General features: G+C 56.1%; 54 protein-coding genes, 1 tRNA gene, 1 other RNA gene and 1 other annotated feature (2 of these 57 only partly in view). Of the genes, 33 read left to right on the top strand and 23 right to left on the bottom strand.

The window, feature by feature from the left end; genetic code table 11:
- A protein-coding gene (locus tag RT657_RS01990) for a hypothetical protein (RefSeq protein ID WP_313652059.1) crosses the window boundary here: on the bottom strand, positions 1-132 show its 5' portion. 69 nt of this gene lie to the left of the window's left edge; 132 of the gene's 201 nt are visible here — the first part of the coding sequence; its start codon is at positions 130-132; the stop codon falls past the left edge of the window.
- An 87-nt stretch (positions 133-219) separates the two neighbouring features.
- Positions 220-702, bottom strand: coding sequence for a MarR family transcriptional regulator (locus RT657_RS01985; protein ID WP_313652056.1), 483 nt, complete (start codon positions 700-702; stop codon positions 220-222).
- 669 nt (positions 703-1371) lie between these two features.
- Between RT657_RS01985 and RT657_RS01980 the strand changes: the two genes are divergently transcribed.
- Positions 1372-2943, top strand: coding sequence for a bifunctional diguanylate cyclase/phosphodiesterase (locus RT657_RS01980; protein ID WP_313652053.1), 1572 nt, complete (start codon positions 1372-1374; stop codon positions 2941-2943).
- Positions 2944-2992: 49 nt separating this feature from the next.
- Here RT657_RS01980 and RT657_RS01975 read toward each other — a convergent pair whose 3' ends face one another.
- Positions 2993-4066 carry a porin gene (locus RT657_RS01975; protein WP_313652051.1) on the bottom strand — a complete coding sequence of 358 codons (1074 nt, stop codon included), beginning with the start codon at positions 4064-4066 and terminating at the stop codon, positions 2993-2995.
- 923 nt (positions 4067-4989) lie between these two features.
- On the opposite strand from RT657_RS01975, the gene RT657_RS01970 reads away from it, so the two are divergent.
- The 6 genes from RT657_RS01970 (at position 4990) to spy (ending at position 11876) form a co-directional block, all read left to right on the top strand.
- Positions 4990-6210, top strand: a complete 1221-nt coding sequence (locus RT657_RS01970) for an aspartate aminotransferase family protein (RefSeq protein WP_313652048.1) — start codon at positions 4990-4992, stop codon at positions 6208-6210.
- The gene (astA, locus tag RT657_RS01965; RefSeq protein WP_313652046.1) at positions 6207-7238 is read left to right on the top strand and encodes an arginine N-succinyltransferase; all 1032 of its coding nucleotides are present in this window, start codon (positions 6207-6209) and stop codon (positions 7236-7238) included. Before RT657_RS01970 ends, astA begins: the two co-directional genes overlap by 4 nt.
- Positions 7235-8701, top strand: a complete 1467-nt coding sequence (astD, locus tag RT657_RS01960; RefSeq protein ID WP_313652044.1) for a succinylglutamate-semialdehyde dehydrogenase — start codon at positions 7235-7237, stop codon at positions 8699-8701. Before astA ends, astD begins: the two co-directional genes overlap by 4 nt.
- Positions 8698-10026, top strand: coding sequence for an N-succinylarginine dihydrolase (gene astB / locus RT657_RS01955; RefSeq protein WP_313652042.1), 1329 nt, complete (start codon positions 8698-8700; stop codon positions 10024-10026). The genes astD and astB overlap by 4 nt, the downstream gene beginning before the upstream one ends.
- A gap of 50 nt (positions 10027-10076) precedes the next feature.
- Entirely contained in the window at positions 10077-11072 is a 996-nt protein-coding gene (gene astE, locus RT657_RS01950; RefSeq protein WP_313652040.1) for a succinylglutamate desuccinylase, read from the top strand.
- Between the two features lie 309 nt (positions 11073-11381).
- Entirely contained in the window at positions 11382-11876 is a 495-nt protein-coding gene (gene spy / locus RT657_RS01945; RefSeq protein ID WP_313652037.1) for an ATP-independent periplasmic protein-refolding chaperone Spy, read from the top strand.
- 70 nt (positions 11877-11946) lie between these two features.
- Here spy and cho read toward each other — a convergent pair whose 3' ends face one another.
- The 4 genes from cho to RT657_RS01925 form a co-directional block, all read right to left on the bottom strand.
- Positions 11947-12807 carry an excinuclease Cho gene (cho, locus tag RT657_RS01940; protein ID WP_313652034.1) on the bottom strand — a complete coding sequence of 287 codons (861 nt, stop codon included), beginning with the start codon at positions 12805-12807 and terminating at the stop codon, positions 11947-11949.
- Positions 12808-12874: 67 nt separating this feature from the next.
- Positions 12875-13765, bottom strand: a complete 891-nt coding sequence (gene yddG / locus RT657_RS01935; RefSeq protein ID WP_313652031.1) for an aromatic amino acid DMT transporter YddG — start codon at positions 13763-13765, stop codon at positions 12875-12877.
- Positions 13766-13825: 60 nt separating this feature from the next.
- On the bottom strand, positions 13826-14650 hold the full coding sequence (gene nadE, locus RT657_RS01930; RefSeq protein WP_313652028.1) for an ammonia-dependent NAD(+) synthetase: 825 nt from the start codon (positions 14648-14650) through the stop codon (positions 13826-13828).
- 117 nt (positions 14651-14767) lie between these two features.
- A complete protein-coding gene (locus tag RT657_RS01925; RefSeq protein WP_313652025.1) occupies positions 14768-15970 on the bottom strand; it encodes a multidrug effflux MFS transporter in 1203 nt (400 codons plus the stop codon).
- 282 nt (positions 15971-16252) lie between these two features.
- Here RT657_RS01925 and osmE point away from each other — a divergent pair, with 282 nt between their 5' ends.
- A complete protein-coding gene (osmE, locus tag RT657_RS01920; RefSeq protein WP_111139102.1) occupies positions 16253-16588 on the top strand; it encodes an osmotically-inducible lipoprotein OsmE in 336 nt (111 codons plus the stop codon).
- A 61-nt stretch (positions 16589-16649) separates the two neighbouring features.
- Here the strand turns inward: osmE and RT657_RS01915 are convergent, their stop codons facing one another.
- The 6 genes from RT657_RS01915 to hxpB all read right to left on the bottom strand — a co-directional run bounded on the left by RT657_RS01915 (position 16650) and on the right by hxpB (position 21962).
- Positions 16650-17051 (bottom strand): DUF6515 family protein, encoded by a 402-nt coding sequence (locus tag RT657_RS01915; protein WP_313652023.1) that lies wholly within the window; start codon positions 17049-17051, stop codon positions 16650-16652.
- 182 nt (positions 17052-17233) lie between these two features.
- The gene (locus RT657_RS01910; protein WP_313652020.1) at positions 17234-18625 is read right to left on the bottom strand and encodes an L-cystine transporter; all 1392 of its coding nucleotides are present in this window, start codon (positions 18623-18625) and stop codon (positions 17234-17236) included.
- Between the two features lie 151 nt (positions 18626-18776).
- Positions 18777-19367: a metal-dependent hydrolase gene (locus RT657_RS01905; RefSeq protein WP_313652017.1), complete on the bottom strand. Its 591-nt coding sequence runs from the start codon at positions 19365-19367 to the stop codon at positions 18777-18779.
- Between the two features lie 138 nt (positions 19368-19505).
- Entirely contained in the window at positions 19506-20267 is a 762-nt protein-coding gene (kduD, locus tag RT657_RS01900; RefSeq protein ID WP_313652015.1) for a 2-dehydro-3-deoxy-D-gluconate 5-dehydrogenase KduD, read from the bottom strand.
- A 17-nt stretch (positions 20268-20284) separates the two neighbouring features.
- Entirely contained in the window at positions 20285-21121 is an 837-nt protein-coding gene (gene kduI, locus RT657_RS01895; protein WP_313652013.1) for a 5-dehydro-4-deoxy-D-glucuronate isomerase, read from the bottom strand.
- Between the two features lie 172 nt (positions 21122-21293).
- On the bottom strand, positions 21294-21962 hold the full coding sequence (gene hxpB / locus RT657_RS01890; protein WP_313652011.1) for a hexitol phosphatase HxpB: 669 nt from the start codon (positions 21960-21962) through the stop codon (positions 21294-21296).
- A 145-nt stretch (positions 21963-22107) separates the two neighbouring features.
- On the opposite strand from hxpB, the gene RT657_RS01885 reads away from it, so the two are divergent.
- A complete protein-coding gene (locus tag RT657_RS01885) occupies positions 22108-22644 on the top strand; it encodes a YniB family protein (protein ID WP_313652009.1) in 537 nt (178 codons plus the stop codon).
- A 12-nt stretch (positions 22645-22656) separates the two neighbouring features.
- Here RT657_RS01885 and RT657_RS01880 read toward each other — a convergent pair whose 3' ends face one another.
- Positions 22657-23550: a fructosamine kinase family protein gene (locus RT657_RS01880; RefSeq protein WP_313652007.1), complete on the bottom strand. Its 894-nt coding sequence runs from the start codon at positions 23548-23550 to the stop codon at positions 22657-22659.
- A 104-nt stretch (positions 23551-23654) separates the two neighbouring features.
- Positions 23655-23948, bottom strand: coding sequence for a type V toxin-antitoxin system endoribonuclease antitoxin GhoS (gene ghoS, locus RT657_RS01875; RefSeq protein WP_313652004.1), 294 nt, complete (start codon positions 23946-23948; stop codon positions 23655-23657).
- 350 nt (positions 23949-24298) lie between these two features.
- Between ghoS and RT657_RS01870 the strand changes: the two genes are divergently transcribed.
- From RT657_RS01870 to RT657_RS01800, 15 genes are all read left to right on the top strand, one after another.
- Positions 24299-25060: a DUF481 domain-containing protein gene (locus tag RT657_RS01870; RefSeq protein ID WP_313652002.1), complete on the top strand. Its 762-nt coding sequence runs from the start codon at positions 24299-24301 to the stop codon at positions 25058-25060.
- Positions 25061-25302: 242 nt separating this feature from the next.
- Positions 25303-27231: a threonine--tRNA ligase gene (gene thrS, locus RT657_RS01865; protein ID WP_313652000.1), complete on the top strand. Its 1929-nt coding sequence runs from the start codon at positions 25303-25305 to the stop codon at positions 27229-27231.
- Between the two features lie 3 nt (positions 27232-27234).
- Complete coding sequence (gene infC / locus RT657_RS01860) at positions 27235-27786, top strand: translation initiation factor IF-3 (protein WP_111139091.1); 552 nt, start codon at positions 27235-27237, stop codon at positions 27784-27786.
- Between the two features lie 99 nt (positions 27787-27885).
- A complete protein-coding gene (rpmI, locus tag RT657_RS01855) occupies positions 27886-28083 on the top strand; it encodes a 50S ribosomal protein L35 (RefSeq protein ID WP_006118955.1) in 198 nt (65 codons plus the stop codon).
- Between the two features lie 44 nt (positions 28084-28127).
- The gene (gene rplT, locus RT657_RS01850; protein WP_006118956.1) at positions 28128-28484 is read left to right on the top strand and encodes a 50S ribosomal protein L20; all 357 of its coding nucleotides are present in this window, start codon (positions 28128-28130) and stop codon (positions 28482-28484) included.
- Positions 28485-28602: 118 nt separating this feature from the next.
- Positions 28603-28728: a sequence feature (Phe leader region), on the top strand.
- Entirely contained in the window at positions 28608-28652 is a 45-nt protein-coding gene (gene pheM, locus RT657_RS01845; protein WP_106120997.1) for a pheST operon leader peptide PheM, read from the top strand. (Overlaps the previous feature by 45 nt.)
- 71 nt (positions 28729-28799) lie before the next feature.
- Positions 28800-29783, top strand: a complete 984-nt coding sequence (pheS, locus tag RT657_RS01840; protein ID WP_313651998.1) for a phenylalanine--tRNA ligase subunit alpha — start codon at positions 28800-28802, stop codon at positions 29781-29783.
- 14 nt (positions 29784-29797) lie between these two features.
- On the top strand, positions 29798-32185 hold the full coding sequence (pheT, locus tag RT657_RS01835) for a phenylalanine--tRNA ligase subunit beta (protein WP_313651996.1): 2388 nt from the start codon (positions 29798-29800) through the stop codon (positions 32183-32185).
- A gap of 4 nt (positions 32186-32189) precedes the next feature.
- Positions 32190-32492 (top strand): integration host factor subunit alpha, encoded by a 303-nt coding sequence (gene ihfA, locus RT657_RS01830; protein WP_003853259.1) that lies wholly within the window; start codon positions 32190-32192, stop codon positions 32490-32492.
- Between the two features lie 178 nt (positions 32493-32670).
- A complete protein-coding gene (gene btuC / locus RT657_RS01825; RefSeq protein ID WP_313651994.1) occupies positions 32671-33654 on the top strand; it encodes a vitamin B12 ABC transporter permease BtuC in 984 nt (327 codons plus the stop codon).
- 49 nt (positions 33655-33703) lie between these two features.
- A complete protein-coding gene (locus RT657_RS01820; protein WP_313651992.1) occupies positions 33704-34249 on the top strand; it encodes a glutathione peroxidase in 546 nt (181 codons plus the stop codon).
- A complete protein-coding gene (btuD, locus tag RT657_RS01815) occupies positions 34250-34999 on the top strand; it encodes a vitamin B12 ABC transporter ATP-binding protein BtuD (RefSeq protein WP_313651990.1) in 750 nt (249 codons plus the stop codon).
- A 68-nt stretch (positions 35000-35067) separates the two neighbouring features.
- Entirely contained in the window at positions 35068-35526 is a 459-nt protein-coding gene (locus RT657_RS01810) for an NlpC/P60 family protein (protein ID WP_313651987.1), read from the top strand.
- 295 nt (positions 35527-35821) lie between these two features.
- Positions 35822-36568 (top strand): EAL domain-containing protein, encoded by a 747-nt coding sequence (locus RT657_RS01805; protein ID WP_313651985.1) that lies wholly within the window; start codon positions 35822-35824, stop codon positions 36566-36568.
- 79 nt (positions 36569-36647) lie between these two features.
- Positions 36648-38099 carry a protein adenylyltransferase SelO family protein gene (locus tag RT657_RS01800; protein WP_313651982.1) on the top strand — a complete coding sequence of 484 codons (1452 nt, stop codon included), beginning with the start codon at positions 36648-36650 and terminating at the stop codon, positions 38097-38099.
- A gap of 7 nt (positions 38100-38106) precedes the next feature.
- Here the strand turns inward: RT657_RS01800 and RT657_RS01795 are convergent, their stop codons facing one another.
- A complete protein-coding gene (locus RT657_RS01795; protein ID WP_313651979.1) occupies positions 38107-39153 on the bottom strand; it encodes a 3-deoxy-7-phosphoheptulonate synthase in 1047 nt (348 codons plus the stop codon).
- A 151-nt stretch (positions 39154-39304) separates the two neighbouring features.
- Complete coding sequence (locus RT657_RS01790) at positions 39305-40132, bottom strand: pyruvate, water dikinase regulatory protein (protein WP_013357691.1); 828 nt, start codon at positions 40130-40132, stop codon at positions 39305-39307.
- Between the two features lie 423 nt (positions 40133-40555).
- On the opposite strand from RT657_RS01790, the gene ppsA reads away from it, so the two are divergent.
- Positions 40556-42937 carry a phosphoenolpyruvate synthase gene (gene ppsA, locus RT657_RS01785; protein ID WP_313651977.1) on the top strand — a complete coding sequence of 794 codons (2382 nt, stop codon included), beginning with the start codon at positions 40556-40558 and terminating at the stop codon, positions 42935-42937.
- 68 nt (positions 42938-43005) lie between these two features.
- On the opposite strand, the gene rprA is transcribed toward ppsA, so the two are convergent.
- Together rprA and ydiK are read right to left on the bottom strand one after the other, a co-directional pair.
- Positions 43006-43114: antisense sRNA RprA (rprA, locus tag RT657_RS01780), an RNA gene on the bottom strand.
- A gap of 291 nt (positions 43115-43405) precedes the next feature.
- Positions 43406-44524 carry an AI-2E family transporter YdiK gene (gene ydiK / locus RT657_RS01775; RefSeq protein WP_409520973.1) on the bottom strand — a complete coding sequence of 373 codons (1119 nt, stop codon included), beginning with the start codon at positions 44522-44524 and terminating at the stop codon, positions 43406-43408.
- Between the two features lie 204 nt (positions 44525-44728).
- Between ydiK and RT657_RS01770 the strand changes: the two genes are divergently transcribed.
- On the top strand, positions 44729-47782 hold the full coding sequence (locus RT657_RS01770; protein WP_313651975.1) for an FAD-binding and (Fe-S)-binding domain-containing protein: 3054 nt from the start codon (positions 44729-44731) through the stop codon (positions 47780-47782).
- Between the two features lie 33 nt (positions 47783-47815).
- On the opposite strand, the gene RT657_RS01765 is transcribed toward RT657_RS01770, so the two are convergent.
- Positions 47816-48220 (bottom strand): hypothetical protein, encoded by a 405-nt coding sequence (locus tag RT657_RS01765; RefSeq protein WP_313651973.1) that lies wholly within the window; start codon positions 48218-48220, stop codon positions 47816-47818.
- A 388-nt stretch (positions 48221-48608) separates the two neighbouring features.
- Between RT657_RS01765 and sufA the strand changes: the two genes are divergently transcribed.
- From sufA to RT657_RS01730, 7 genes are read left to right on the top strand one after another with little or no spacing between them, the layout of a single operon-like run.
- The gene (gene sufA, locus RT657_RS01760; RefSeq protein ID WP_111139079.1) at positions 48609-48983 is read left to right on the top strand and encodes a Fe-S cluster assembly scaffold SufA; all 375 of its coding nucleotides are present in this window, start codon (positions 48609-48611) and stop codon (positions 48981-48983) included.
- A gap of 7 nt (positions 48984-48990) precedes the next feature.
- Entirely contained in the window at positions 48991-50484 is a 1494-nt protein-coding gene (sufB, locus tag RT657_RS01755) for a Fe-S cluster assembly protein SufB (protein WP_313651970.1), read from the top strand.
- 42 nt (positions 50485-50526) lie between these two features.
- On the top strand, positions 50527-51273 hold the full coding sequence (sufC, locus tag RT657_RS01750) for a Fe-S cluster assembly ATPase SufC (RefSeq protein WP_313651968.1): 747 nt from the start codon (positions 50527-50529) through the stop codon (positions 51271-51273).
- A complete protein-coding gene (gene sufD / locus RT657_RS01745) occupies positions 51248-52528 on the top strand; it encodes a Fe-S cluster assembly protein SufD (RefSeq protein ID WP_313651966.1) in 1281 nt (426 codons plus the stop codon). The genes sufC and sufD overlap by 26 nt, the downstream gene beginning before the upstream one ends.
- Entirely contained in the window at positions 52528-53751 is a 1224-nt protein-coding gene (gene sufS, locus RT657_RS01740; RefSeq protein WP_313652687.1) for a cysteine desulfurase SufS, read from the top strand. Before sufD ends, sufS begins: the two co-directional genes overlap by 1 nt.
- A gap of 21 nt (positions 53752-53772) precedes the next feature.
- The gene (sufE, locus tag RT657_RS01735) at positions 53773-54189 is read left to right on the top strand and encodes a cysteine desulfuration protein SufE (protein WP_313651963.1); all 417 of its coding nucleotides are present in this window, start codon (positions 53773-53775) and stop codon (positions 54187-54189) included.
- 56 nt (positions 54190-54245) lie between these two features.
- Positions 54246-55271 (top strand): L,D-transpeptidase family protein, encoded by a 1026-nt coding sequence (locus tag RT657_RS01730; protein WP_313651961.1) that lies wholly within the window; start codon positions 54246-54248, stop codon positions 55269-55271.
- An 80-nt stretch (positions 55272-55351) separates the two neighbouring features.
- On the opposite strand, the gene RT657_RS01725 is transcribed toward RT657_RS01730, so the two are convergent.
- From RT657_RS01725 to RT657_RS01715, 3 genes are all read right to left on the bottom strand, one after another.
- Positions 55352-55588 carry a major outer membrane lipoprotein gene (locus RT657_RS01725; RefSeq protein ID WP_003853216.1) on the bottom strand — a complete coding sequence of 79 codons (237 nt, stop codon included), beginning with the start codon at positions 55586-55588 and terminating at the stop codon, positions 55352-55354.
- Positions 55589-55891: 303 nt separating this feature from the next.
- A complete protein-coding gene (gene pykF, locus RT657_RS01720) occupies positions 55892-57304 on the bottom strand; it encodes a pyruvate kinase PykF (protein WP_313651959.1) in 1413 nt (470 codons plus the stop codon).
- A 344-nt stretch (positions 57305-57648) separates the two neighbouring features.
- Positions 57649-57671: transfer RNA gene (locus RT657_RS01715), tRNA-Val, on the bottom strand (it continues 154 nt past the right edge of the window).

Raw genomic sequence — 57671 nt, 5'->3', positions numbered from 1 at the left:
CGCTTCCTTATTTTTCAGAAAGGCGATGATATCCTGTATGCCTGCTGTCTGACCTGACTTCAGCAGGCTGGAGACCGCGTGTCCGACAACCGCATGGATATCATCCATATCTACCGGTTTATGGGTACTCAAAAGAAACTCCAGGGCAAAGGTTCTGCTGAACAGTCTCTGAACAGAGTCGCCTCAGGCGATTCGGCCCGACCAGATCATCAGCCATTCTCATGGCAACGCCTTAAGCAGCTTTTCGCGCAGTACAGCGACCCGGGCTGTCAGTTCACCCAGCTCACTGCAGGCGGTATCCATCACGGAAACCATATCTGCCGGTACACCCGCCGCCGCGACACGGAGCTGGTGGCCCTGTTCCGTCAGCGAGATGATCACCCGGCGTTCATCCTTTCCGGTGTCACGCTGACGGCAGAGAGTACCGGCGCGCTCAAGCCGTCTCAGAAGCTGACTGAGTGTGCCGGAATCGAGCCTGACGCGGGCGCCAATTTCTGACACTGTTAGGTGGTCTTTCTCCCAGAGCACCAGCAGTACCAGATACTGCGGATAGGTCAGCCCCAGCGGCTTCAGTCGCGACTGATAAAGCTTTGTCATCGCGTGTGAGGCGGAATAGAGGGCAAAACAGAGAAATTGGTCGATAGTTTCCGGCGCCGCACCGGCGGAGGGTGTATCAGCGATCCCCACGGTTGCATTATTCATATCATTACTCAATTGAGTCAGGGGCAGAACGGCCAGATTATAAACACTCTTCAGCCGTGAAGTTGTATGCATGTTCCGGGCAGGATTAAGGGTAACCGTATCTCTTTGAAGAGAGAAGATACAAGGCTTTCAGACGCTGAGCTGGCGGCGGGAAATGCCTGCGACGCTGAAACCGACAATAAGAGCGGACAGTATTGAATCAAATTAAATTGATGTCAACCTGACTGGCAGCACCCCCCTGCGCGCAGTCAGCACAATCTGTAAGGCCGCTTCGATTCCCGCTACATTTCAGCCGCTTACCCAGCCGGTTCTGCAAGGCTGACCGTGCAGGATATCCACTGCTTAACGGCAGAGCCCGCGCTTCTCTGTCTGAACTGGCGCCAGAAAGCCTTAGCAGTGCACAAATTTTAGCAGACAGGCCTGTTAATCCGGCCGCCGCTGCCGATAGAACACTCATCGTTACGATTGCAGTACGCCGTACGCGCCAGGCAGCAGAGGATGCTGTCCTGCGCATCGGGACGGGTAAGAACGCATAAATTCTGACAGCAGAATGCGTGAAGGGGTGATTATCGTCGGCCGTTGAGCAGACAATCTATAAAAAAACGCCCCCGGTTTTTACTGAAAAATCAACACAGAATTCTGACACTTTCTGACACCGGGAATGAACGCATGCGCCTGAAACTTTTCTGGCTCGTAGTGCTGAATATTGCGACCATCATTTTGCTCTCCACGCTGTGGGAGTTCGGGCTTGAGGGGTGGCTTTGCAGACTGCTGGGGCTGGGCTATGACACAAATTTTGAAACCAGCGAACGGGTGCGCTTTATCCTGACCTCTTCCAGCTTTGCTCTGCTGGCGATGATTATTCCGGCGCTGCTGATCGCCAGTCTGCTGCGCAACACGCTGAGGGCAAAACAAAATGCGCTCAGGCTGGCTGGCACTGATTCCCTGACAGGATTGATGAACCGCCGTGCGTTCAGTGCGCATCTCGCCGCGCTTGACGCCAGTGGTACGCCTTATACCCTGACACTGCTTAACATCAATGAATTCAAGACAATTAACGAGCTTAACGGCCATCTTCAGGGAGATACCACGCTCATCGCACTGGCGAATCTGCTGACCGCATTCGCCGGCATGGAAAGCCAGGTTTTCCGCATCGGCGGGGATGAGTTTGCTCTTGTCACGGCCAATGCTGCGCCTGAACAGGCGTCTGCGGCCGCCGCAAAGCTTTGTCAGCGTGCGAGCGCGATCCGGACCAGCGCGCACACCTGCCTCAGTCTCTCTGCGGGTATTGCCAGCTCAGCCTGCACAGAACAGGCTGATGTGGTCCGGGCTGCCGATCTGGCACTGTACGAGGCCAGGCGCGATAAGCACACTCACCTGGCGCAATTTTCACCGGACATGGAGCAGCGATTTCTTCAGCGGGAGAGGATGGAGCAGGAGGTCGTGGCCGCCATCAGAGGTCAGGCCATAGTTCCCTTTCTGCAACCGCTGGTGTCGTTGCGCACCGGCAACATTACCGGCTTTGAGATCCTGGCGCGCTGGATCACCGCATCAGGTCAGTCGGTCTCTCCCGCTGAGTTTCTGCCGGTAGTGGAACGGCTGGGGCTGATGGACAGCCTGACCGTGGCGCTGCTGCAGAATGCGGTCAGTGCCACCCGGTCATGGCCAGCCGGGCTTTGTCTGTCGCTGAATATCACGCCGGAGCAGTTGCTAAGACCGGCGCTGACCGCCTGCCTTTCCCGCATTATGCAGCACGCCGGGCCGGTCATGCTCGAACTGGAGATCACCGAACAGAATGTCATGGCGATCTCCGACGATGCCCGTCAGGCGATTCGCCTGCTGAAGGAGGATGGCATCGGGGTTGTTCTGGATGATTTTGGTACGGGTTACTCAAACCTCTCTGTTCTGCTGGGGCTGGGCATTACCAAAATCAAGATTGACCAGTCGTTTATCGCGGGCATCGTGACCGGGGTCGAGCAGCGAAAAGTGGTTGAGATGCTGCTGGGGCTCTGTCAGGGGCTGAATGTGATCATAACAGCCGAAGGTATTGAGGATGTGGCGACGCTGAGGTGGCTGAGAAAGCGCGGCTGTAACTACGGTCAGGGCTACCTCTTCAGCCGCCCGGTGCCTGCCGGACAGGCCACCACGCTGCTGGCCTCCGCGAATATGGAGGAGCTGATGCAGGAGTCTGTCACCGTGAGTTTAGTCAGGTCGGCGGGCGAAAGGCCACCTGCTGCGTAACCCCTGCATCAGACAGGCCCGGTAAACAGAACCGGACCCGCTTTTCACATCAGAACTGATAAATCAGGCCCAGTGCGGTGATGTCGTCGGTCGCCAGACCGAGCGGGTTACTCTTTTTCAGCAGGTTAATGCGGTATTCACCATACACCGACATATTCTTGTTGAAGTAGTAAGTTGCCCCGACCGCGGTGTATTTAATGATGTCAGCGTCGCCGATATTTTCGATCTCTTTGCCTTTCGATGAGACATAGCCGACCGAAGGGCGGAAACCGTTCAGGAACTGATATTGCGCCACCGCTTCGAAATTCTGCGCTTTATTCGCGAAGCCGCCAGTCACCGGCGTGGCGTTCAGGGTTTCACCGTACATTGCCGCCAGGTAGATCTGGTTCGCATCATATTTCGCCGAGGTCGCCCAGTGCTGCGCTTTTTCGCCTTCACCGCGCGCAGCACGGTTCTGCGTTGTGGTGCGATCCAGGCTGGCAAACGCGCCAGCAAAACTCAGGCCGAAATCGAAATCGTAAGAGGCGGAGAGGGCAAAGCCATCGCCGTTGGAGCGACGGACACCATCCACGTTGCTGCTGCGATCGTTTTTGCCCTGATACTGCGCGGCCAGATTTAAGCCCTGCACCAGACCAAAGAAGTCGCTGTTACGCCAGGTCAGCACACCGGTCGAGCGGCCAGAGAGAAACGCATCGGTATAACCGGAGTCGCCGCCGAAGAACGGCAGCATATCGGTGTAGCTCAGCACGTCATAAACCAGGCCGTAGTTACGACCGTAGTCCAGTGAGCCCGCTTCGCCGAACTTCAGGCCCGCATAGCCCAGACGGGTACGGTTGCCGGTCTGCGCGTCACTGCCTTCAGAGTTGCGCAGGCTGTACTGGTACTGCCAGAAGCCATACCCGGTCAGCTGCTCGCTGATTTTCGTTTCACCCTTGAAACCCAGGCGGGAATAGGAGGAGGTATCACCGTCATTTTTAACATCGTCAGAAAAGAGGTGGGAGACGTTGATTTTACCGACCAGATCCAGCTTATTGCCATCCTTGTTATAAATCTCTGCTGCCTGAGCGGAGGCGAGCCCGAGCAGTAACGGCATCACAGCCGCCAGTAAAGTGCGCTTCATCATTTTATTACCCTGTTCTGAATCATTATTATTATCCCCTGATAGGGGCGCAGTGAAAATGACATAGAACCGGTAAATTACAAAGCGTAATATGCGTAACAAAATGTGATTTCTATATTCATTGTGCAGATAAGACTGAGGGAAAAAAGATAACCTGCGCCGGAGATAAGCTTTTCTTCTGGCTGGATTTTTTTAATGATTGATATATATTGCTAAAAATTCAGTGAGTTAACTTGATTTATCAAAAAGAAAGCGATTGGGTTTGTGTGTTTTTAAACCACTTAATTCGCCTGTCAGATTAAATTTTATTTATGATGGGGAATAAAAATTTATGGATTTTATTCTAATCATTAGCCTGCATATTAATATCTGTTCATCTTTTACGGTTAATGATGCCTGCCTGAATAATGACGCTGGAAATAATGGCTATTCATTCTGCCACTCTATTTACGGTCGTATGAAAAACAGTCTTAAATTGTCTCTTAATTAAACAGTGATTGCCGCGTTAGGTGAAAACAGCCTGTTGAATTTTACCGGATCACTGAGTTCAGCCTGCTGAACAGGCGCGATCGCCGCTGCACCATCGCGAAGCAAAACGCGCCAGAACAGGGCGAAAAATGAGTTTTTATGGAGAGATAGTTTATCAGCGATCACAAAAGCGATATTTCATCCCGTATTTGCATAATTCCGCTATTTAAAAACCGGCCGTGGCGCTGCGGTAGGACAATTATTCACTATATATGCAAATTTAGTGAATAGTGACACTGTGTAACTTATTGATATTGCGTTTACGCTTTATTTTTATGCACAAATTCTCTGGCTGGCACGGTAAGTGCAAATTACAGTAGGACAGCATTTCAACATCCCTTAACAATTTTAAAACAAAAGCTTTACCAGACCGGTAAGGCCAGGCAGGAGAATGGGTTATGGCACTGCACGTTTCACGTCACGATTTCGACCAATGGATGATGCCGGTTTATGCGCCTGCGACTTTTATACCGGTTCGCGCAGAAGGCTCGACCGTCTGGGATCAGAACGGCAAAGACTACATCGATTTTGCGGGTGGCATTGCGGTCAATGCGTTAGGACATGCGCATCCGGCACTACAACAGGCGTTGCAGGAGCAGGCAGCACGTCTGTGGCATACCGGTAACGGTTACACCAATGAACCCATTCTCCGTCTGGCGAAACAGCTGATTGATGCCACCTTTGCAGACCGGGTTTTCTTCTGCAACTCCGGCGCGGAAGCGAACGAAGCGGCGCTTAAGCTGGCGCGTAAAGTGGCCCACGACCGTGTCGGCCCGCATAAAAGCGGCATTGTGGCGTTCAAAAACGCGTTTCATGGCCGCACCCTGTTTACCGTCTCAGCGGGCGGTCAGCCTGCCTATTCAAAAGATTTTGCGCCACTGCCGCCTGAGATCCAGCATGCGCCGTTCAACGATCTGGCCGCCGCGGCCGAGCTAATCAATGATCATACCTGTGCCGTGATTGTGGAACCGATTCAGGGTGAAGGGGGCGTACTGCCTGCCGATCCGGCGTTCCTGCGTGGCCTGCGCGAACTCTGTGACAGACATCAGGCCGTACTGATTTTTGATGAGGTGCAGAGTGGTGTCGGTCGCACCGGTTCGCTCTATGCCTACATGCACTATGGCGTCACGCCGGATGTGCTTACCAGCGCCAAGGCCCTGGGCGGTGGCTTCCCGATTGGTGCAATGCTGACACGCGAAGATCTGGCGAGCGTCATGGGTGTTGGCACACACGGCACGACTTACGGCGGCAACCCGCTGGCCGGTGCGGTGGCCGGAAAAGTAATGGAGCTGATTAACCAGCCAGACGTGATGGCGGGCGTTACGCAGCGTCATCAGTGGATTGTCTCGGCACTGAACGAGATCAACCAGCGTCTGAACCTGTTTAAAGAGGTGCGCGGCCTGGGTCTGTTGATCGGTGCCGTTCTGAGTGACGATTTTGCCGGTAAAGCCAAAACGATCAACCTTGCCGCCGCTGAAATGGGCGTGATGGTGCTGATTGCGGGTGCCAGCGTAGTGCGCTTTGCGCCGGCACTGAATATCAGCGAGCAGGAAGTGAAACTGGGCATGGCCCGCTTTGCGGAAACCTGTGAGCGTCTGGTGCGGGAATCCTCATCATGATGGTAATCCGTCCGGTTGAACGCGATGACCTGAGCCAGCTGATGGCACTGGCCGGTAAAACGGGGGGAGGGCTGACCTCGCTGCCCGCTGACAGCGCTACCTTACAGGCGCGTATCGAGCGGTCGCTGCAGACCTGGGAGGGCACGCTGCCACGTGCAGAGCAGGGTTATGTCTTTGTACTGGCCGACAGCGAAGATAACCGCGCCATCGGCATCTGCGCCATTGAGGTGGCGGTCGGCCTGCAGGATCCCTGGTATAACTTCCGGGTCGGCACCCAGGTTCACGCCTCGAAAGAGCTGAATGTCTATGCGGCGCTGCCTACGTTGTCGCTGAGTAACGATCACACCGGCAGCAGTGAGCTTTGCACACTGTTTCTCGATCCCGACTACCGTGACGGCAAAAACGGCTATCTGCTGTCAAAGTCCCGCTTTCTCTTTATGGCCAGCTTCCGTGAACGCTTTACCGACCGCGTGGTGGCCGAAATGCGCGGCGTCAGTGATGAGCATGGCCATTCGCCGTTCTGGGAAAGTGTTGGCAGCCGCTTCTTCTCGATGGAGTTCAGTAAGGCCGATTTCCTGAGCGGCACCGGACAGAAAGCCTTTATCGCCGAGCTGATGCCAAAGCATCCGCTCTACATTGACTACCTGACGCCGGACGCACAGGCGGTCATCGGACAGGTTCATCCGCAGACCGCGCCGGCCCGGGCGGTGCTGGAAGCGGAAGGTTTCCGCTACCTCAACTATGTCGATATCTTTGATGGCGGCCCGACGCTGGAGTGCGATATCGATCATATCCGCGCCGTGCGTAAAAGCCGTCTGCGCCGCGCCGAACGCGGTGAAAACCCGGTGGATGCGCCGCTCTGTCTGGTGGCTAACCAGCATTACCATCAGTTCCGTGTGGCGCTGATTGCGGCAAAGGCCGACGGCAACAGCGTATCTCTGACGGATGAACAGATGCGGGCGCTGCACTGCCAGCCGGGCGACAGCCTGCGCGTGGTCACGCTCTGCAAAGAGGAGAAAACAGCATGACGCACCTGATTAAAGGAGAGTGGCTGGGCGGCGACGCTGAGCTGATGACAAAAGCAGATCCGGTCAGCGGCGAAATGCTGTGGCAGGGCCATGCGGCATCGGCCAGCCAGGTCAGCGTCGCCTGTGAGGCGGCACGTGCCGCCTTTCCGGCGTGGGCCAGACGGCCCCTGGCGGAGCGGCAGGCGATCATCGAACGGTTTGCGGCCGGGCTTGAAGCGCATAAAACGGAGATGGCAGAAACCATTGCCCGTGAAACCGGCAAGCCGCACTGGGAAGCCCTGACGGAAGTGGGCGCGATGATCAACAAAATCGGCTTTTCGGTGAAGGCGTACCATAACCGCACCGGTGAGCACCACGAAGGCGAAAGCTCGCTGCGGCATCGCCCCCATGGCGTGCTGGCGGTGTTTGGCCCCTATAACTTTCCCGGACATCTGCCTAATGGTCATATTGTCCCGGCGCTGCTGGCGGGTAACTGCGTGGTGTTTAAACCCAGTGAGCTCACGCCGCTGACGGCCGAAAAAACCGCAGAACTCTGGCTGGCCGCGGGCCTGCCTGCGGGTGTGCTGGCGCTGTTACAGGGGGGACGGGAAACCGGTCAGGCGCTCGCGACCTGTGACCAGATCGACGGTCTGCTGTTTACCGGTAGCGCGCATACCGGCTATCAGCTGCATCGCCAGTTTGCCGGTCAGCCTGAAAAGATGCTGGCGCTGGAGATGGGCGGCAACAACGCCCTGATCGTGGAGGATCCGGCCGATGTGGATGCGGCGGTCAACATTACGCTGCAGTCCGCCTTTATTACCGCCGGGCAGCGCTGCACCTGCGCGCGTCGTCTGCTGGTGAAACGGGGCGCGGCGGGTGACGCCTTCCTGCAGCGGCTGGTCGAAGTCGCAGGCCGGCTGCAACCGGCCGCCTGGAACGCCGAGCCGCAGCCGTTTATGGGCAGCGTCATCTCCACCGGCGCGGCAGAGAAGATTATGGCTGAGTGGCAGCGGCGGGTGGCGGCGGGGGGCAACGTGTTGCTGGCGATGCGCTGGCCGGATCGTCACAGCGCCATTCTGACGCCAGGCATCATCGACTTAACCGGCGTGCAGGGCATTCCGGATGAAGAGGTCTTTGGTCCGCTGCTTGGCGTGGTGCGCTATGACACCTTCGACGAGGCAATCGCACTGGCAAACCAGACCCGCTACGGGCTTTCGTGCGGATTGATCTCTCCTGAGCGCGCGCAGTTTGACCGGCTGCTGCTTGAAGCTCGTGCCGGGATCGTTAACTGGAACAAACCGCTGACCGGGGCCGCCAGTACCGCGCCGTTTGGCGGGATAGGCGCCTCGGGTAACCATCGCGCCAGCGCCTGGTACGCGGCGGACTACTGCGCCTGGCCGATGGCCTCGCTGGAGACCCCGGATCTGACGCTGCCTGCCACGCTGTCACCGGGACTGGACTTCTCTGCAGAGGGCGACGCATGAAGGCGACTGAAGCCAACTTCGATGGGCTGGTGGGCCTGACTCACCACTATGCCGGGCTGTCATTTGGTAATGAAGCCTCGACCCGCAATCAGTTGCAGCCGTCGAATCCCCGTCTGGCCGCGAAGCAGGGATTGCTGAAGATGAAGGCGCTGGCCGATATGGGTTTTGTGCAGGGAGTGATCCCGCCGCATGAGCGGCCCAATATCGCGGCACTGCGCCAGCTTGGCTTCGGGGGCAGCGATGAGCAGGTGCTGGCCGCAGCCGGAAAGACCGCACCCGGCTTACTCTCTGCGGCCAGCTCGGCCTCCGCGATGTGGGTGGCCAATGCGGCCACGGTATCTCCCTCAGCAGACAGTCTTGATGGCCGTGTTCATCTCACGGTGGCGAATCTCAACAACAAGTTTCACCGTGCGATAGAAGCGCCGGAAACAGCCTCTCTGCTGCGGTCCATTTTCCGCGACGACCGCTACTTCAGCGTGCATGATGCGCTGCCGCAGGTCGCGATGTTTGGCGATGAAGGAGCAGCGAACCACAACCGGCTGGGTGGTGACTACGGTGAGCGCGGCGTTCAGCTGTTCGTCTACGGACGCGACGGCAGCCATGAGGGCAAGGCGCCGCAGCGTTATCCGGCCCGACAGACCCGGGAGGCCAGCGAAGCGGTCGCCCGCCTGCATCAGCTCTCACCCGACAGCGTGCTGTTTGCGCAGCAGAATCCGGCGGTAATCGATCAGGGCGTCTTCCATAACGACGTGATTGCGGTCAGTAACCAGCAGATGCTCTTCTGTCACCAGCACGCCTTTGTGGATCAGCCCGCGCTGCTGGCCCGGCTTCAGGCGCGCGTACCGGGTTTTGTCGCCATGGAGGTGCCGGACAACCGGGTATCGGTGAAAGCGGCGGTGGAAACCTATCTGTTTAACAGTCAGCTTCTGACACATCCCGACGGCAGCATGATGCTGGTGCTGCCAGAAGAGTCCCGTCAGCATGCGGGGGTCTGGCGCTACCTGTGTGAACAGGTTGAGGGGGATACGCCACTCAAAACCCTGAAGGTGTTTGATCTGCGAGAGAGCATGTATAACGGCGGTGGCCCGGCCTGCCTGCGGCTGCGTGTCGTGCTGACCCCCGAGGAGCAGCAGGCGGTAAATCCGGCAGTGCTGATGAACGATCGGCTTTTTACCACGCTGAATGAGTGGGTGGACCGCTACTATCGCGATCGCCTGACCCAGGCTGACCTGAGTGACCCGCAGCTGCTGCGCGAGGGACGTGATGCGCTGGATGCGCTGACGAAACTGCTAGACTTAGGAAATGTGTATGCATTTCAGCAGTGAAGGCAGTGGCGGCAGCGGCCGCCACCCGCTCATCGCGAACAGGAGGAATAATGCAGGACTTTTTACAGCAGACGCTCTCCGGCGAAGCGCCGCATCAGTGCAGAGGCGAAACGGCGCATCTTCGCTGGCAGTGGTTATATCATGGCATCCTGATACTGGAGCCAGCCGAGCCGGTCAGTCAGGCGCTGGTGATCTCTGCCGGTATTCACGGTAACGAAACCGCACCGGTTGAGATCGTTAATCAGCTGGTCAATGCGCTGCTGCGGGGCGAGAAGCCCCTGCGGCAGCGTCTGCTGGTGATTCTGGGCAATCCTTCTGCACTGCGCACCGGGAAACGCTACGTGCGTTATGACATTAACCGGCTGTTCGGCGGACGCTGGCAGCAGGTCGATGACTGCGATGAGGCGCGGCGCGTATTGCGGCTGGAGCAGACGATGGAGACGTTCTGGCAGCAGGGGGCCTGTGATGAAACGCGCTGGCATCTCGATATGCACACGGCGATTCGCGGCTCCTGGCACACGCAGTTTGGCGTCATGCCGCACAGTGAACGGCCCTGGCCGCCCGAATTTCTTGACTGGCTGGCCGCCGCTGGTCTTGAGGCGCTGGTCTTTCATCGTGCACCTGGCGGCACCTTTACCCATTTCAGCAGTGAACACTTTGGCGCGGCCAGTTGCACGCTGGAGCTGGGTAAGGCACTGCCGTTCGGCAAGAATGACCTCAGTCAGTTCCGTGCGGCTCAGCAGGCGCTGGCAGCCTTAGTTTATGGCGAGCCGATGCCTGTCGTCCCGGCCAGCCCACGCCACTATCGGGTCGTACAACAAATTACCCGGTTAAGCGAACAGTTCACGCTGCACATGTCGCCGGAAACGCTCAACTTCACCGCCTTTCCGCAGGGCACCCTGCTGGCAGAGGATGGCGAAAAACGCTATTACGTGCAGCAGGCACGAGAGTACGTGCTGTTCCCGAACCCCAGCGTGGCCGCTGGACTGCGGGCCGGGCTGATGCTGATTGAGGAGGGCGAACAGACGCAGGCGCTGCCGCTCTGAGGCCAGGTTGCCCTGAATCAGGTGGATCAGCCTGAAAAAAATCGGCAGGAAAGCGCCAGATCCTCTTCCGCTTTCCTGTCAGAACCCTTACACTCCTCCACGATTTCTGCGAAATTCACCGTAAATTCATACTCTTTTTCAATTTCTCGCCGCTTTCTTCTCATTCTCTTCATGATTGCCGGTTTTTTGTCTTTTATGCTTTCATGGCTTTACTCAGGTTCTGAGTAGTTGACGTTCAGCGTCGTATGCTTGTTTCCGAAGACGCGACAGAGTGCTGTCGTCATTATCATGAAACAGAAGGACACGATTATGCGCAAACTGACTTCCCTTTTACTGGCTTCTTCGCTGGCGTTTGGTGCAGCCAGCGCCGTCCATGCTGCTGCTGACAATCTGACGCCACCCCCGGCTGGCAGCGAAAAAGCGATGCACAAACCGCCAATGCACCACGGTATGGATCGGATGTTCAGAGGGCTGAACCTGACCGAAGCGCAGCAGACTCAGATGCGCGACATCCTGAAAGAGAGCCGTAAAGAGATGACGCGCCCGTCACTGGATGAGCGCCGTGCAGCCCACAGCATTATCGCGGCTGACAGCTTCGATAAGAGCAAAGCAGAAGCGCAGGCAGAGAAGATGTCCGCCGATGCGAAAGCACATGCGCTGAAGATGCTGGAAACCCAGAACAAGCTCTACAACGTGCTGACGCCGGAGCAGAAGAAACAGTACAACGCTGACTTTGAAAAGCGTCTGACAGAGAAAGGCCCGCGTGAAGGCCAGATGGCACCGCCAGCCGAACCGGCTGAATAAGCCCTGAGCTAACGGTCTGAGACCGCCGGCGCTGTCCACTGGAGGTGAGTGGGCAGCGTCGGCGGTTTTTTTATAGCGGCAGGATAGGGTAAGCACCTGAGAGAATCGGACGGCAGAGGATTTTATAGCCGTCGTGATCAAAACCGCCTTCAGGCCGCTGCAGTTTTCGCGCTTCCTCCATGCTGTCGACCGAGCCGAGATAGAACCAGTGATCGATAACATGGATCTGGGTCATCTCTTTTCCCTCTTCGACCAGGCCAACTGCTCCCTGCCACGGCCAGCAGAAGACCCGCACGTTTTCCAGTGCTTCAAGCAGCCGATCCTGGTGGTCGCTGACCGGCTCTTTGCCGCAACAGGCGCCGGCGCAGCGCCGCAGCGCCGAGCGGAAACAGCCCCGGCCCGCGCTTAGTGCTTCCAGCCCCAGCAGACCGTGACAGAGCTGATACTCATCCGCGAGCTGCTTGAGGCGTTCAATGGCAGCAAAGCGGCTGCGGTAAAGTCCGAACAGATTGGGCGACTGGCTGAAATCAAGATCCTTCGCGTAGACCACCTGCGGTTTAGTGTCGGTGATCTGCAGCGAACAGAGCTGCCGGTTCTTGCGTAATCGCTTATTGAACAGCGGCTGCTGGGTTTTGATCATCTGTGCTTCCAGCAGCAGCGCGCCCAGATCGCCAGCGGTCGGGATCCAGCTGACACGCCGTGACTGACGCAGCATCTTCGCCTCGTCAGGGGTGCGGAAGTGAGACATGACCCGCGAACGCAGATTCACGCTTTTGCCGATATAGAGCGGCAGCGACTCGCTTTCTCCGTGGAAGGTGTAGACGCCGGGACGATTCGGCAGGCCTTCCAGCCATTCACGCAGGTGTTCGGGATATTGATAAATTGCATTCGCATCGGGTTCGGGGCGAAGCATAGCAGCACGTCTGACCAAAATGGACTCCATTTACTGGTTGTCCATACAGCATAACAGCCTGATGAAATGATCGCCAGTGGTCTGATTACTGTCCGCGCGTCGCCAGCCAGCAGAGCAGCGACCCCAGCGTAATCATTGCGACACCCTGCCAGAAGGCCAGCGGCGGGGTCAGGCCAAGCCACAGCGATCCCAGCAGTGCCGACAGCACGGGCGTAAAATAGGAGGCGGTGGCCAGCAGCGTCAGGTTGCCCTGCTGGATACCGTGATTCCAGGCGGAATAGGCGACGGCGGTAGAGAGCCCGACAAACCCCACCTCCAGCAGCGGGATCGGCGCAAAGGTCATCGGCTGCGGCTGCGGACTGAGAGCAAACTTCAGCCACAGCGCCAGGGCGGTCAGGATAAAAAAGAGCGTGACGCCGTTCGCCCCGCGGGCAACGCGCCGGGTAAGGTTGTTGTAGATTGCCCACGTCAGGGCGGCGATAAAAGCAAGGCTATAGGCGGCGGGATTACGCAGCATATTCTGCCACAGCAGAGAGGGCGAACCGCTGCCGCTGCCTTTCATCACCCAGACAATCCCCAGCAGCGACAGCAGCAGACCCGGCCAGAGCCAGAGACGGAACCGCTGCTGATTAAAGGGGATGGCCAGCACAATCGTCAGGCAGGGCCAGAGGTAGTTAATCATTCCCAGCTCCAGCGACTGGCTGCGATCGCTGGCCAGGCCGATCGCCAGTGCCAGACAGATTTCGTAGCCGACAAACAGCGCACCGCCCAGCCACAGATAGATCGCGGGCAGCGCGCCGGGACGCGGCAGGCCACGGGTCAGACAGAGCAGCAGCGCCGTCGTGCTATAGATCAGCGCCGCGCCTCCGGTGGCGCCAAAGGCTTCGCTGACGCTGCGCAGCAGGCCAACGGTGGTACTCCAGAGCAGAATGGCGACAAGGCCGATAAGGGTGGCGCGCGAAACGGTGGCAGACATGCAGCAATCAACAGGGTCAGTGGGAAAAACCTCCTTTGCCGGCGCAAAGGAGGCGGGACATTACTTCCAGAAGTCGTCAAATACTGTGATCGGCGGGCGACGTTTGTGCTCGGTTTTCAGATACCAGCCTTCGATAATGCGGGCATTTTCCGGGTCGATGCTTTTGCCTTCCAGGTAATCATCAATCATCTCGTAGGTGACACCCAGCGCCACCTCATCCTGCAGGCCGGGACGATCATCTTCCAGATCGGCAGTGGGTTTCTTCAGGTAGAGATGCTCCGGGCAGCCCAGATGTTTCAGCAGCTGCTTGCCCTGACGCTTGTTCAGACGGAACAGGGGATTGATGTCGGTACCGCCATCGCCATATTTGGTGAAGAAACCGGTAACCGCCTCGGCGGCGTGGTCAGTGCCAACCACCACACCCCGGGTCATGCCCGCGATGCTGTATTGCGCTTTCATTCGCTCACGCGCTTTTTCGTTGCCGCGAACGAAGTCGGACAGCGTGATGCCCGCCTCTTTCAGGGCGCGCTCGCTGGCCAGCACAGACTCTTTGATGTTGACCACCAGCGAACGGTCGGGCTGGATAAAGGCCAGGGCATCCTGGCAATCCTGCTCATCGGCCTGCACGCCGTAAGGCAGACGCACCGCAATAAAGGTGTAGTCGTTGTCCCCGCTCTCCTGACGCAGCTCCGCGATCGCCATCTGCGCCAGCTTACCCGCCAGGGTCGAATCCTGACCGCCGCTGATCCCCAGCACCAGCGTTTTCAGTCCGCTGTGACGTTTCAGATAGGCTTTAAGGAAATCGACGCTGACCCGCACTTCCTGGCTGGCGTCGATAGTGGGCTTCACACCCAGTGCTTCAATAATTTCCTGCTGCAGTGACATGAACTTCTCCTCAGGTCAGTGGCTGTCGGCTCGATGCGAACGTGTTATTAAAGCTAACGTGCCTTGGCGAAAACAACAAGCCAAAGCGGCAAAGGATTTCAGCTAAACGTTGCGAAATCAGTGAGTTTTCAGCGACTGCTGTGGTTTTTTTGCCAGCACGCTGAACATCAGAATCGCCATCATGAAGCAGCCAAAGAGGGTGGCACACATGCTCACCACCGAGGTGCCACCGATGCCGGTGATCGGCACGCTAATCGCCCCCAGCGTGAACATCGTCACGCCGATCACGGCGGACGCGCTGCCCGCCCGATGCCCCTGACTCTGCATCGCCAGCGAGGAGGCGGTGGTGGCGATCACGCCGTTACTGGCGATGGAAAAGAACAGCGCCACCAGCAGCAGAGCCAGCGGCGCCTGACACAGCGCGGCCAGCAGCAGCAGGCCGGAGGCCACAAAGGCCAGCGTCAGTCCGCCTTTCAGCACCCGGTATTCGCCCCAGAGCGGGCAGAGGCGGGCACTGGTCTGGGAGGCAATGACCAGACCGATGCCGTTGGCGGCAAAGCAGAAGCTGAACGCCTGCGGCGAGAGACCATAAAGCTGCTGCAGCACAAAGGGCGAGGCACCGATATAGGCAAACATGCCAGACATCATAAAGCCCTGAGTCAGGCAGAATCCCATAAAGGGACGATGGGTCACGACCTGCCCGAGTGCCGCATAGGCGGAAAAGATCGACCCCTGACTGCGTCGCGCCTCAGGCAGCGTTTCATGCAGTTTCCAGCGTGCCAGCAGAATCAGCAGGATGGCTATCCCGCCCAGCACCATAAAGATGCCTCGCCAGTCTAAAATCGTCATCAGTGCGCCGCCCAGCACCGGCGCACCGATCGGGGCCAGGCCATTCACCAGCATCAGCAGCGCGAAAAAGCGCGTCAGCTCGTGGCCGCTGTACATATCACGGGCAATGGCCCTTGAGAGCACCGCGCCGCCCGCGCCTGCTAACCCCTGGAACAGGCGCGCCAGCAGCAGCTGGTGGATATCCTGCGCCAGCGCGCAGCCCAGTGAGGCGATAAACAGCAGAATCAGGGAGAGCGTCAGCGGGCGCAGACGGCCCGCCTTATCGCTCATCGGGCCAAACAGCAACTGGCCGAAGCCCAGCCCCAGCAGACCGGCGGTCAGGCTCAGCTGCGCGGTCGCGGTTTCGGTGTGGAGATCCTGCGCCAGCTGCGGCAGTGCAGGCAGATAAAGATCGATACAGAGCGGGCCCAGAGCGGCCAGCAGGCCAAGTGTGATGGCATAGGCCAGGCGGTTTGCATGTACAGGGGTCATTGATCCTCAGCGTTGTCAGCAATGGCGTAAACAAAAATCGGGCAGGCCAGCAGAGCGGCTCCTTGCCGCATCATGTCGAAATTGAGGCGTGCAGCCGCACGCAAAAGGGGGCTGGCCGCTGTCCTTATGGCCGGGAAGTATACGTGCGCGCTGACCGTAACACAGCTTCCTTTACGGAATCCTGACAGTCACGCCGCCACGAATTGTTCTTCATAAACTTGATATATCAGGATTTCTGTTCCAGGCTTGATTCCACATGGACAATCAATGAGGAACAACAAGATGAATAAAGTGATGGGATGTATCGCTGCGGCGCTGACGCTGGCTGCACTGTCTGGTTGTACGACTTACGATCGTGCGGAAAGCTACGTGACTAAGCCAGTGGTTAAGGATGTTAAAAAGGGCATGACCCGCGATCAGGTTCGTCAGATTGCCGGTGCGCCATCAACTGAAATCACCATGGTTCACGCGCGTGGCACCTGCCAGACCTACGTTCTGGGCCAGCGCGACGGTAAAGCGCAGACTTACTTCGTAAGCTACAACGATACCGGCCGTGTGATGAACTACGGCTTCCAGAGCTGTGCGGAGTACGACACCGATCCGCAGGCGCAGCAGTAAGCCTCTTGCTGAATAGCAAACGGCCCGTCATCATGGCGGGCCGTTTTTCATTGGCGCAGCGTTACAATCCTGCCGGACGCGGCACCTCAACATAGTCACCATCGATCTGCCGCTGATAGTAGTGGCCTGCCTGCACGTAAAAGCGTTTACCATTAAAATCCAGTACCCGCATTTCATTGCTGACCCGCGACTCCTCAGGGGGCTCGACCACCTCATACTCATCGCCGTGACGCTGATAATAGCTGCCGTTCAGCAGGTAGTAGGTGAGCCCGCCGATCAGCACCGCCGTTGCGGCATCGGGTAAGAAGCGCACCGGCCCTCCCCAGTGGGGGCCAGGGCCGCCCCAGTGCGGACCGGCTCCACCATGGCGTTCCCAGCCACCCGGCGGGCCCCAGGGATGGGCCAGCGCCAGCGCAGGCGTCAGCAGCGTCAGCGTCAGAAGCGAGGCGATAATTTTTTTCATCGGACGTTCTCCTCATAAGTCTGAGGGCAGAATTCGCCTTTTCACGAGCAAAGACAAGCACTAAAGCGGCAGATTTTCGCCTGTTTACCACGCTTAACGCTTTCTTAACGGCGTCGCCATTAACGGGGAGGATTATGGAGAAGAGAGGAGAACCTGGCGCGGATGCGCCAGGTGTAAAGCCATTAGCGGTGCGCCAGTTCTGCGTTGTCGTCGCTGTCCAGCACGCGCTTGTCGGTGAGGCCTAACCAGCGGCTGGTCAGGGAACCGGCGGTCATGGAACCGTTGACGTTCAGCGCCGTCCGGCCCATATCGATCAGCGGCTCGATGGAGATCAGCAGCGCCACCAGCGTCACCGGCAGGCCCATCGCCGGCAGCACAATCAGGGCCGCAAAGGTGGCACCGCCGCCGACGCCCGCTACGCCTGCCGAACTCAGCGTGACCATACCAACCAGTGTGGCGATCCACAGCGGGTCAAACGGGTTGATGCCGACCGTCGGCGCGACCATCACCGCCAGCATGGTCGGATAGAGACCGGCACAGCCGTTCTGACCGATAGTGGCACCAAAGGAGGCGGAGAAGCTGGCAATTGATTCAGGCACGCCAAGACGACGGGTCTGGGTTTCAACACTCAGCGGAATAGTGGCCGCGCTGGAACGGCTGGTAAAGGCGAAGGTGATCACCGGCCACACTTTGCGGAAGAAGCGCAGCGGATTGATGCCGTTGATTGACAGCAGCAGCGCATGGACACCAAACATGATGGCCAGGCCGAGATAAGAGGCGACGACAAAGCTCCCCAGCTTAATAATGTCCTGCAGGTTAGAACCGGCGACCACTTTGGTCATCAGCGCCAGCACACCGTAAGGGGTGAGCTTCATCACTAAACGCACCAGCTTCATGACCCACGACTGCAGGGTATCAATAGCCACCAGCACACGCTGACCTTCAGCCTCATCATCTTTCAGCAACTGCAGGGCAGCCACACCCAGGAAGGCAGCAAAAATCACTACGCTGATAATCGAGGTCGGGTTGGCGCCGGTCAGATCGGCAAACGGGTTTTTCGGGATAAAAGAGAGCACCAGCTGTGGAACGGTAAGATCGGCGACCTTACCGACATAGTTGCTCTGAATCGCACTGAGACGTGCGGTTTCCTGTACGCCCTGAACCAGACCTTCCGCGCTCAGCCCAAACAGCCCGGTGACAAAGACGCCCACCAGTGCCGAGATGGCGGTGGTAAACAGCAGAACGCCAATCGTCAGAACGCTGATTTTTCCCAGCGACGAGGCGTTATGCAGACGCGCCACCGCACTGAGAATAGAGACGAACACCAGCGGCATCACAACCATCTGCAGCAGCTGAACATAGCCATTACCGACGATGTTGAACCAGCTGATAGACGCTTTAACCACTGCGCTGTTTTCGCCGTAGATCAGCTGTAAAACCAGGCCGAACAGCACGCCGATCACCAGACCGGTCAGGACTTTTTTCGACAGGCTCCAGTTCTGACGGCTGAAGCGGGAGAGTAATACCAGCAGCACCACAAAGGCCACGATATTAAGCGTAAGAGGAAGGTCCATACTGAAACTCCAGAGTAATGCGGCCTTCCGGGTCGGGAAGGCCGCATAATGTTAATCACGAATTAAGACAGCAGGAATGGTAACAGCAGGCAGAGAGGGTGCCTTATATCCAAATGGCATGGGTTATAACTTAATGGCGTTTTGTGCTGATTTATTGCGCATGATGTGTGGAAAGTAAGCGACCCACGCCATTCTGCAACGTGTCAAACAGCTGAGTCGGCCAGCCATTTGCACCAAAAGATGGCATCCCGACCGGGAACCAGAGCGCATAGCCTACCAGACCCAGACAGAGCGCCCGCTCCAGTTGATTCCCTTTCTGACTGCGCAGAATCGGCAGGCGGAAGCGCCAGCGGCAGGGCCACAGCAGCGGCACCCCGGCGGGCGTCAGCATGTCGGCCACGATATGGCTGAGGTAGCCCAGCGTCAGCCCCTGCAGCACGTCTGGCGGTATCGGCGACGACTGGGGCAGGTTTATCTGAAAAAGCCACAAGCCGGCGGCCACCGCCAGCAGACTGTGGGTAAAGCCGCGATGTCCGAACGCCCGCGCAATGGGGTGAGAGAGCCAGCGCAGCCGCTGTCCCAGCAAAGATTTAGGGTGGTCAATGTCAGGCAGCAGGCAGGTCAGCAGTGCTGAGGGAACAAGATGCCACCAGTCGGCCTGTGCCAGCACGGGTGTCAGCTCAGCACGCTTTGCGAAAATAGCGCTGGCAATGGCAAAAATGATGTGGCCTTCGCCCGTCATGATAGAACCTGGTTGCAAAGAAAACTGTCGATGCATCCAGTATAGGGATTTGTCCAGTAAATGAGAACATGTGACGCTGTAACGAAGCATGAATTTTTTCAACAGCGGACAGCAGTGAAACACTGTCCGTGCAAAAGATTAACGCGCCAGCCAGCCACCATCGACCGCCAGTGTATAGCCATTGACGTAATCCGAGGCAGAGGAAGCCAGAAACACCACCGGGCCCATCATATCCCCGGGCGTGCCCCAGCGGCCTGCCGGAATACGGCCCAGAATCTCTTCACTGCGCACCGCGTCGTTACGCAACTGTTCGGTATTATCGGTTGCCATGTAGCCTGGTGCGATAGCGTTGACATTGATGCCATGCTTCGCCCACTCGTTTGCCATCAGGCGCGTGAGCCCCATCACTGCACTTTTCGAGGCGGTATAAGAGGGCACACGGATGCCGCCCTGAAACGACAGCATCGACGCGATATTGATTATTTTGCCGCCGCCGCCCTGTGCAATAAACTGGCGCGCTGCCTGCTGCGCCAGGAAAAACACCGACTTGCTGTTGATGTTCATGACATCATCCCAGTCCTGCACGCTGAAGTTAAGGGCATCTTCGCGGCGGATGATCCCGGCGTTATTGACCAGAATGTCGATTCTGCCCGTCGCGGCGACAGCCTGTTCCACGACCTTTGTAGCCAGCTCGCTATGCATCAGGTCGGCCGTCACCGGCCAGAAACGGCGGCCCAGCGCTTCAACCTGACGCTGCGTTTCATCCGCCGCTGAACGGTTGACGCCCACAATGTCGCAGCCCGCCTGCGCCAGTCCGCGTGCCATCCCCTGGCCCAGACCGGTGTTGCAGCCGGTCACGATGGCCACTTTGCCGGTTAAATCAAAACTGTTCAGTATCACAGGTGATTCTCCTCTGCTCAGCGCAGTGCGCTGACGTTGACGGGGTCCATATCATCAAAGACCTGATTCTCGCCCACCATGCCCCAGATAAAGGCGTAATTCTGCGTGCCGACCCCGGCATGAACAGACCAGCTGGGTGAGATCACCGCCTGTTCGTTATGCACCAGCAGATGCCGGGTCTGCTGCGGCTCTCCCATCATGTGGAAGACCGCGCTCTCTTCCGGCAGGTCGAAGTAGAAATAGACTTCCATACGGCGGTCATGGGTGTGACAGGGCATGGTGTTCCACAGGCTGCCTTCCTCCAGTCTGGTCAGGCCCATGGTGAGCTGACAGGTGGGCAGGACCTCCGGCACGATAAACCTGTGGATGGTGCGGCGATTGGCAGTGGCGGCAGCGCCCAGCGTGGTGCTGGCCGCTTCGGAAAGGGTGATCTTTTTGTTCGGGAAGGTGCAGTGCGCCGGCGCGCTGTTGAAATAGAAGCGGGCGGGTCGTGCCGGATCCAGGCTACGGAACTGCAGAGTGCGCGCGCCTTTGCCGATATAGAGCGCCTCTTCATGGCCAATCTCCCAGGTCTTACCGTCAACCTCTGCCTGACCCGGTCCGCCGATGTTAATCACGCCCAGCTCACGGCGTTCGAGGAAATAGCTGACGCCCAGCGACGTTCCCATCTCATCGCCGATCGTGACCGGCTGGTGCACCGGCATCACGCCGCCAATGATGATGCGGTCGATGTGGCTGTAGGTCAGGGTGTAATCATCCGCAGTGAAAATTTTCTCAATCAGGAATGCGCGCCGCAGCGCCTCGGTGTCGAGCTGTTTTGCGTAATCGCTGTGAATGCTTTGACGAATCTCCATCTCACTCCTCTCTGCAGGTCAGGGTGTGCACGCCCCGGACGGGGAATAAATGCATCTTAGGAAGAGTGAATCATCAATTCAATAAAAATGAAACTATGTTTTATTTTTTGCGGCGCGGATCATGAAGAGGTGAGAGAAGGCAAAAAAAAAGCCCGCACAGGCGGGCTGATGATTATCCCTGCAGATGGTGCAGGCTAAGCTCGCTGAGACTCGTCAGCCGCACATCGGCCAGCGCCCAGCGAGGATCGTCACGGTGTTCAGCGGCGGGCACCACAATTGATCGCATACGCGCGGCTTTGGTGGCGATCATGCCGTTAAACGAATCTTCCAGCGTCATGCAGTTGAGCGGATCGATCGCCAGGCTGTCGGCGGCGTTGAGATAGACCTGCGGATGCGGCTTGCTGTAAGGCAGGGATTCTGCGGAAGAGAGTACGTCGAAATAGTGGCGCAGGTTAAACATCTCCAGCACCTGCTCCAGCATCCTGAGCGGTGAGGCGGAGGCCAGGCCGATCTTCAGTCCCTGGTCGCGACAGAGCTGCAGGGCCGTTTCCACGCCCGGCAGCAGCGGGCGATTCTGCTCCACCAGTGTCATGGCGCGCGCAATAATGCGTTCCGTCACCTCCTGCTGCGAGGGACCCTGCCACGGCAGTGTTTCGTACCACATGCGCACCGTCTGGTCGATGCGCAGACCCAGCGTATCGGGCAGTTCGTTGCGACGTGTCAGGTCGACATCCAGCGTTGAAAAGATATCCAGTTCGGCCTGATCCCACAGCGGTTCAGAGTCGATCAGTAAACCATCCATATCAAACAGGGCGGCGTGGACAGGGCGGTGCCAGGGCATCAGAAGTCTCCTTATAAAGTTGGTTTTACTTTACCACTATTATCCGCAGGCTTGCTCTCTGCCTGTTCGGCCACGCTTTTTTTGGGAAATTTCGCCATTGGCAGGTAGACTTACGGCAAACCGGAATCCGGGCAAAGGAGAAAATATGACCTATCAACAGGCTGGCCGCATCGCCATCCTCAAGCGTGTGGCGGGCTGGCTGCTGTTTTTAGTGGCGCTGCTGTCGACCATTATTTCAGTTCTGAGCTTTATGTTTAAGCACAGCGAGAAGCAACCGGGCATCGACGCAGTGATGCTCGATTTTGTTCATGTGATTGTGGATATGCTTCGCTTCAATACGCCGTTCCTGAACGTCTTCTGGCATAATTCGCCGGTTCCGGAGTTTAATGGTCAGATGAATCTGGGCTTCTGGCTGATCTATATCCTGATTTTTGTCGGGCTGGCACTGGAGTCCTCTGGCGCGCGGATGGCACGTCAGGCGCGTCATGTGAAAGAGGGCATTGAGGACCAGATGATTCTGGAACAGGCTAAGGGTAGCGAAGGACGCAGCCGTCAGCAGCTTGAGGAGAAGGTGCGCGTTCCCCGCCACACCATTTTCCTGCAGATCTTCCCGCTGTACGTTCTGCCTGTGGTGATTGCGATAGCCGGTTATTTTGTGCTGTCACTGCTGGGCTTTATCTGACCGTGATTGCCGTCAGGCCGGTCTGGCCTGACGGGTGCTGTATGCCTCTTCTTCCAGCAACTGGTCAATGGCGAACTGCGCATCGTCGGGCCAGTGCCCGCCAAATACGTTGGCCCGGTTAAGCAGATAGTAAAGCTGGTAAACCGGCAGACGCTGCGAAAACCCATCCGGCAGCGGCCACACCGCCTGATAGCCCTCATAAATCTGGCGGGGCAGCTCGGGAAACCAGCTCAGCATGGCCAGATCGCACTCCCGGTCGCCCCAGTAGCAGGCAGGATCAAACAGCCAGGGCCCGCTGGCGCTATTAGCGCAGTTTGCAGGCCAGAGATCGCCATGCAGCAGGGACGGCTGTGGATGGTGTGATGCCAGCATCCGCTGAACGGAGGCAATGATCCGTTCGGTGTCACCATAGTGAAAGCCTTTTTCAGCCGCCAGCTGCAGCTGCCAGCCGATACGCTGTTCAGCAAAGAAGACCGACCAGCGCCGCAGCCAGCTGTTGGGCTGTGGCGTCGTCGTAATGTTATTATCAAAATCGAGGCCAAACTGGGTCTGCTCGCTCCACTGATGAAGGTGCGCCAGCTGCTGACCCAGCTGCCAGCCACTCTGCTCATCCAGCGGCTGCGGCTGGATATACTCCATCAGCAGAAAACTCTCTTCACGGTGATGCCCCACGCCATAGACCTGCGGCACCCGCACCGTGCCGGTGCGTGCCAGCAACGCCAGCTGATCGGCTTCCCACATAAAGAGTGAGAGCATCTCGCGGCTGTTGCTTTTGACGAAGACGTCGTGGTCTCCATAACGAATGTGCCAGGTGGGATGGATATCACCACCCGCAAGAGCGTGGCGTTGTGTGATTTCGGCGTTGCCTAACTGCTCGCTTAACAGACGACTAATGGCTGACCACATAGGGTTGTCCTCTTTATTCGCTGCGTAAGTCCGATGGTATGCTTAAATATTCACCAAAACCGGCACGATTGCACCTCTTAATTCTGCGTCCGGGTCGCAAAACGCTACTGTGGCGCATCGCGCAGATAGGCCTCAAGGGTCATTACGGTCACCTCAGGCTTCTGACCCAGCACGCTTTCACCGGCCGCTGTCACCTGCTGACGCAAATCCTCCTCCGCCAGCGTCGAGACAATGCCATAACTGTTGGTGCCCAGTTCATGGGGATGGCCGTCATCATCCATCAGCGTGGTGCTGAAGCCTGCGGCAGTCATTGCGCTGGTCAGTTCCAGGATGTCACTTAATCCTGACTCCTGATAATGAAAGGTTACGATATAGCGGGTCAGGTCACTGTTGCTCATAAGGCACCTCCGGGGAAAGGAAACTGAACTGAGCGTAGACCATGGTGAAAAAACAGGCGAACAGCAGAGGAGGGCGGCGCTTCTGAGATCGCGTCCAGCGTAAAGCTCTGTCAGTGGCCCGCAGAGCGGGTCGTAAAATCTTCTGTTACAACGGCTATCTTTTCGGTCGGACAGCACTATAATGCGCGACGTTAATCAGATGAGTCCCAATTAACACGGGTTGCCAGCGTGAATATCGGCGTTTTTTGTAAGTTAATAATTTTTTACAAAACTTACCGTAAATTGCATTGAATGACTGGCAAAACGCTTCAGACTCTCCGTTTTTTAAACCGTCGCTCGGATCATATTTAATGAAAGCCTATAACAAGCTGTCTGCTGTTCTTTTGCTCTCCGCTGGAGCTTTTTGTCACCAGGCACTGGCCGATAACGCCGTCTTCACCTCAATGGATGACCCTTCTACGGCGAAAAAGCCGTTTGAAGGTTCTGCATCAGCGGGCTATCTGGCGCAAACCGGTAATACCACCAGTTCTTCCCTGACCGCCCAGACCAATATGACCTGGTATCAGTCATCGATGGCGTACAGCTTGTGGGGCAACGCAGCCAACACCTCATCCAACGATGAGCGCTCTTCTGAGACCTACAACATTGGTGGTCGTTCACGTTATAACGTCAGCGCCTATGACTATCTGTTTGGCCAGGCGAGCTGGCTGAGCGACCGTTTTAACGGTTATGACTCACGCGACGTCCTGACCGCCGGTTACGGTCGTCAGATTCTGAACGGCCCGGTGCACTCGCTGCGCGCGGAATTCGGTCCGGGCGTGCGTTATGACGATTACCATGCAGGTGGCCATCAGACAAAAGCGCTGGGCTACGGCGCTGTCAGCTACCAGTGGCAGCTGACTGACACCACCAAATTTATTCAGGGTGTCTCCGTGCTGAGCAGTTTTGGCGAAGATACGACGGTCAACTCCGAAACCGGTCTGCAGGTTGCCATCAACAGCCACTTCGCGCTGAAGCTGGCGTACAACGTGACCTGGAACAACCATCCGGCGGAGTCTGCGCCAGATCGCACCGATACCAAAACCTCAATCATGCTCTCGTACGCGATGTAAGCGCATTTTTGCGGCAACGTTCCCTGCGGCCTGACCTTGCGTCAGGCCGTTTTTTTTTGTTCGCGCCACGGCTTAGCAAAGGGGGGATGGTTTTTCTCGCCGGGGAAAACTGCTATTATCTGCCTGCACTCTGAGCCTGGCGACATTCCGACAATGTGGGTCTGATATCACGCCAGGCCACTACTCTCATGACATTGCATGTAGGCTTTCGTGTGGCTTACCACTGCAAATAAGGATATGAAATGCCTGTAATTACGCTTCCTGATGGCAGCCAGCGCGTATTTGACCGCCCTGTCAGTGTGATGGACATTGCGCTGGACATCGGTCCGGGTCTGGCTAAAGCCTGTATCGCGGGTCGGGTTAACGGAGAACTGGTTGACGCTGTCGATCCCATCACCGAAGACGCTGCTGTCGCGATCATTACCGCTAAAGATGAAGCGGGTCTGGAAATCATCCGTCACTCCTGCGCGCACCTGTTAGGGCATGCGATCAAACAGCTGTGGCCCGATACCAAAATGGCGATTGGCCCGGTCATTGATAACGGCTTCTATTATGATGTCGACATCGACCGCACGCTGACTCAGGAAGATATCGACCTGCTGGAAAAACGCATGCATCAGCTGGCTGAGACCAACTACGATGTGGTGAAGAAGAAAGTCAGCTGGCAGGAAGCCCGTGACGTCTTTGCGGCGCGCGGCGAAATTTATAAAACCACCATTCTTGATGAAAACATCAGCCATGACGATCAGCCTGGCCTCTATCATCACGAAGAATATATCGACATGTGCCGCGGTCCGCACGTGCCGAATATGCGGTTCTGTCACCATTTCAAGCTGCAGAAAATTTCCGGCGCCTACTGGCGCGGCGACAGCAGCAATAAAATGCTGCAGCGTATTTATGGCACTGCCTGGGCAGACAAAAAGCAGCTGGCGGCCTATCTGCAGCGTCTGGAAGAGGCGGCGAAGCGTGACCATCGTAAGATTGGTAAGCAGCTGGACCTCTACCACATGCAGGAAGAAGCGCCGGGCATGGTCTTCTGGCACAACGACGGCTGGACCATCTTCCGCGAACTGGAAGTGTTTGTCCGCAGTAAGCTGAAAGAGTACCAGTATCAGGAAGTGAAAGGTCCGTTCATGATGGACCGCGTCCTGTGGGAAAAAACCGGCCACTGGGAAAACTACAAAGAGGCAATGTTCACCACCTCTTCCGAGAACCGTGAATATTGCATCAAACCGATGAACTGCCCGGGGCACGTTCAGATCTTTAATCAGGGTCTGAAATCGTACCGCGACCTGCCGCTGCGTATGGCGGAGTTCGGTAGCTGTCACCGTAATGAGCCATCGGGTGCACTGCACGGTCTGATGCGCGTTCGTGGCTTTACCCAGGACGATGCACACGTCTTCTGTACCGAAGAGCAGGTTCGCGACGAAGTGAACAGCTGTATCCGCATGGTCTATGACATGTACAGCACCTTCGGCTTCGAAAAGATCGTGGTGAAACTGTCTACCCGTCCTGAGAAGCGTATCGGCACCGACGAAATGTGGGATCGTGCCGAGGAAGATCTGGCGGCGGCCCTGAACGAAAATAACATTGAGTTTGAGTATCAGCCGGGTGAAGGGGCGTTCTACGGGCCTAAAATTGAGTTCACTTTGTATGATTGTCTCGATCGCGCCTGGCAGTGTGGCACAGTTCAGCTAGACTTCTCCCTGCCAAAACGCCTTGAAGCAACCTATGTGGGTGAAAACAACGATCGTCAGACGCCAGTGATGATTCACCGTGCGATTCTGGGGTCGATGGAGCGCTTCATCGGGATTCTGACCGAAGAGTTTGCTGGTTTCTTCCCAACCTGGCTGGCACCGCTGCAGGTCGTGGTTATGAATATTACCGACGGACAGGCAGAATATGTTGAGTCTTTGACACGTAAATTGCAGAATGCGGGCATTCGTGTGAAGGCGGACTTGAGAAATGAGAAGATAGGCTTTAAAATCCGCGAGCACACATTACGTCGCGTCCCTTATATGCTGGTCTGTGGTGATAAAGAGGTGGAAGCTGGCAAAGTGGCCGTTCGCACCCGCCGTGGTAAAGACCTGGGGTCGCTGGATGTTGATCTGTTTGTTGAGAAGCTGCAACAAGAGATTCGCAGCCGCAATCTTCACCAATTGGAGGAATAAAGTATTAAAGGCGGAAAACGAGTACTACCGACGCGTCCGAACAAAATTAACAGTGAAATCCGCGCAACAGAAGTGCGCTTAACGGGCATGGATGGCGAGCCGATTGGCATTGTCACATTACGCGAAGCATTGGAAAAAGCCGAGGAATCGGGTGCCGATCTCGTAGAGATCAGTCCGAATGCCGAACCGCCGGTTTGCCGCATCATGGATTACGGCAAGTTCCTCTATGAAAAAAGCAAATCTTCTAAGGAACAGAAGAAGAAGCAAAAAGTTATTCAGGTTAAGGAAATTAAATTCCGTCCTGGAACCGATGATGGCGACTATCAGGTCAAACTACGCAACCTGATTCGCTTTCTGGAAGATGGCGATAAAGCCAAGATCACGCTCCGCTTCCGCGGTCGTGAGATGGCGCACCAGCAGATCGGTATGGAAGTGCTTAACCGCGTCCGTAAAGATCTGTGTGAAGATCTGGATTTGGCCATTGTCGAATCCTTCCCTTCGAAGATCGAAGGCCGCCAGATGATCATGGTGCTCGCTCCTAAGAAGAAACAGTAGGCTTTCAAGTGACGTTTACCGTGCAGCGTTCGCGCTGTGCGGTGATGCGTTCGCCTGTCTGGGTCATGTTATTAACAATGCGAAGTGGATATTTTTAAAATGCCAAAGATTAAAACTGTACGTGGCGCGGCTAAGCGCTTCAAGAAGACCGCTTCTGGCGGCTTCAAGCGTAAACACGCAAACCTGCGTCATATTCTGACGAAGAAATCTACTAAGCGTAAACGTCACCTGCGCCCTAAAGGCATGGTGTCTAAAGGCGATCTGGGTCTGGTTGTTGCCTGCCTGCCGTACGCATAAGTAAGTTTTTTTTATTAATTCAGAATATTAAACAGGAGAGCTAAATGGCTCGTGTAAAACGTGGTGTAGTTGCTCGCGCACGTCACAAAAAAATCTTAAAACAAGCTAAAGGCTATTACGGTGCACGTTCACGTGTTTACCGTGTTGCTTTCCAGGCTGTTATCAAAGCTGGTCAGTATGCTTACCGTGACCGTCGTCAGCGTAAGCGTCAGTTCCGTCAGCTGTGGATCGCGCGTATCAACGCAGCGGCACGTCAGAACGGCATGTCTTACAGCCGTTTCATCAATGGTCTGAAAAAAGCAGCCATTGAGATCGACCGTAAGATCCTGGCCGACATCGCCGTATTCGACAAAGTGGCATTCACTGCACTGGTCGAAAAAGCGAAATCAGCTCTGGCGTAAGTCAGATAGAAAAGGGAGCTTGCTCCCTTTTTTATTGCCTGTAACCTACGCAAAAGATTGACATTTTCGGCGCTGCGCATTTCAATAGTGTCCCGGTATGAGCATGACAAGGTAACCGCAAGCATGAATGCTGCTATTTTCCGTTTCTTTTTTTACTTTAGCGCCTGACATCCGGGGGCTTTTGCGCATAAGAGAAGAAACGAAAAATCGCGCTGAAAGCCTCCCCTGTGGAGGCTTTTTTGTTTCTGGCGCTAGCATATTGGACCGGCAGGTCCCAACGAGAACTGACCAGCCTGACTGGAAAAAGAGGAAATTATGTCTCAACTCGCAGAACTGGTGGCCAGCGCCACGGCGGCCATCGACGGGGCGACAGATATTGCCGCCCTTGACGCGGTGCGCGTCGAATATCTGGGTAAGAAAGGCCATCTGACACTGCAGATGACCACATTACGCGAGCTGCCAGCAGAAGAGCGCCCTGCAGCGGGTGCGGTCATCAATGAAGCCAAACAGCAGGTGACCGACCGCCTGAATGTGCGCAAAGAGGCGCTTGAAGCCGCCGTGCTCAATGCCCGACTGGCGCAGGAAACGATCGATGTTTCCCTGCCAGGACGCCGCATTGAGAACGGTGGTCTGCATCCGGTAACCCGCACCATGGACCGCATTGAGACCTTCTTTGGCGAGTTAGGCTTTGCCGTGATGACCGGTCCAGAGATCGAAGATGACTACCATAACTTTGATGCGCTGAACATTCCTGCTCACCATCCGGCACGTGCCGATCATGACACCTTCTGGTTCGATGCTACCCGCCTGCTGCGTACGCAGACCTCTGGCGTGCAGATCCGTACCATGCAGGCTCAGCAGCCGCCGATTCGCATTATTGCGCCGGGTCGTGTCTACCGTAACGATTACGATCAGACCCATACGCCGATGTTCCATCAGATGGAAGGGCTGATCGTGGATAAAAATATCAGCTTCACCAATCTCAAAGGCACGCTGCACGACTTCCTGAACAACTTCTTTGAAGAAGATTTGCAGATCCGTTTCCGTCCTTCCTACTTCCCGTTTACTGAACCTTCTGCTGAGGTGGACGTAATGGGTAAAAACGGCAAGTGGCTGGAAGTGCTGGGATGCGGCATGGTCCATCCTAATGTACTGCGCAACGTGGGTATTGATCCGGAAGTTTACTCCGGCTTTGCCTTCGGGATGGGCATGGAGCGTCTGACCATGTTGCGCTATGGCGTGACCGATCTGCGCGCTTTCTTCGAAAATGATTTACGTTTCCTCAAACAATTTAAGTAAGGGCAGGTTATCCAATGAAATTCAGTGAACTCTGGTTACGCGAATGGGTAAATCCAGCCCTGGACAGCGCCGCGCTGTCTGAACAAATCACCATGGCCGGTCTGGAAGTAGACGGGGTGGATGCCGTGGCCGGCGCGTTTCATGGCGTCGTGGTCGGTGAAGTGGTGGAGTGCGGCCAGCACCCTAACGCAGACAAACTGCGTGTCACCAAAATCAACGTCGGCGGCGATCGCCTGCTGGATATCGTCTGTGGCGCGCCAAACTGCCGCCAGGGGCTGAAAGTCGCCGTCGCGACCGTAGGTGCGGTGCTGCCGGGTGATTTTAAAATCAAAGCAGCCAAACTGCGTGGTGAACCCTCTGAAGGGATGCTCTGCTCGTTCTCCGAGCTGGGGATTTCCGACGACCATAACGGCATCATCGAACTGCCAGCTGATGCACCGATTGGCACCGACATTCGTGAATACCTGCAGCTTGATGACAACACCATCGAAATCAGTGTCACACCTAACCGCGCTGACTGCCTGGGGCTGATCGGGATTGCCCGCGATGTCGCCGTGCTCAACGGTTTACCGCTGAACGTGCCGGAGATGCCGACAGTGGCGGCTACCCTGAACGACACCTTCCCGATTCAGGTTGAAGCGACGGACGCCTGTCCGCGTTATCTGGGCCGTGTTGTCAAAGGGATCAACGTCGCGGCGGCGACACCCCTCTGGATGAAAGAGAAGCTGCGTCGTTGTGGTATTCGCTCTATCGATCCGGTGGTTGATATCACGAACTATGTGCTGCTGGAACTGGGTCAGCCGATGCACGCTTTCGACCTCGACCGCCTCAACGGCGGCATCGTGGTGCGTATGGCGAAAGAGGGCGAGAAGCTGACGCTGCTGGATGGCACAGAAGCCAGCCTGCAGGCAGATACCCTGGTGATCGCCGATCATCAGCAGGCGCTGGCAATGGCCGGTATCTTCGGGGGGGAACATTCTGGTGTGAATGGCGAAACCCGCAACATCCTGTTTGAGTGCGCTTACTTTGATCCGCTCTCCATCACCGGTCGCGCACGCCGCCACGGTCTGCATACCGATGCGTCACACCGCTATGAGCGTGGGGTTGATCCGGCGCTGCAGCATACCGCGATTGAGCGTGCCACTGCGCTACTGCTGTCAATCTGCGGCGGTGAAGCGGGCCCGGTCATCGACCAGACTCATCAGGCCGCGCTGCCGGTTCCGGCGACCATCACGCTGCGCCGCGAAAAGCTGGATCGTCTGATTGGCCATGTCATCGCTGACGAGCAGGTTACCGACATTCTGACGCGACTCGGCTGCGACGTCACCGTGGGCAACGGCGAGTGGCAGGCTGTAGCACCGAGCTGGCGTTTCGACATGGCGATCGAGGAAGATCTGGTAGAAGAAGTGGCCCGTATTTACGGCTACAACAACATTCCGGATGTACCGGTTCAGGCCGGGCTGGTGATGACCCGTCATCGCGAAGCGAATCTGTCGCTGAAACGCGCTAAAAACCTGCTGGTGGATAAAGGCTATCAGGAAGCGATCACCTACAGCTTTGTGGATCCGAAAATCCAGCAGCTGCTGCATCCGGGCGAAGAGGCGCTGCTGCTGCCAAGCCCGATTTCCAGCGACATGTCGACGATGCGCCTCTCGCTCTGGACCGGTCTGCTCAGCGCGGTGGTCTACAACCAGAACCGCCAGCAGAGCCGCGTGCGTCTCTTTGAAAGCGGCCTGCGCTTTGTGCCGGATACACAGGCTGATTTGGGCATTCGTCAGGATCTTATGCTGGCTGGGGTCATCAGCGGCAACCGTGTTGAAGAGCACTGGGATCTGGCGCGTCAGACCGTTGACTTCTATGATTTGAAAGGTGATTTAGAGTCGCTGCTCGATTTAACCGGCAAACTGGATGACATCCGCTTCCGTGCTGAAGTGAATCCAGCGCTGCATCCGGGACAGAGCGCGGCAATTTATCTGCAGGATGAAAAAATCGGATTTATCGGCGTGGTCCATCCTGAGCTGGAACGGAAGCTTGATCTTAACGGCCGCACCTTAGTCTTTGAACTGCTTTGGAATAAGGTCGCAGACCGCGTCCTGCCTGACGCGCGCGAGGTTTCTCGCTTCCCGGCGAACCGTCGTGATATCGCGGTTGTTGTGGCCGAAAACGTGCCTGCAGCAGATATCATTGCGGAGTGTAAGAAAGTTGGCGTAAATCAGGTAGTTGGCGTAAACTTGTTTGACGTGTACCGCGGTAAGGGCGTTTCTGAGGGCTACAAGAGCCTCGCAATCAGCCTGATTTTGCAGGATACCAGCCGGACACTCGAAGAAGAGGAGATTGCCGCGACCGTTGGCAAATGCGTTGCGGCATTAAAAGAGCGATTCCAGGCAACCTTGAGGGATTGAACCTATGGCGCTTACAAAAGCTGAGATGTCAGAGTACCTGTTTGAGAAACTCGGGCTGAGCAAACGCGATGCCAAAGAGTTAGTAGAGCTGTTTTTCGAAGAGGTACGTCGCGCTTTGGAAAACGGAGAACAGGTTAAACTGTCTGGGTTTGGTAATTTTGACCTGCGTGACAAGAACCAGCGTCCTGGCAGAAACCCAAAAACGGGTGAAGATATTCCGATTACTGCGCGTCGCGTAGTAACGTTCCGCCCAGGACAGAAGCTGAAAAGCCGCGTAGAGAACGCTACACCCAAAGAGACTGACTGAATTTCAGCGTTTCAAAAAGGCCGCGCAAGCGGCCTTTTTTCATGGCTATCCGCCGTGGTCGTGCAGGGCCATCATCTTCTCTGTCGCAGCACAACCTGGTGCGAACCGCCGCACCGACCTTTCTTTTTTCTGCAATCTCTCTACAATCAAATCTCTGTTTTCTCAGCGTATCCCGCTTATGTCACTGCTCGACCAGCTCGCGCGTCAGGCCGATCGACGCGGCCAGAAATGGCTGATGGCGTTAGCTCTGACGCTCTCTGTACTTCTCTGTCTCAGCCTCTGTGCCGGAGACAGCTGGATTGCGCCCTCACACTGGCTCGCGGAAAGTAGCCGACTTTTTGTCTGGCAGTTGCGGCTGCCCCGCAGCCTGGCGGTAGTCCTGGTCGGAGCCTCACTGGCAGTGTGCGGCGTCGTGATGCAGGCACTGTTTACTAATCCGCTGGCAGAGCCGGGCCTGCTTGGCGTCTCGAACGGTGCCGGCATCGGTCTGGTGCTTGGCGTGCTGCTGGGCAGTGGGTCATTGTGGAGCCTTGCGCTTGCCGCGATTGCCGGGGCGCTGGTTATTACGCTCATCCTGCTGCATTTTGCGCATCGTCAGCTCTCGACGACGCGGCTGTTACTGACCGGTGTGGCACTCGGGATTATCTGCAGCGCCATCATGACCTGGGCGGTTTACTTCAGCACCACTCTCGATCTGCGTCAGCTGATGTACTGGATGATGGGCGGCTTCAGCGGGGTCGACTGGCGCTACGGCTGGATGATGCTGGCGCTGCTACCGGTAATGCTGGCCCTGAGTGCAACCGGGCAGATCCTTAATCTGCTGGCGCTGGGAGAGATCTCCGCTCGCCAGCTTGGACTCTCTCTTGTTGGCTGGCGTAACCTGCTGGTGCTGGCGATGGGCTGGCTGACCGGGATCAGCGTAGCGACAGCGGGGGCGATCGGCTTTATCGGACTGGTGATCCCACATCTGCTGCGTCTTTGTGGTCTCAGCGATCACCGCTATCTGCTACCCGCCTCCGCACTGGCGGGGTCGAGTGTGCTGCTGGCTGCCGATATTGTGGCCCGGCTGGCGCTGACCTCGGCGGAGCTGCCGATAGGTGTGGTAACGGCCACCCTGGGCGCGCCGCTGTTTATTTTTTTACTGGTGAAATCTTCACGCTAGCTCCGGCTGGTGACCCATATCTGCAACTGCATTCATAACAGGAAAGCCTATGAACATTTATCAGACAGAACTGGTTACGCTCGATGGGGAAAAAACCACGCTGGCACAGTGGCAGGGCAAGGTGCTGCTGGTGGTTAACGTGGCGTCGAAATGTGGCCTGACACCGCAATATGAAGAGCTGGAGAACCTGCAGAAGGCCTGGCAGGATCAGGGCTTCAGCGTGCTCGGTTTTCCCTGCAATCAGTTTCTTGAGCAGGAGCCGGGCAGTAATGAGGAGATCAAAACGTTCTGCAGCACCACCTATGGCGTGACGTTCCCGCTGTTTGCCAAAACCGAGGTCAATGGACCGGAGCGTCATCCGCTCTTTGCACAGCTGATTGCTGCCCGGCCAGAGGCGATCCGTCCGGAAGGCAGCGGCTTTTACGAGCGGATGGAGAGCAAAGGGCGCGCGCCGAAAGCACCGGGCGACATCCTGTGGAACTTTGAAAAGTTCCTGATTGGCCGGGATGGCAGCGTTATCCAGCGCTTTGCGCCGGATATGACGCCGGAAGATCCCATCATTCTGGAAACCATCAAGCAGGCGCTGGCGAAGTAAATGTTGCTGCGCCTGCAGCAGGCCGCCGTTCCCGGGCGGCTGATGCCATTCAGCGGTGAGATAGCCGCAGGCCAGCTGCTGCACGTGGCTGGCCCGAATGGTGCAGGCAAGAGTACGTTACTGAGCGTGATAGCGGGCCTGCAACCCGCTACCGGTTCGGTCGCGCTGGATGAGCGGCCGCTGAGTGACTGGCAGGGCGCGGCGCTGGCCAGGGTGCGTGGCTGGCTGCCCCAGCAGCAGATGCCCCTGAGCCAGATGCCGGTCTGGCACTATCTGCGCCTGCATTTTAAGCAGGGGGGGGCACAGGCCGATGCCCGGCTGGGCACGCTGCTGCAACAGCTTCAGCTGCAGGACAAGCTATCCCATTCTCTGACACGGCTTTCTGGCGGTGAGTGGCAGCGCGTCAGGCTGGCGGCAGTCTGCCTGCAGATACATCCGCGCATCAATCCGCTTGGACGGCTATTAATTCTTGATGAGCCAATGACCGCGCTGGACATCGGTCAGCAAAAAGCGGTCGACGATCTGATTGCGGAGCTGTGCGCGGCGGGCATCAGCGTGATTGCCAGCAGCCACGATCTCAACCACAGCCTGCAGCGGGCCAGTCAGATCTGGCTGCTGAATCGCGGGCAGCTGATTGCACAGGGCGAACCGGCTGCCGTTCTGACGCCACAGCGCCTCACACCGCTCTATCAGGTCGCTTTCCGTCAACTTGAACTGGAAGGGCGAACGTTGCTGACCGTGCTGCCCTGACACTTGCTACACCGCTGCCTTTACCGCTACATTAAGCCGGTTGCAATTTCTGATAAGGACATTTGGCGATGCGCCTGGGTTTGCTGATTTTAGTGCTGCTGCTGACGGGATGCAGTCATCACGCCCCGCCAGTGAATGGCCGTCTTTCCGATTCCATCACCGTGATTGCAGAACTGAACGATCAGCTCGGCAACTGGCACGGCACCCCCTATCGCTATGGCGGTATGAGCCGCAATGGTGTCGACTGCTCCGGCTTTGTCTATCTGACATTTCGCGATAAGTTTGCGCTGCAGCTGCCGCGCACGACATCTGCGCAAAGTGATATCGGCACCCGCATCAGTAAAGATGAGCTGCTGCCTGGCGATTTGGTTTTCTTTAAAACCGGTCGCGGCGAAAATGGCCTGCATGTCGGTATCTATGACAGTGATAATGCGTTTATCCATGCGTCAACCAGTCAGGGTGTGATTCGATCCTCGCTGGACAATGTTTACTGGCGAAAAGTGTTCTGGCAGGCGCGGCGCATATAAACCTGCTCTGACAAATCAGACTTAAGTCCAATTTTAAATAGAGTTAAAACAGGCGCTAAAAGTTTTATTTTAAATGACAGTTATTGTGCCCAGGTTTTTATTAGGCATAACAGACGCGGCGTTAATTCCATTAATAAGTATATTTTTATCATCACTATTTGGCTTAAGCGTTACAGCAGGCCGCCAAACGGTAATGGAAGGCTAAAGAAGTTCGTCTCTTCAATGATTTGGCACTATTGCCTGCAACTGACCATTACTATACGATATCTCCATCGCCGCATATTCTGGCATTAAAATGAAAATTCATCTCTCCGCCGACTATCAGTCGGAAATCTGGTTCTATCCTGTCTGTGATGTTGACGGACGGTTAACCGCTGTCGAGCTGGTTACGCAGTTTGTGCATGAGAGTGCACCTATTACTCTGCCGCAGGAGCTGCTGCTACCGCAGCTCGATGAGTCGCAACAGCTGCGCCTGCTACAAAGTCAGATCGGAATACTGGAACAGTATCGTGGATTATTCGAAGCACATTCGGTTTCCGCATTAATACGCATTGATGAAAACCTGGCCCGGACGCTGCTGGCCAGCGAGCTGGTGATGCGCAAATTAAAACAGCTGCCATTCATTCTGCTGAATATCACTGAAGCGTTTCCGCAACTCAGACTCGGCAAAAATAATGCGTTGCTGGCAAGCCTGCAGGCTGAGTTTAATTTAGCGCTTTCTCATTTCGGTGCTGGCAAAAGTCCATCAAATGCGGTCTATGATAATTTATTCAGCTGCATCAGCCTGGATAAGGACTTCATTCATTCGCTGGCCAAGCGTGCCTCCTTTGTGCCGTTTATACAGAGCATTATCGATAATTTCCGCGCACACTGCGATCATCTGATTATTTGTGGCGTCGACGACGAGAGACTGCTGGATAAAGTCAGCCAGCTGAGCGGTGCCGTTTTCCAGGGCGCGCTCTTCCCGGTCGTCAAATCGGATGCGCTGCGTTCGCTGCTCTGCGCCTGCAATCAGCAGCCTTCTTCCCGACATCCTGGCTGACAGATCCTGTTAATCCCGGCTATCGGCGTTACACTAAGGGACTAACCTGAGTAACGCTGAGCATCGCATGGGAGAAACAATGTCCTCACGCAAGGCCACCTTTGATAACACCTGGTTCCGTGAGCTTGCCGGAAATTACACCGCACTTCACCCCACGCCGCTGGCAGGTGGACGCCTGCTTTATCACAATGCGCCGCTCGCGGCCGCCATGGGACTGGACAGCACGCTGTTCGACGGTCAGGGTCACGGCGTCTGGCATGGCGCGGCTCTGCTGCCGGGTATGCAGCCGCTGGCACAGGTCTACAGCGGTCATCAGTTTGGCGTCTGGGCAGGGCAGCTGGGCGACGGGCGCGGCATTCTGCTGGGCGAGCAGCGTCTCGATGATGGCAGCAAACTGGACTGGCATCTCAAGGGTGCCGGCCTGACGCCTTACTCCCGCATGGGCGATGGCCGGGCGGTCATTCGCTCAAGCGTGCGTGAGTTTCTGGCGTCGGAAGCGCTGCACCACCTGGGCATCCCGACCACCCGCGCACTCACGTTGTCGATTGGCGATGAGCCGGTCTACCGCGAAACCCCCGAACGCGGGGCGATGCTGATGCGCATTTCACCGAGCCATCTGCGGTTCGGCCATTTCGAACACTTCTTTTATAGTCAGCAGCAGGCGAAAGTGCAGCAGCTGGCCGACTACGCCATTCGTCATCACTGGCCGCATCTGACAGAGGAAGCCGATCGCTATCAGCTGTGGTTTACCGACGTTGTGCTGCGCACCGCGCGGCTGATTGCGCTGTGGCAGAGCGTCGGTTTCGCGCATGGGGTGATGAACACCGACAACATGTCCATTCTGGGCCTGACCATTGACTATGGCCCCTTTGGTTTTCTGGATGACTATCAGCCCGATTTCATCTGCAACCACAGCGATTATCAGGGGCGTTACAGTTTTGAAAATCAACCGATGATAGGCCTGTGGAACCTGAACCGCCTGGCGCATGCATTATCAGGTCTGCTGACCACAGAGCAGCTGCGGGCGGCCCTGAGTGTCTATGAACCGGAGCTGATGCGGGTCTGGGGCGAACGGATGCGGGCAAAATTAGGATTGCTGACGCAGCAGAGCAGTGACAACCAGATTCTGACCGACCTGCTGGCACTGATGACGCGGGAGCACAGTGACTACACGCTGACGTTCCGGCTGCTCAGCGAGACACAGCAGGCAGAAAGCCGCTCACCGCTGCGGGATGAGTTTATCGATCGCGAGGCGTTTGACCGCTGGTATGAGGGATATCGCCGCCGTCTGCTGGACGAGCAGATCAGCGATGCGGAACGGCAGACCGTGATGAAAGCCGCGAACCCGGCGGTGATCCTGCGCAATTATCTGGCACAGCAGGTGATTGAAGAGGCCGAGCAGGGTGAGCATGAGGCGCTGGCACGTCTGCATCAGGCGCTGCAGACCCCCTTCAGCGATCTGGCGGCCACGGAGTATCGTCAGCGGCCGCCAGACTGGGGCAAAACCTTAGAAGTGAGCTGCTCCAGCTGATAATGTGTCAGAGACGATGAGAAACCGCCCCGGCCAGCAGCGCGAGTACGCTTTCGCTCTCCTGCCAGCCGAGGCATGGATCGGTGATTGACTGGCCATACACCAGCGGCTGGCCGCTGACCACTTGCTGATTGCCTTCCTGCAGGAAGCTTTCAATCATTACACCGGCCACCGCGCGTGAGCCTGATGAGATCTGCTCAGCGACATCGGCCGCGACATCCATCTGACGACGATGCTGCTTCAGGCAGTTGCCGTGACTGAAATCGATTACCAGCTGTGGTGGCAGGTTAAAGGCTGACAGGCTCTCTACCGCCGCCGCCACGTCGCTGGCGTGATAATTAGGTTGTTTGCCGCCGCGCAGGATAACGTGGCCATGAGGATTACCGCTGGTCTGATAAATCGTCATCTGACCCCGCTTATCGGGCGACAGGAACATGTGGCTGGCGCGCGCGGCGCGAATCGCATCCACGGCAATGCGCACATTGCCATCGGTGCCATTTTTAAAACCGACCGGACAGGAGAGAGCCGATGCCATTTCACGGTGGATCTGGCTTTCCGTAGTACGTGCGCCAATGGCGCCCCAGCTAATCAGGTCCGCAATAAACTGGCCGATCACCATATCCAGGAATTCGGTGGCGGTAGGCAGGCCCAGTGCGTTGATGTCAATCAACAGCTGGCGGGCGATGCCGATGCCACGGTTCACGTCATAGCTGCCATCCAGATCCGGATCGGAAATCAGTCCTTTCCAGCCCACCACGGTGCGCGGCTTCTCGAAGTAAGCGCGCATCACAATTTCCAGCCGATCTGCATAGCGATCGCGTAAGACGCTCAGGCGCTCAGCGTATTCCAGTGCCGCTTTCGGATCGTGCAGCGAGCAGGGGCCAATGACCACCAGCAGGCGAGGATCTTCACCGGTCAGGATGCGTGCAATACGGGCGCGGGCCGCCGTGACATTGTCAGCAATGGCGGCGGAGACGGGGTGCGCGTCTGCCAGGCTGGCAGGCGTAATCAGGCTATCAATGCGTGCAGTACGCAGTTCATCGGTTTTATTCATGAGTGTCTCAAAACAGTTCTTCGCAGCGGTGAAATACCGGGAAGTGATGAGAGTCACAATAAACCATCAGCCTGCGAATTCAACCCGGGAATGCATAATCAAATCAAAACCTACGGCCACGCCACGTTACAGTGCCTGCTTCATAAGATCTCTAATACATGCGGCGGGTCAGACCCATGATGTCGAGAATTTTAGTGGCAATCTCCTCCACGGAGTAGTTAGTACTGTTGAGGTAGCGGATTTGATGGGTGCGGAACAGTGCTTCGACTTCTCCCACTTCCAGCCGGCACTGGCGCATTGAGGCGTAACGGGTATTTTCTGCTCGCTCCTGACGTATCGCCGCCAGCCGTTCCGGATCGATGGTCAGACCGAAGAGTTTATTCTGATGAGCGCGCAGCGCGGGGGGGAGTTTCAGGTTATCCATGTCGTCGGCAATAAAAGGGTAGTTGGCGGCGCGGATACCGAACTGCATCGCCAGATAGAGGCTGGTAGGGGTTTTGCCGCAACGTGAAACGCCCAGCAAAATCACCTGGGCATCCTCCAGACCGCGCAGCGAGATGCCGTCGTCGTGGGCCAGGGCGTAGTCAATTGCCGCAATACGGGCATCATATTTCCCCAGGTTACTGGCGTCCAGCCCGTGGGTACGGTGTGCCACCGGCGCGGGAGATAAGCCCAGCTCCTGCTGAAGCGGGGCGACCAGCGCCTGCACAATGTCCTGACAAAAGCCTTCACTCTGAACAATGATGTCGCGCACTTCCGGTGTCACGATTGAGAAAAACACCAGCGGCCGGACGCCGCTCTGCTGATAGAGCGCGTTAATCTGCGCTTTTACCGCCAGTGCCCGCTGAACATTTTCAACAAACGGCAGCGTCAGGCTGGTGATATTAACCGGAAACTGCGACAGCACGGCATGACCTAAGACTTCCGCCGTTATGGCGGTGCCATCAGAAATATAAAAAACGCTTCTGTCAGTTGTCATAATCTTCTGCTCTGAATACGAGTGAGCCGTCAGCATGAGCCATGCCAGCAAATAAATCATCCCGGATGTTAATTTCTGGAAGGCTTATCGGAATTTCCGGACTGACGTGATTTTGCCGCAGAGGAGACTTTACTCACCCACCGCCTGTTTTGCTGTTTATCCGCCAGAAAACGTCTCACCGTTGTTGCGCAACAAAACAGGGATGTGATTAAGTCCGGAAAAGATTATTTCCTTATTTTTCCTATTGTTAGGAAAAAATAGCGACGTTGCGCAACAGTAAAATAAAGCGTTTACAATTCTGAAACTGCGGCTGAAATTCTGCTTTAACGATTCAACAGATCGTTCTCGCGGGGGCAATATGCCAGGCTGAAGACCGATTACTCCCTGTCTCACTTCATCAATAACTGATAAAGGATAAGATCAATGTCTACTACAGGCGAACAGCCACTTGTGCTCTGGTATAACCAGCTTGGCATGCATGATGTTGACCGGGTGGGAGGCAAAAACGCTTCTCTGGGTGAAATGATTACTAACCTGTCGTCGCTTGGTGTCTCCGTGCCCAATGGTTTTGCGACCACATCGTACGCGTTTAACCTGTTCCTCGATCAGAGTGGGCTGAACCAGCGCATCTATGCGCTGCTGGATGAGACAGATATTGATGATGTGGATGCGCTGGCAAAAGCAGGCCGACAGATTCGTCAGTGGGTCGTAGAAACGCCCTTTTTGCCGGAGCTGGAGTCCGCCATTCTGGACGCTTATCAGCAGCTTTCGGCAGACGACGCTGACGCCTCTTTTGCCGTCCGCTCCTCGGCGACCGCAGAAGATATGCCCGATGCCTCCTTTGCCGGGCAGCAGGAGACCTTTCTGAATGTGCAGGGCATCGACGCCGTGATGATTGCGGTTAAACATGTCTTCGCCTCACTGTTTAACGATCGTGCCATCTCTTATCGCGTGCATCAGGGGTATGACCATCGTGGTGTGGCGCTCTCAGCCGGTATTCAGCGCATGGTGCGATCGGATCTGGCCGCGTCCGGCGTCATGTTCACGATTGATACGGAGTCCGGCTTCGATCAGGTGGTCTTTATTACTGCGGCGCTGGGGCTGGGCGAAATGGTGGTGCAGGGCGCGGTGAATCCGGACGAATTTTACGTGCATAAGCCGACGCTGGCTGCCAGCCGGCCGTCGATTGTGCGTCGCAACATGGGCTCGAAAAAGGTCCGCATGGTCTATGCCGACTCCCAGGCGCACGGTGAGCAGGTGCGAATCGAAGATGTTCCGGAGGCCGAACGCGACCGCTTCTGCCTGAATGATGAGGAAGTCCAGGCGCTGGCAAAACAGGCGGTTCTGATTGAGCAGCACTATCAGCGGCCGATGGATATCGAGTGGGCCAAGGATGGCCACACGGGCAAGCTGTTTATTGTTCAGGCACGACCTGAAACCGTTCGCTCAAATGGTCAGGTCATGGAGCGTTATACGCTGCAGGGGCAGGGCAGCGTGGTTGCCGAAGGCCGGGCCATCGGTCATCGTATCGGGGCCGGTGTGGTGAAGGTGATCCATGACATCAGCGAAATGAACCGGATTGAGAAAGGGGATGTGCTGGTTACCGACATGACCGACCCGGACTGGGAGCCCATCATGAAAAAGGCCTCAGCGATCGTGACCAACCGTGGCGGACGCACCTGCCATGCAGCGATTATCGCGCGTGAGCTGGGCATTCCGGCGGTGGTAGGCTGCGGCGACGCCACCGACCGGCTAAAAGAGGGCCACCAGGTGACCGTCTCCTGCGCCGAGGGGGATACCGGCTATGTCTACGATCAGCTGCTCGAATTCGACGTCACCAGTTCGCAGGTCGATTCGCTACCTGAGCTGCCATTGAAGATTATGATGAATGTCGGCAACCCCGATCGCGCCTTTGATTTTGCCTGTCTGCCTAATGAAGGCGTGGGGCTGGCGCGGCTGGAGTTCATCATTAACCGTATGATTGGCGTTCACCCCAAAGCCCTGCTGGAGTTTAATCAGCAGACGCCAGAACTGCAGCAGCAGATCCGCAAAATGATGAAAGGATTTGATGATCCGGTGGAGTTCTACATCGCGCGGCTGACTGAGGGAATTGCCACACTTGGTGCAGCATTTGCACCGAAACGCGTAATTGTCCGACTTTCCGACTTTAAAACCAATGAATATGCCAACCTGGTCGGCGGCGAACGTTATGAGCCGGAAGAGGAAAACCCGATGCTGGGATTCCGCGGCGCGGGACGTTACGTGGCGGACAGCTTCCGCGACTGCTTTGCGCTGGAGTGCGAGGCGGTGAAACGCGTTCGCAACGAGATGGGCCTGACCAACGTCGAAATCATGGTGCCGTTTGTACGTACCGTTGAGCAGGCGCAGGCCGTGGTGGAAGAACTGGCGCGTCAGGGCCTGAAGCGCGGCGAGAACGGGCTGAAGATTATTATGATGTGCGAAATCCCCTCGAATGCGCTGCTGGCGGATCAGTTTCTGCAGCATTTTGACGGCTTCTCTATTGGTTCGAACGACATGACTCAGCTGACGCTGGGGCTGGACCGCGACTCTGGCGTCGTCTCCGCGCTGTTTGACGAGCGCAACGAGGCGGTGAAAGCACTGCTTTCCATGGCGATCCGGGCAGCGAAGCAGCAGGGGAAATATGTGGGTATCTGTGGCCAGGGGCCATCGGACCATCAGGATTTCGCCGCATGGCTGATGCAGGAGGGAATTGACAGCCTCTCGCTGAACCCGGACACCGTGGTGGAAACCTGGGTGAGTCTGGCGCAGATGAATCGATCCTGACGCCGATAACATCGTCGTCAAAGGCCCGCAGTGCGGGCCTTTTTTATTTCCGCCTGATCGGGTTCAGACAAAAAAAAAGCCCATCACAGGGGATGGGCAAAGACTACACACAGCAATTCTTTACTCTACTCAGGGGGAATAAGGTGGTCTGGAAATCAATCATTTGATTCAGAACATAGGAAGCATGTTATTCATACCGCTGGCTGGAGTCTTTAAGAATCCTCTTATTAGTTTAAAGCCCATAATCTTTTTTTACCTTTACTGCGCCATTTGGCTTAAGAAACAGTGCGGAAAGTAATCTTTTTTAACCCGAAAAGGGTGTTTTCAGCTCAGGAATGGCTTTTTTCTTAAAAACTATTAATGAAAATCGTCATTTATCTAACAGGCGGGATGCGGTGCGGTTAATCATCATTAACCGCACTAATCATTACTGCGGGCAGGGTTATCACGGCAGACATGTACTGCGGATCACACGGCGGGCGGGGTTCCCTCATGATCGGCAAGGGCGTCTGCCACCGCCTGCGGGTCATCTTCCGGCGGAGGTGCCTCATGCACCCAGACGGACACCAGACGATAGGAGACGGCCAGTACCACGGGTCCGATAAACAGACCAATCATGCCAAAGGCAAAGAGTCCACCAATTACACCAGAGAGAATAAGGATCATTGGCAGGTCGGCACCCATGCGGATCAGCATCGGGCGCAGAACGTTATCCAGCGTACCGACCACGCAGCTCCAGACCAACAGTACGGTTCCCCAGGTGGTGTCACCGCTCCAGTAGAGGTAGATGATGGCCGGAACCAGCACCAGCAGCGGCCCAATCTGCACCAGGCAGCAAAGGATCATCAGCACGGTCAGCAGCGTGGCGTAAGGAATGCCGGAGAGCGCCAGACCGATACCGCCCAGCACGCCCTGCACCAGTGCCGTCACCACCACACCCAGCGCCACGGCGCGAATGGATTGTGCCGCCAGCAACACGGCGGCATCACCGCGTCGTCCCGCCATGCGGAAAGCAAAGTGGCGGATACCCTGAGCCGCCTGTTCGCCACGCCAGTAAAGCAGCACACTGAACAGCAGCATCACGCCCAGATGAATCATAAAGCGCCCGAAATGACCGGCCTGCGCGACAAAAAAGCCGGTTGTGCGGCCGATATAGGGCTGAATCTTGGCCATGACGCCAGCGCCACCGCTCGCCACCAGCCTGTCATAACTGGCGTAGATTTTTTCACCGACCATCGGCACATCGTTAAGCCACAGCAGCTGAGGCATCGTATGTCCCTGCGTCACCCAGGCGATGACCGGCGCGCTGTTGTCAATCAGGCTGCTGACCAGCAGAGCGATAGGAATGATAAACAGCAGCAGTAACAGCAGCGTCATCACAATGACCGCCAGAGAGCGGCGGCCCCACAGCAGTCGCTGAAATTTCAGCATCAGCGGCCAGGTGGCAATAACCACCATGCTGGCCCAGGCAAAGCCCAGAATAAAGGGCTGAACAACCCATAAGCAGGCAACGATTAACAGCAGAATGAACATCAGGGTGAAGAGTATTTGCGGTAGATCCATATCCCGGTACTGGCTTTTCATCATTGACTCATAACCTCGTCTTAATCCTTCATTTTCAGACATTCAGATGCCTGTTTTCATCATGAGCTATTTGCCGGGGATTAAACAGCATCGCGGAAAAGCTTTTTAGCTTTTCTGAAAAAACGGCAGGCGCAGAAAAAATATGATAAAACGGGAAATCGCTAACGCATAAACGCAAACGTTTACAACACCTTCGGTCAGACAATCATGATCCCACAGATTTCGCAGGCACCGGGCCTCGTTCAACTGGTGCTGACGTTCCTTGAGTCTCTCAAAGAGCAGGGTTTCACCGGCGACATGGCCACCAGCTATGCCGATCGTCTCTCACTCTCCACCGATAACAGTATTTATCAGTTGCTGCCCGATGCGGCCCTGTTCCCGCGCTCTACAGCGGATGTGGCGCTGCTGGCCCGCGTGGCTGGCGAAGCCCGTTTTGCCAGCCTGGTGTTTACCCCGCGTGGCGGCGGTACAGGCACCAACGGTCAGTCGCTGAACCAGGGCATTGTGGTGGATATGTCGCGTTACATGAACCGCATCCTGGAGATCAATACAGATGAAGGATGGGTGCGCGTTGAGGCGGGGGTGGTTAAGGATCAGCTGAATGCCTGGCTTAAGCCGTTCGGCTTTTTCTTCTCGCCGGAGTTATCGACCAGTAATCGTGCGACGCTGGGCGGTATGATTAATACCGATGCGTCGGGTCAGGGTTCGCTGGTCTACGGCAAAACGTCAGATCACGTGCTGGGCCTGCGCGCCGTGCTGCTGGGCGGCGACATTCTCGATACCCGACCGATGGCGACGGCGCTGGCGGAAACCCTGGCGCAGACGGCCACACCTGAAGGGCGAATCTACCAGCAGGTTCTGACACGCTGTCGCGAACAGCGCGCGCTGATTCTGGAGAAGTTTCCAAAGCTGAATCGGTTCCTGACCGGCTATGACCTTCGCCATGTCTTCAGTGACGATATGCAAACCTTTGACCTGACCCGGTTGCTGTGTGGCGCTGAAGGAACGCTGGCGTTTGTGACGGAAGCGCGACTGGATATCACCCCATTGCCGAAGGTGCGGCGGCTGGTCAATATCAAGTATGACTCCTTTGACTCCGCGCTGCGCAATGCCCCTTTCATGGTGGAAGCACAGGCGCTGTCGGTTGAAACAGTCGACTCAAAAGTTTTAAACCTGGCGCGTGAAGATATTGTCTGGCATTCGGTACGCGAACTGATCGCAGACGTGCCCGACAAAGAGATGCAGGGGCTTAACATCGTGGAGTTTGCCGGTGATAACGCTGCGCTGATCGAACAGCAAATCGACATCTTATGTGCCCGTCTTGAAACGCTGATGGCGCAGCAGGAGGGTGGCGTGATTGGCTATCAGCTCTGCAATGACCTGGCGGGCATTGAGCGTATCTATAACATGCGCAAAAAAGCGGTGGGTCTGCTCGGAAATGCCAGGGGCCGCGCAAAGCCGATTCCGTTTGTCGAGGATACCGCCGTACCGCCGGAGAAGCTGGCGGACTATATTGTGGAGTTTCGCGCACTGCTTGACAGCCGTGGCCTGAGCTACGGCATGTTCGGCCATGTCGATGCCGGGGTGCTGCATGTGCGCCCGGCACTGGATATGTGCGACCCGCAGCAGGAGATGATGATGAAACAGATCTCCGATGAAGTGGTGGCGCTGACAGCGCGTTACGGCGGTCTGCTCTGGGGTGAGCATGGCAAAGGGTTCCGCGCCCAGTACAGCCCGGCTTTCTTTGGCGAAACCCTGTTTAACGAGCTGCGGTGTATCAAAGCCGCCTTCGATCCGCTTAATCGCCTCAATCCGGGCAAAATCTGCACGCCGATAGAGAGTCACGACGAGATGATGCAGGTTGATGCCGTGACGCGCGGAACCTATGACCGGCAGATTCCGTTAACGGTGCGGGACGAGTGGCGGGGCGCGATGGAGTGCAACGGCAACGGGCTATGTTTTAATTTCAATGCCCGCAGTCCGATGTGCCCCTCCATGAAAATTACCCGCAATCGCATTCACTCGCCTAAAGGCCGGGCAACGCTGACGCGGGAGTGGCTGAGGCTGCTGGCCGGGCAGGGCGTCGATCCGCTCCTGCTGGAGAAGCAGTTACCGGAAAGTCGTCTCTCCCTGCGCGCCCTTATCGCCCGGACCCGTAACAGCTGGCACGCCAGCAAAGGGGAGTATGATTTCTCCCATGAGGTGAAAGAGGCGATGTCGGGCTGTCTGGCCTGTAAAGCCTGTTCGACCCAGTGTCCGATTAAGATCGACGTGCCCGCTTTCCGCTCGCGCTTTTTGCAGCTCTATCACACCCGCTATCTGCGACCCGCCAGCGACCACCTGGTCGCCGCCGTGGAAAGCTACGCGCCGTTAATGGCGAAGGCACCAAAAGTTTTTAACTTCTTCCTGCGCCAGCCGTGGGTCAAAGAGTTATGTAAAACGCACGTTGGCATGGTCGATCTGCCGCTGCTCTCCGCGCCCGACCTGAAGCAGCAGCTGAGCGGTCATCCCGCCATGAACATGACGCTGGAGCAGCTGGAGGCGATGCCCGCCAGTGAACGCGCCGGTTATGTGCTGGTCGTGCAGGACCCTTTCACCAGCTTCTATGAGGCGCAGCTGGTGAACGATTTTGTCCGCCTGATTGAGAAGCTTGGCTTCCGGCCGGTTCTGCTGCCATTCTCACCCAATGGTAAAGCGCAGCATGTGAAAGGTTTCCTGCAACGGTTTGCCCGCACGGCGACCCGCACAGCTGATTTCCTTAACCGGGTGGCCAAACTGGCGCTGCCGATGGTCGGGGTTGATCCTGCCACGGTGCTCTGCTATCGCGACGAGTATCGCCAGACGCTGGGTGACGCGCGCGGTGATTTTACAGTGTTGCTGGTGCATGAATGGCTGCAGCACGCCCTGGGCGATCGTGAGGTGCAGACCACCAGCGGCGAGCCCTGGTATCTGTTTGCCCACTGTACCGAAGTCACCGCGCTGCCGTCGACGCCCGAACAGTGGCAAGGGATCTTTGCCCGTTTTGGCGCGAAACTGGAGAACATCAATGTGGGCTGCTGTGGCATGGCGGGCACTTATGGTCATGAAACGAAAAACCTTGAAAACTCGCTGGGCATCTATGCGCTCTCCTGGCATCCACAGCTTCAGCGGCTGCCACGCCAGCGCTGTCTGGCCACCGGTTACTCCTGCCGCAGTCAGGTCAGCCGCGTAGAAGGCAACGGCATGCGCCATCCGCTTCAGGCTCTGTTAGCCCTGATGTAAATAAATTGTGCGCGACGTCACGTAGTGGCTGGATTAGAATATCCCGCCTGCGTGACGGACAAAGTCACGTTGCAGCTCGGTGGCTTTATTCCACTCGCCGATGAGAGCCAGCTGATGGCAGAGTCGGGTCAGGGAGAGTCGCGCCAGTTGCCAGGCCTGAAGGCGAAACAGACGATCGCGATCCGGATTTTCTATCTCCTGAATCAGACGATAGTGCAGTTTACCAAGGGTGTGCAGGTAGCTCTGATCGTCACCGTTCAACTGGCAGATTTCTGCCATATCCTGACAGGCATCGTTAAACTGACGTAGCTGATGGATCGTGCAGTCGGCTCGTTCGAGCTTTGCCTGCGCCATATAAAAGTCGACGGAGACATCCCGTAGTGAGAAGTGATATTCATCGATCTGATGTTGCAGCCAGGCAGAAACGGAAAGCATCATAGTCTCACTATGAATGTAAATGATAATAATTATCATATTCATCCATACCTGGATTGCAACGGGCAGTCAGAAAAATTTATCGATTTATCCTGCCTGTCGGTATAATCGGGAATAACAATCTATTTACATCGCAGAAAGGCGTAACCTATCAATAAGGATTTTTAGTAAAAGTGCTTATTTTAAAAAGGGTGATTTATTAATAGGTTAGCACTGGCTTATTGAGGCTGATTCTCTCACCACAGGGTGGGCGGAAGCAGCTATGCTTAATATTCAGGCGAATAAAACAGCACAAGATGATTATCCCTGCAAAACAAGAGGTTGAAGTGATTGGTCAGATCACTACCATAGGGGGATAGCCTGAAAAGGTCCTGACTCAAGAGGTATCAACATGGCATCCGTTAACACAGACTCTTTCTCCCCTGACGACTTCGTCTGGAAAGGGCTGACGCTGACTGAAACCGCAGCGCAACAAATTCTTAATCTGGCCGCTCAGGACCCTGATGTCAAGGGTCTGCGGCTTAGCGTAAAGCAATCCGGCTGTGCCGGTTTTGGCTACGTGATGGATTTAGTAAAAGAACCCGTCGAAGACGATCTGCAGTTCTCATTCCACGGCGCAACGCTGTTTGTGCCGCTTCAGGCGATGCCATTTGTTGATGGCACCGAGCTGGACTACGTTCGCGAAGGCCTGAATCAGATTTTTAAATTCAATAACCCTAAAGCTCAGCACGCCTGCGGGTGCGGTGAGAGCTTTGGCGTCGAGTAAGTGAAATATGTCACGACACAGCGAAGCATCTGACGATGTACAAATCTGGGAAGGTAAGCTCAACTACAAAGAGGGCTTCTTTACCCAACTGCAAACCGAAGAATTTGCCAACGGCATCAATGAAGATGTAGTGCGGGCGATCTCGGCCAAGCGTAACGAGCCAGAGTGGATGCTGGAATTTCGTCTTAAGGCGTTTCATGCCTGGCTGGAAATGGAAGAGCCACACTGGCTGAAAGCGCACTACGAAAAACTCGACTATCAGGATTACAGTTACTACTCCGCGCCCTCCTGCGGCAACTGTGATGACAGCTGCGCCTCTGAGCCAGGTGTCACGCAGGGCTCCGGCAGCGCGCCAGCCAGCGACTACCTGACGCAGGAAGTGGAAAACGCGTTTAACCAGCTGGGCGTCCCGGTTCGTGAAGGGCGTGAAGTGGCGGTCGACGCCATCTTTGACTCCGTTTCGGTGGCCACCACCTACCGCGGCAAGCTGGCAGAGCAGGGGATTATCTTCTGTTCATTCGGCGAAGCGATTCAGGAACATCCGGAGCTGGTGAAGCAGTATCTCGGCACGGTAGTGCCGGCCAACGATAACTTCTTCGCGGCGCTGAACTCAGCGGTCGCCTCTGACGGCACTTTCGTCTACATCCCGAAAGGGGTGCGTTGCCCGATGGAGCTGTCGACCTATTTCCGCATCAACGCGGCGAAAACCGGTCAGTTTGAACGTACGATCCTGATTGCCGATGAAGACAGCTATGTCAGCTATATCGAAGGCTGTTCAGCGCCGGTGCGTGACTCCTATCAGCTGCACGCTGCCGTGGTGGAAGTGATCATCCACAAAAATGCGGAAGTAAAATATTCGACCGTTCAGAACTGGTTCCCGGGCGGCGAAGGCGAGGGCGGTATCCTTAACTTCGTAACGAAGCGCGCGCTGTGTGAAGGTGACCACAGCAAGATGTCCTGGACGCAGTCTGAAACCGGCTCCGCCATCACCTGGAAATACCCGAGCTGTATTCTGCGCGGGGACCACTCGGTAGGCGAATTCTACTCAGTGGCGCTGACCAGCGGTCGTCAGCAGGCCGATACCGGCACCAAGATGATCCACATCGGGAAAAACACCCGTTCGACCATCATCTCTAAAGGGATTTCGGCGGGGAAAAGTCAGAACACCTACCGTGGTCTGGTGAAAATCATGCCGAGCGCCACCAACGCCCGTAACTTTACGCAGTGTGACTCGATGCTGATCGGGCCCGATTGCGGCGCGCATACCTTCCCGTATGTGGAGACCCGCAACAATACCGCCCAGCTTGAGCATGAAGCCACGACATCCCGTATCGGCGAAGATCAGATGTTCTACTGTCTGCAACGCGGTATTAGTGAAGAAGATGCGATCTCGATGATCGTGAACGGCTTCTGTAAAGACGTCTTCTCGGAGCTGCCACTGGAATTTGCCGTGGAAGCCCAGAAATTATTAGCTATCAGCCTTGAGCACAGTGTGGGCTGATGCCGTCACACGCCTTGCCGGAAGCAATGTGAAGGAATAAGTATGTTAAGCATTAAAGATTTACAGGTCAGTGTTGAAGATAAAGCCATTCTGCGTGGCCTGAATCTCGAAATTAAACCGGGTGAAGTCCATGCCATCATGGGCCCGAACGGTTCAGGTAAGAGTACGCTGTCCGCGACGCTGGCTGGCCGTGAAGATTATGAAATCACCGGCGGCTCCGTGACGTTTAAAGGCAAAGATCTGCTGGAGCTGGAACCTGAAGAGCGTGCCGGTGAAGGGGTCTTTATGGCCTTCCAGTATCCGGTCGAAATTCCGGGCGTCAGCAACCAGTTCTTCCTGCAGACCTCCGTTAACGCGGTGCGTAAATATCGTCAGCAGGATGAGCTGGACCGTTTCGACTTCCAGGACTTCATCGAAGAGAAAATTCAGCTGCTGAAGATGCCGGAAGATCTGCTTACCCGCTCCGTCAACGTCGGCTTCTCCGGCGGTGAGAAGAAGCGTAACGATATCCTGCAGATGGCGGCGCTGGAGCCGGATCTCTGCATCCTGGATGAAACCGACTCCGGTCTGGATATCGATGCGCTGAAAATCGTTGCCAATGGTGTCAACAGCCTGCGTGACGAGAAGCGTGCCTTTATCATCGTGACCCACTACCAGCGTATTCTGGACTATATCAAGCCAGACTTCGTTCATGTTCTGTATCAGGGCAAAATCGTGAAATCTGGCGACTTCTCGCTGGTGAAACAGCTGGAGGAGCAAGGTTATGGCTGGCTTACCGACGAAGAGTGATTCTGCGCTGCAGCAGTGGCATCACCTGTTTGAGTCGCGCGGCGACAAACGCTCTCTGCAGGCTCAGCAGCACTGGCAGCAACTGATGCGTGTGGGTCTGCCGACCCGCAAGCATGAAAACTGGAAATACACGCCGCTGGACACATTGCTGTCTCAGCAGTTCGTACTGCCTGATGCGCCTCAGACCCTGAGCGCAGAACAGGTTGATGCGCTGGCCCTGCCGCTGGACGCGATCCGGCTCGTCTTCGTGGACGGCCAGTTCCAGCCTGATTTCAGCAGCCGCGACAGCGAACTGTTTGAGATCCAGCACAGTGCGGCCGCTGCGCGCCACCCGCTGCCCGCTGCGGTTCAGCCTGAGGTGTTCCTGCATCTGACAGAGAGCCTGGCGGAAGAGGTCACGACCCTGCGCCTGGCGCGCGGTAAATCTGCGGCGCGTCCGCTCTACCTGCTGCATATCACCAGCGGCAAGCCGGACAGCATGAACACAGTGCACTATCGTCATCATCTGCAGCTCGAAGAGAGTGCAGAAGCAGAAGTGATTGAGCACTATGTGTCGCTGGGTGAGCATGCTCACTTCACTGGCGCACGCTTTACCTTTGCGGTTGGCGACAACGCGAAGCTGACGCACACCAAACTGGCCTTTGAAAGCAGCACCAGCTATCACTTTGCGCACAACGATCTGGTGATTGGCAATGATGGTCAGGTCAGCAGCACCAGCTTCCTGCTGGGTGCCGGTCTGTCGCGTCACAACAGCAGCACGCAGCTGAACGGTGAAAATAGCACGCTGGCCATCAACAGCCTGGTGCTGCCGGTGAAACAGGAAGTGGCGGATACCCGGACTTACCTGGAGCATAACAAAGGTCACTGTGTCAGCCGTCAGATGCATAAGACTATCGTACGTGACAAAGGGCGTGCGGTTTTCAACGGCCATATCAAAGTGGCACAGCATGCACTGAAGACCGACGGGCAGATGACCAACAACAACCTGTTGCTGGGTAAACTCTCTGAAGTCGACACTAAACCGCAGCTGGAAATCTATGCGGATGATGTGAAGTGCAGCCACGGTGCCACCATTGGTCGTATCGACGACGAGCAGATGTTCTACCTGCGTTCGCGCGGCATTGAACAGGATGCAGCACAGACCATGATTATCCACGCGTTTGCGGCGGAGCTGACGGAAACTCTGGAAGATGAGGCGATCCGTCAGGCCGTGCTGCAGCGTATTGCGCAACGTTTTCCCGGAGGCGACGTATGATGAACTTCGATCTCGAACGTATCAGGGCGGATTTTCCTGTCCTGCAGCGTGAGGTCAACGGTCATCCGCTGGCCTATCTTGACAGTGCAGCCAGCGCACAGCGTCCACTCGCCGTAATCAACGCCGAGAGTCATTTCTATCAGCACGGCTACGCGGCCGTGCATCGCGGTATCCACACGCTAAGCCAGCAGGCGACCAGTGACATGGAAAACGTGCGCGATCAGGCTGCCCGTTTTATCAATGCTGCGTCGCAGGAAGAGATTGTTTTCGTCAAGGGAACCACCGAAGGTATCAATCTGGTGGCGAACACCTGGGGTAGCAGTAATCTCCAGGCGGGCGACAACCTGATCATCACTGAGATGGAGCATCACGCCAATATCGTGCCGTGGCAGATGCTGGCGGCGCGCAATGGCGTCGAGGTGCGTGTTCTGCCGCTGAACGACAACGGTGAGCTGGCGCTGGAGCAACTGACGGGGCTGATTGACAGCCGTACGCGGTTGCTGGCTGTTACCCATGTCTCTAACGTACTTGGCACCGTTAATCCGGTAAAAGCGATTGTCGCACAGGCAAAAGCCGCTGGCGTGGTCACGCTGGTGGATGGCGCCCAGGCGGTCATGCATGACCGGGTGGATGTTCAGGATATCGGCTGCGACTTTTACGTCTTCTCCAGTCACAAGCTTTATGGCCCGAACGGGGTCGGTATTCTCTACGGTCGCAAAGCACTGCTGGATGACATGCCACCGTGGGAAGGCGGCGGGTCGATGATCGATCGCGTCGTGCTGCCTACCGGCACCAGCTGGAACAGTGCACCATGGCGTTTTGAGGCGGGCACGCCCAACACGGGTGGCATCATCGGCTTCGGCGCGGCAATGGCCTATGTGCAGGCGCTGGGGCTGGATACGATCCATCAGCGTGAAACTGCGCTGATGAACTATGCGCTGGATAAGCTGGGCACGGTTCCGGATATCCAGATCTACGGTCCTCAGTCACGCGCAGGCGTCATCGCCTTTAATCTTGGCAAACATCACGCCTATGACGTCGGCAGTTTCCTGGATCAGTATGGCATTGCCATCCGCACCGGGCATCACTGTGCGATGCCGCTGATGCAGCATTACAACGTGCCTGCCATGTGCCGTGCCTCCTTTACTTTCTATAACAGTGAAGAAGAAGTGGATCGTCTGGCTGCCGGTCTGACGCGCATTCATCGTCTGCTGGGTGGCTGAATAGCTTTAACGGAGTAACTGATGGCGAATTTGCCTGATAAAGAGAAACTGGTTCGCAACTTTAATCGCTGCGCCAACTGGGAAGAGAAGTATCTCTACATCATTGAGCTGGGCTCAAAGCTGCCGGAATCGTCTGAAACCTTACACCAGCCTGAGAACGTTATTTCGGGCTGTCAGAGCCAGGTGTGGATCCGCATGACGCCGCAGGCGGATGGATCCATTGCGTTCGAAGGTGACAGCGACGCCGCTATTGTTAAGGGACTGATTGCTATCGTTTTCAGCCTTTATCAAAACCTGCCACCCGCCGACATTCTGGCGCTGGATGTCCGTCACTGGTTTGGCGAGCTGGCGCTGATGCAGCACCTGACGCCCACCCGGTCGCAGGGGCTGGAGGCGATGATTCGGTCTATTCGCCATACCGCTCAGAACCTCAGCTAAGTTACACTTCACAGACGCCATCCGGCGTCTGTTTTTTTATCTGACGAGAAAATTGCATGAAACCTGCTTTACGTTTAGCCGGTGCATTGCTGCTGACCTGCTCTGGGCTCTCTGCACCCGTATTCGCCACGGAATATCCGCTGCCGCCGCCTGACAGTCGCCTGATTGGCGAAAACGTCCTGACTCAGGTTCCTGATGACAAACAGCCCCTGGAAGCTATTGCCGCACGTTACCAGGTCGGCCTGCTGGGGATGCTGGAGGCCAATCCGGGTACCGATCCCTGGCTACCCAAAGCGGGCTCACAATTAACGGTGCCGCTGCAGATGATTCTGCCGGACACACCGCGTGAAGGCATTGTGGTCAATCTGGCCGAGCTGCGCCTCTACTATTATCCCAAAGGCGAAGACAAGGTCTTTGTCTATCCTATCGGGATTGGGCAGCTGGGCGCAGCCACACCTGTGATGGTGACGCAGATCAGCCAGAAAATCCCTAACCCCACCTGGACGCCGACGGCCAATATCCGCAAGCGCTACGCGAAAGAGGGTATTACGCTGCCCGGCGTCGTCCCGGCCGGTCCGGATAATCCGATGGGGCAGTTTGCGATGCGCCTGGCCCGGGGCACCGGGCAGTATCTGATTCACGGTACTAATGCGAAGTTTGGTATCGGGATGCGCGTCAGCTCAGGCTGTATCCGCCTGCGTTCAGAGGATATTGAGGCGCTGTTTACTGCCGTGCCGAAAGGAACCCGGGTGCAGATCATCAATCAGCCGGTGAAGTATGCGGTTGAGCCGGATGGCAAACGCTATGTGGAAGTGCATCAGCCACTCTCGCGCAGCGATAAAGATGATCCGCAGACAATGCCACTTGTTCTCAGCAGTGACATGAAGCAGTTTCTGAAAAGCGGGAAGAGTGACAGCGCGCTGATTAAAGCCAGTCTGGCGCGCCGCTCAGGGATGCCAGTGCTGGTCAGCAGTGGTGAGCCGGTAGAGAGTGATACTGTGCCGCCAGCAGGACTGCAGAGGGGCACTGAAGAGGCGGAGACGCCGGATACAGAGACAGAAGCGAAAACCGTTCAGCCCTGACCGCGTGCCGGCCCGAAAGGGCACATAATGCAGGGCAAAAAAAATGGCGCCATAAAGGCGCCATTTTTAAACCAGAACTCTTACTTACGGTAAGAGTGAGCCTGGTTGTCCAGACGCTGGTTAGCGCGAGCTGCGTCGTCTTTAGCAGCCTGAACGTCTGAACGCACTGCGTTCACGTCGTTGCTCAGCTGGTCAACTTTCGCGTTCAGAGTCTGAACGTCTGAAGACAGCTGATCGATTTTAGCGTTGCTTGAGCAACCAGCCAGCATAGTTGAAGCCAGAACTACCGCGCCCAGTACCAGTTTAGTACGATTCATTATTTATACCCTCTAGATTGAGTTAATCTCCATGTAGCGTTACAAGTATTACACAAAGCTTTTTAAGTTGAGAATAAATTTTTGATGAGAACATGCTTAAATTTGATCGTTCGCTCAAAGAAGCAGCGGATCCCAGAATATGATAAAAAAATTTAGCGAAAACAGAGAGATTTAATCGGATTAACCTTAATATTAAGAGTATTTGAATAGTTATTTTCTATTGGAATTTTCCGGCATTTGGTTTAAGAAAAAATAAAAAAAGCGCCCGTTAAAGGCGCTTCTAAATAAAAGCTAATGCCGGATTTACAGGACGTGAACAGAAGCGGTGTTGGTAGTTCCGCTTGGTACTAATGCACCTGAAACCAGTACCACAACATCGCCTTTCTGACCGTAGCCGCTTTCCAGCGCCGCTTCTTTACCCAGACGATAGAAATCGTCAGTTGAGGCGATTTCAGTCACCAGACGTGTCTCGATGCCTTTGCTCAGGATCAGCTGACGCGCTGTGGTCTGGTTAGTGGTCAGCGCCAGGATGGTGGCATTTGGAAAATATTTACGTACGGCTTTTGCTGACTTACCGCCTTCCGTTGCCACCACAATCAGTGGCGCTTCCAGTTTCTCAGCGGTTTCCACTGCACCACGGCAGACGGCCTCGGTGATACGCAGCTTACGGGTATCGTTTTCGCTGTCGATGCGGGACTTCATCACGCGATCGGTACGCTCACAGATGGTCGCCATGATGGTGACCGACTCCAGCGGATAACGGCCCTTGGCGCTCTCGCCTGACAGCATAACGGCATCGGTACCGTCGAGGATGGCGTTGGCTACGTCACCGGCTTCTGCACGGGTAGGGCGCGGATTTTTAATCATCGAGTCGAGCATCTGGGTCGCAGTGATGACCACTTTGCGGGCTTTATTACATTTTTTGATCATCATCTTCTGCGCGAAGATCACTTCCTCTACCGGGATTTCCACACCCAGGTCGCCACGCGCAACCATGATGCCGTCTGAGGCTTCGAGAATTTCGTCGAAGTTATTCAGGCCTTCCTGGTTTTCAATTTTAGAGATGATCTGGATATGCTCGCCGCCATGCTGTTTCAGATGTTCACGGATTTCCAGCACGTCTGAACGTTTACGGATAAAGGAGGCGGCAACAAAGTCCACACCCTGTTCGCAACCAAAAATCAGGTCGCGCTTGTCTTTTTCTGCCAGCGCAGGCAGCTGGATAGAGACGCCTGGCAGGTTAACGCCTTTATTCTCGCCCAGGTCGCCGTTGTTCAGCACTTTACAGACCACGGTGTTCTCGGTGACTTCGGTCACTTCCATTCCGATCAGGCCATCGTCGACCAGTACGGTGTTACCGATTTTCAGGTCAGCCGTGAAGCCCGGGTAGGTGACCGCGACGCGCTCGCTGTTACCGATGACGCTCTGGTCGGTGGTAAAGGTAAATGTCTGACCCGCTTTCAGCGACGCATCGTTGCCGCCTTCCAGCTTCATGGTGCGGATTTCAGGACCTTTGGTATCCAGCAGAATCGCGGCCTGATGACCGGTTTTTTGCATTACAGCACGCATATTTGAAATGCGCTGACCATGCTCAGCATAGTCACCGTGAGAGAAGTTAAGACGCATAACGTTCATGCCAGCTTCAAGCAGCTGGGTCAGCATCTCTTCGGATTCGGTTTTCGGGCCGATTGTACAAACGATTTTAGTCTTTTTCATGACGGATTATCTGTAAGTTGTGATGAATGAATAAGGGCGGAATCCGATGGCAGTGCATCGACGTGAAAATTCTGATTGAGACTGAAATGGGCAGTACTGAGTAAGAATAGGTGACGAAGGCCAGGCGTGCAGGGAAGTTGTGCGGTTACGGTTGGTAACCACCACGCTGTTGTTGCGCAAATCATTTGAGTTATCGCAGTAAGCACGTGATCGCTGAAACCTTTCAAGTAAGCAACGCGGCACAGTATAGTCGCTAAGTATACGAAAACCAATCAAAAAGCAGTAGAGGGAAACGATGCAGATCAAAAACAGGGAAGTTGCGCAAGTTGAGGAATATCTGAAAGTGGTGCGCTCTAATGGACTCGAA

The sequence above is a fragment of the Pantoea sp. genome, assembly GCF_032114055.1.
Classification (GTDB): Bacteria; Pseudomonadota; Gammaproteobacteria; order Enterobacterales; family Enterobacteriaceae; genus Pantoea.
The sequence above is the reverse complement of the archived record's forward strand: the minus strand, read 5'-3'. Positions and strand labels throughout refer to the sequence as shown.

Excerpts from the sequence above, each read along its gene's own strand:
- RT657_RS01795 (WP_313651979.1), bottom strand. The coding sequence starts at position 39,153 with ATGAATAAAACCGATGAACTGCGTACTGCACGCATTGATAGCCTGATT.
- hxpB (WP_313652011.1), bottom strand. The coding sequence starts at position 21,962 with ATGCCCTGGCACCGCCCTGTCCACGCCGCCCTGTTTGATATGGATGGT.
- RT657_RS01985 (WP_313652056.1), bottom strand. The coding sequence starts at position 702 with ATGAATAATGCAACCGTGGGGATCGCTGATACACCCTCCGCCGGTGCG.
- spy (WP_313652037.1), top strand. The coding sequence starts at position 11,382 with ATGCGCAAACTGACTTCCCTTTTACTGGCTTCTTCGCTGGCGTTTGGT.
- astA (WP_313652046.1), top strand. The coding sequence starts at position 6,207 with ATGATGGTAATCCGTCCGGTTGAACGCGATGACCTGAGCCAGCTGATG.
- astB (WP_313652042.1), top strand. The coding sequence starts at position 8,698 with ATGAAGGCGACTGAAGCCAACTTCGATGGGCTGGTGGGCCTGACTCAC.
- RT657_RS01820 (WP_313651992.1), top strand. The coding sequence starts at position 33,704 with ATGAACATTTATCAGACAGAACTGGTTACGCTCGATGGGGAAAAAACC.
- RT657_RS01915 (WP_313652023.1), bottom strand. The coding sequence starts at position 17,051 with ATGAAAAAAATTATCGCCTCGCTTCTGACGCTGACGCTGCTGACGCCT.
- astE (WP_313652040.1), top strand. The coding sequence starts at position 10,077 with ATGCAGGACTTTTTACAGCAGACGCTCTCCGGCGAAGCGCCGCATCAG.
- sufS (WP_313652687.1), top strand. The coding sequence starts at position 52,528 with ATGAACTTCGATCTCGAACGTATCAGGGCGGATTTTCCTGTCCTGCAG.
- RT657_RS01925 (WP_313652025.1), bottom strand. The coding sequence starts at position 15,970 with ATGACCCCTGTACATGCAAACCGCCTGGCCTATGCCATCACACTTGGC.
- rplT (WP_006118956.1), top strand. The coding sequence starts at position 28,128 with ATGGCTCGTGTAAAACGTGGTGTAGTTGCTCGCGCACGTCACAAAAAA.
- nadE (WP_313652028.1), bottom strand. The coding sequence starts at position 14,650 with ATGTCACTGCAGCAGGAAATTATTGAAGCACTGGGTGTGAAGCCCACT.
- sufA (WP_111139079.1), top strand. The coding sequence starts at position 48,609 with ATGGCATCCGTTAACACAGACTCTTTCTCCCCTGACGACTTCGTCTGG.
- kduI (WP_313652013.1), bottom strand. The coding sequence starts at position 21,121 with ATGGAGATTCGTCAAAGCATTCACAGCGATTACGCAAAACAGCTCGAC.
- sufD (WP_313651966.1), top strand. The coding sequence starts at position 51,248 with ATGGCTGGCTTACCGACGAAGAGTGATTCTGCGCTGCAGCAGTGGCAT.
- ihfA (WP_003853259.1), top strand. The coding sequence starts at position 32,190 with ATGGCGCTTACAAAAGCTGAGATGTCAGAGTACCTGTTTGAGAAACTC.
- RT657_RS01905 (WP_313652017.1), bottom strand. The coding sequence starts at position 19,367 with ATGACGGGCGAAGGCCACATCATTTTTGCCATTGCCAGCGCTATTTTC.
- pheT (WP_313651996.1), top strand. The coding sequence starts at position 29,798 with ATGAAATTCAGTGAACTCTGGTTACGCGAATGGGTAAATCCAGCCCTG.
- ydiK (WP_409520973.1), bottom strand. The coding sequence starts at position 44,524 with ATGATGAAAAGCCAGTACCGGGATATGGATCTACCGCAAATACTCTTC.
- ppsA (WP_313651977.1), top strand. The coding sequence starts at position 40,556 with ATGTCTACTACAGGCGAACAGCCACTTGTGCTCTGGTATAACCAGCTT.
- RT657_RS01770 (WP_313651975.1), top strand. The coding sequence starts at position 44,729 with ATGATCCCACAGATTTCGCAGGCACCGGGCCTCGTTCAACTGGTGCTG.
- sufE (WP_313651963.1), top strand. The coding sequence starts at position 53,773 with ATGGCGAATTTGCCTGATAAAGAGAAACTGGTTCGCAACTTTAATCGC.
- RT657_RS01980 (WP_313652053.1), top strand. The coding sequence starts at position 1,372 with ATGCGCCTGAAACTTTTCTGGCTCGTAGTGCTGAATATTGCGACCATC.
- thrS (WP_313652000.1), top strand. The coding sequence starts at position 25,303 with ATGCCTGTAATTACGCTTCCTGATGGCAGCCAGCGCGTATTTGACCGC.
- RT657_RS01970 (WP_313652048.1), top strand. The coding sequence starts at position 4,990 with ATGGCACTGCACGTTTCACGTCACGATTTCGACCAATGGATGATGCCG.
- btuC (WP_313651994.1), top strand. The coding sequence starts at position 32,671 with ATGTCACTGCTCGACCAGCTCGCGCGTCAGGCCGATCGACGCGGCCAG.
- yddG (WP_313652031.1), bottom strand. The coding sequence starts at position 13,765 with ATGTCTGCCACCGTTTCGCGCGCCACCCTTATCGGCCTTGTCGCCATT.
- RT657_RS01870 (WP_313652002.1), top strand. The coding sequence starts at position 24,299 with ATGAAAGCCTATAACAAGCTGTCTGCTGTTCTTTTGCTCTCCGCTGGA.
- ghoS (WP_313652004.1), bottom strand. The coding sequence starts at position 23,948 with ATGAGCAACAGTGACCTGACCCGCTATATCGTAACCTTTCATTATCAG.
- pheS (WP_313651998.1), top strand. The coding sequence starts at position 28,800 with ATGTCTCAACTCGCAGAACTGGTGGCCAGCGCCACGGCGGCCATCGAC.
- RT657_RS01880 (WP_313652007.1), bottom strand. The coding sequence starts at position 23,550 with ATGTGGTCAGCCATTAGTCGTCTGTTAAGCGAGCAGTTAGGCAACGCC.
- astD (WP_313652044.1), top strand. The coding sequence starts at position 7,235 with ATGACGCACCTGATTAAAGGAGAGTGGCTGGGCGGCGACGCTGAGCTG.
- RT657_RS01910 (WP_313652020.1), bottom strand. The coding sequence starts at position 18,625 with ATGGACCTTCCTCTTACGCTTAATATCGTGGCCTTTGTGGTGCTGCTG.
- RT657_RS01725 (WP_003853216.1), bottom strand. The coding sequence starts at position 55,588 with ATGAATCGTACTAAACTGGTACTGGGCGCGGTAGTTCTGGCTTCAACT.
- btuD (WP_313651990.1), top strand. The coding sequence starts at position 34,250 with ATGTTGCTGCGCCTGCAGCAGGCCGCCGTTCCCGGGCGGCTGATGCCA.
- RT657_RS01975 (WP_313652051.1), bottom strand. The coding sequence starts at position 4,066 with ATGATGAAGCGCACTTTACTGGCGGCTGTGATGCCGTTACTGCTCGGG.
- RT657_RS01810 (WP_313651987.1), top strand. The coding sequence starts at position 35,068 with ATGCGCCTGGGTTTGCTGATTTTAGTGCTGCTGCTGACGGGATGCAGT.
- RT657_RS01885 (WP_313652009.1), top strand. The coding sequence starts at position 22,108 with ATGACCTATCAACAGGCTGGCCGCATCGCCATCCTCAAGCGTGTGGCG.
- RT657_RS01765 (WP_313651973.1), bottom strand. The coding sequence starts at position 48,220 with ATGATGCTTTCCGTTTCTGCCTGGCTGCAACATCAGATCGATGAATAT.
- pykF (WP_313651959.1), bottom strand. The coding sequence starts at position 57,304 with ATGAAAAAGACTAAAATCGTTTGTACAATCGGCCCGAAAACCGAATCC.
- RT657_RS01805 (WP_313651985.1), top strand. The coding sequence starts at position 35,822 with ATGAAAATTCATCTCTCCGCCGACTATCAGTCGGAAATCTGGTTCTAT.
- sufB (WP_313651970.1), top strand. The coding sequence starts at position 48,991 with ATGTCACGACACAGCGAAGCATCTGACGATGTACAAATCTGGGAAGGT.
- RT657_RS01800 (WP_313651982.1), top strand. The coding sequence starts at position 36,648 with ATGTCCTCACGCAAGGCCACCTTTGATAACACCTGGTTCCGTGAGCTT.
- osmE (WP_111139102.1), top strand. The coding sequence starts at position 16,253 with ATGAATAAAGTGATGGGATGTATCGCTGCGGCGCTGACGCTGGCTGCA.
- sufC (WP_313651968.1), top strand. The coding sequence starts at position 50,527 with ATGTTAAGCATTAAAGATTTACAGGTCAGTGTTGAAGATAAAGCCATT.
- rpmI (WP_006118955.1), top strand. The coding sequence starts at position 27,886 with ATGCCAAAGATTAAAACTGTACGTGGCGCGGCTAAGCGCTTCAAGAAG.
- RT657_RS01790 (WP_013357691.1), bottom strand. The coding sequence starts at position 40,132 with ATGACAACTGACAGAAGCGTTTTTTATATTTCTGATGGCACCGCCATA.
- RT657_RS01730 (WP_313651961.1), top strand. The coding sequence starts at position 54,246 with ATGAAACCTGCTTTACGTTTAGCCGGTGCATTGCTGCTGACCTGCTCT.